Genomic DNA, 57671 nt, shown 5'->3' with positions numbered 1-57671 from the left:
TTCTCGACCATCATGACCCCAGGTGGGTACCACAGCTTCGAACATCGCTGGGCCCTGGACGAGGCGTTCAAGCTGCATCTGGAGCTGGGCAAGGCCGAGGTGCAGGCGCGCATTCACGGGCTGAACAGTTACGCGAAAAATCGGCTGCTGGAGCATCCGCAGATTGAGCTGGTGACGCCGATGAGTCCGGACCTGTCGGCTGGTTTCACCTTCTTCCGGATCAAGGATCGCGACTGCGAAAAGGTCGCCGCGCAGCTTATGGAGAGGCGCGTCGTGTGCGACTCGGTGGACCGCGATGTCGGACCGGTGATCCGCATCGCCCCGGGCCTGCTCAACAGCGAAAGCGATATAGACCGGTTTATGGCTGTGTTGAGCAAAACCGCCTGATGCACAACCTTCGGCATGACACATACCCCGTGTGGGAGCGGGCTTGCTCGCGAAGGCGGTGTGCCTGTCGATGTAGATGTTGCCTGACACACCGCTTTCGCGAGCAAGCCCGCTCCCACAGGGGGGACGGTGCATGCCGCCAGTTTTTCTTTCGACGAGACACCCCATGAAAAGCAATCTGCAATTCCTGCCACTCAAGGCACTCGCGCTCATCGCTGCTCTCGCCCCAACCACCACTCTGGCCGCCACCCCACCGCAATCAGGCAAAGTCTTCAAAGACTGCCGCGACTGCCCGGAAATGGTGGTACTACCCGCCGGCACCTTCACCATGGGCACCCCGGAGGACGAAGTCGGGCGCGAACCCGATGAGAGTCCGATGCACCCAGTGACATTCGCCAAGCCGTTTGCCATGAGCCGCTTCCAGGTCACCGCTGGCGAGTGGGACAGCTACGTACTCGAAAGTGGCGTGACCATCGCCAATGGCGACACCCGACCCGGTCGCGAGTGCATTGCCAGCAAACCACGCTACCCGCAAAGCCCGCGCCAGCCAGCGGTGTGCATGAACTTCGATGACGTGAAGAACTACGTGGCCTGGTTGTCGAAGAAGACCGGGCAGCAATACCACATGGTCAGCGAAGCCCAGCGCGAATACGCCGCCCGCGGTGGCAGCAAGGGCCCGTTTCCCTTCCCGTTCGACGAGGGCAAGCAATACAGCATCGCCAGGCACGCCAACACCTACGGCCCGGCGGATGGCTACAGCTACAGCTCGCCGGTGGGCAGCTACCCGGCGAATGCCTTTGGCATGTTCGACATGCACGGCAATGTCTATGAATGGGTGCAAGACTGCGAACACCCCAACTACATCGGCGCCCCCACCGATGGCAGCGCCTGGCTGGAAGCCAATTGCGAAGCGGTGCGCATTCGCGGCAACGATTGGGGCGAAGCTCCGGTGTTCTCGCGCTCGGGCAACCGCAACAGCCAGTACCCGCAAGAGCGTGGGGACTGGATCGGGTTTCGCGTAGCCCGCGATCTTTAACCCTACACATCCCCCGTAGGAGCTGCCGAAGGCTGCGATCTTTTGATCTTGCTCTTAAAATCAAAATCAAAAGATCGCAGCCTTCGGCAGCTCCTACAGGGGGTTCTGGCGTCGTTGAGATTGTAATCGCGAGCAAGCTTTGCTCCCACACCGTCTAAATTACCCCCCCCACCAGACGTTCTACTGGGTATCTGTCTTTCCACCCAAGGAACCGTCTTCCATGACTCAGCCTCCCCGTGGCGCCATCGGCGAGCTCTTCGCCCTGTTGAAACCCTTTCGGCTGATCGTCGCCGCGTCGATCTTCCTGGGCATGGTCGGCGGACTGAGCGTCACGGTCTTGCTGGCGACCATCAACAACGCCCTGCACTCGGAGACCGGCCTGACCCAGGGCGTCGTCGCGCTGTTCGCCGGCCTGTGCCTGCTGGCGCTGGCCAGTTCTATCTGCTCAGACATCGGCACCAACTACGTCGGCCAGCACATCATCGCCAAGCTGCGTAAACAGCTGGGCGAGAAAGTCTTGTCGGCGCCCATCGAACAGATCGAGCGCTACCGCAGCCATCGCCTGATCCCGGTACTCACCCATGACGTCGACACCATCAGCGACTTCGCCTTCGCCTTCGCGCCCCTGGCCATTTCGCTCACGGTGACCCTGGGCTGCATGGGCTATCTGGCCATTCTGTCGTGGCCGATGTTTCTGATCATGGTCGCCGCGATCCTGATCGGCACGGCGATCCAGGCCTACGCCCAGAGCAAAGGTGTGCAGGGTTTTATGGCCGCCCGTGACGCCGAGGACGAACTGCAGAAGCACTACAACGCAATCGCCGAAGGCGCCAAGGAACTGCGCATCCACCGCCCGCGCCGCCAGCGCATGTACGTCGCAGGCATCAAGTCCACAGCCGAATTCATCTGCAACACCCAGGTGCGCTCGATCAACACTTTTGTCATCGCCAAGACCTTCGGCTCGATGCTGTTTTTCGTGGTCATCGGCCTGGCCCTGGCCCTGCAAACCTTCTGGCCCAGCGCCGACAAGACCGTGATGAGCGGCTTCGTGCTGGTGCTGCTGTACATGAAAGGCCCGCTGGAGCACTTGATCAGCACGCTGCCGATCGTCAGCCGCGCACAAATTGCCTTCCGTCGCATCGCCGAGCTGTCCGAGCAGTTTTCCACGCCGGAGCCGCACCTGCTGCTGAGCGACCAGGGCCAGATCAAACAGGCGGTGCACGAACTGAAGCTGGACAATGTGCGCTTCGCCTTCCCTGCCGCCGAGGGCGCCGCGCCTTTCCAGCTGGGCCCGGTGAACCTGACGATCAAACAAGGCGACATCACTTTCATTGTCGGCGAGAACGGTTGCGGCAAGACCACGCTGATCAAGCTGCTGCTGGGCCTGTACACCCCGCAACAGGGCGAGATCTGCGTCAATGGCGAGGCGATCGATGCGCAGAACCGCGACGATTATCGCCAGCTGTTCACCACGATCTTCGCCGACTATTACCTGTTCGATGACGTGATCCAGGGCGACCAGCAGATCCCCGAAGACGCCAACAAATACCTGCAGCGCCTGGAGATCGCGCACAAGGTCAGCGTCAAGGACGGCAGCTTCACCACCACCGACCTGTCCACCGGGCAGCGCAAACGCCTGGCGCTGGTAAACGCCTGGCTCGAAGAACGTCCGGTGCTGGTGTTCGACGAATGGGCCGCCGACCAGGACCCGACCTTCCGCCGGATTTTCTACACCGAGCTGCTGCCGGACCTGAAACGACTGGGCAAGACCATCATCGTGATTTCTCACGACGATCGGTATTTCGACGTGGCGGATCAGTTGGTGCGGATGGAAAGCGGGCGGGTGGTCACTGAAACAGTCCCTGCCTGATCAGGACTTTATGGCCGTGCGCGGACTTGTGGGAGCGGCGGTGCGACGATTCGACTTGCCCGCGAAGGGGCCATCACATTCAACATCGTTGTTGACTGGTCCACCGCATTCGCGGGCAAGTCGAATCGTCGCACCGCCGCTCCCACAGGATCCGTGATAGGCCCGCCCCCATACACTTTATTTTCCCGATTTCTTTCCGGTTTTACCCCGACGCCCCGTCTTAATAATAATTCCTATTAACAATAACACTGCCCAACACTTTTTCAGGAGCTCAGGTAAGTAATGCGACCTCTCACCCGCCGCACACCTCTCGCGCTGGCCGTACAGCGCCCGACGCTGCATCGCAGCCTGTTCACCAGCGTACTGCTGACCGCCACCTTGCTGGGGAGCTCGATGGCCAATGCTGCACCTGTAAAAGTGAGTATCCCGGTGCAGCCGCTGTCCAGCGCCCTGACCGAGCTGGGCATGCAGACTAACCTGCAGATCCTCTACAGCCCGGATCAGGTCGCCGGCATCAAGTCCCGCGCAGTGTCCGGCTCTCTGGAACCCTCCCAGGCCCTGGCGGAACTGCTCATGGGCACCGGCATCTCGTTCCAGATCAACGGCAACACTGTGACCCTGACCTCCGGCGGCGGTTCGAGCCTGCAACTGGGCGCCACCACCATTTCCGGTCAGGCCCTGGGCCTGACCACTGAAGACACCGGCTCCTACACCACCGGCGCGACGACCACCGCGACCAAGCTGCCGCTGACCCTGCGCGAGACACCGCAATCGGTGACCGTGGTGACTCGCCAGCAGATGGATGATCGAGGTGCGCAGAGCGTCGGTGACGTGCTGCGCAACACCCCCGGTGTGACCACCCAGAAGTATGACAGCGACCGCACCGAGTTTTCCGCCCGGGGCTTTGCCATCACCAACTTTCAATACGATGGCGTTAACCAGCCCTACGACGGTGTCTACGGCGAGAACCCGAACAACAGCGACGACTCCGCTGGCCTCGATCGCGTCGAAGTGATCAAGGGTGCGACCGGCCTGATGACCGGTTCCGGCGACCCGTCCGCCACCGTCAATCTGGTGCGCAAGAAGCCGACCAAGGAGTTCAAGGCATCGGTCAGCGCCACCGCCGGCTCCTGGGATAACTACCGCACTGAAGGCGACATCTCCGGCTCGTTGAACGACTCCGGCACCGTGCGTGGGCGTTTCGTTGGCGCTCTGCAGGATAAAGACTCGTACATCGATCACTACAGTCAGAAGAAGGATCTGTACTACGGCGTGCTGGAAGCCGACCTGACTGACGACACTCTGCTGACTCTGGGTGTCGACAAGTCCAGCGCTACTCCGCGGGGCAGTTCGTGGACCGGTAACACGGCGTACTTCGCCGACGGAGGCCGTACTGATTTCTCCCGCAGTTTCAATCCGGGCGCGAACTGGAGCCGTCGGGACTTCGACAGCATCACTTACTTCGCCTCGCTGGAACAGGCGCTGGCCAATGACTGGAAATTCAAGGCCAGCTTCGACCAGAAAACCACTGACCATGACACCCAACTGGCCTCCGCGAGCGGTGGCGCACCTGACCGCGCCACTGGCGAGGGCATGTTCCTGTACTGGGGTCGCTGGGAAGGTCATCGGGTGCAAAACACCGCTGACGTTAACGTCTCCGGGCCGTTCTCCCTGGGCGGTCGAGAGCACGAGCTGGTGGCCGGTTTCATGGCCTCCCACTCGCGTCAGACCGGTGCCAACTACGACACCCCCTCGGACAGCGCCCTTCCAGGCAGCATTTATGACTGGAACGGCAGCCTGCCAAAACCGGACTTCCAGAAGAACGGTAAATACGAACGCACCCAGAGCCAGAACGGCCTGTACCTCGCCACGCGCCTGCGTCCGACCGATGAGTTGTCGTTCATCATCGGTAGCCGTTTCAGTACCTTCAAGTACAACGAGGACTACTCCTACATTCCCGGCACTCAGCCAGACACCCACGCCAGCTACAAGGAACATGGTGTTGTCACCCCTTACGCCGGTGTGGTCTACGACCTCAACGACACCTACTCGGTCTACGGCAGCTACACCAAAATCTACCAGCCGCAGATCAACAAGGACATCAACGGCTCGACCCTGGCACCGGTTGAAGGCGACAGCTACGAGACCGGGCTGAAAGCCGCTTACCTCGAAGGAAAACTCAACGCCAGCCTGGCCTTCTTCCGCATCGAGCAAGATAACTTCCCTCAGTCGATCGGCACCAACGAAAGCACCGGCGATGGCATTTTCAAAGCCACCGACGGCGCCACCACCAACGGGGTGGAACTGGAACTGGCGGGTGAACTGGCACCGGACTGGAACGTATCGGCCGGCTACACCTACGCCCGCACCCGCGACAAGGACCACCAACGCATCTACGGTTTCCCGCTGGCCACCAACAAGCCGGAACACCTGATCCGCACGTTCACCACCTACCGCCTGCCCGGTGCGTTTAACCAGGTCACTGTCGGCGGCGGCGTCAGCTGGCAGAGCGCGTTCTACGGCCAGAGCTACAGCCCGGACGTGGGCGGCGGCGTAGGCGGCGCCACCTCGCTCAAGCAAGGCGGCTACACCCTCGTCGACCTGATGACCCGCTACAACTACGACGATCACCTGAGCTTCACCGTCAACGCCAACAACGTCTTCGACAAGAAGTACCAGTCGGGCATCGGCAACTTCGGCACCACGTTCTACGGCGAACCGCGCAACCTGCAGCTGACCGCGAAGTATGATTTTTGAGCGTTGAGCTGAAATGAAAAATGCCCGCTTCGAAAGATGCGGGCATTTTTTTATGGTTAAAAGCAAGATCAAAAGATCGCAGCCTTCGGCAGCTCCTACGGGTGTACGCACCACCGTGTAGGAGCTGCCGAAGGCTGCGATCTTTTGACTTTAACAACTCATGATTCTGCAGCAGTTACTCAGGACACCCCAGCTGATCCAACGCCCGATTCACCGCCAACTCCCCCAACATGATCACCTGCGCAATACCCAACAGCGCATTACGCGAACTGCCTTCCAAATGATCAACCAAATCGGTAGCCATGACATTGGCCGACGCCAGCGACTCGCAGGCATACGCCAGTAGGGTTTCGTTATCGAGTTCGGGGTTGACGGTGAACAGGGTGCAGAGCTTGTGAGGGGCGGCCTTGATGTCGGCGATCGAGGGTGGGTGATCGGCTGAGTGATTTGAATGGCAATTTTCAGGGGCTGATGTCGGATCAGAGTCCGGCGGATTCGGCGTTACTTTGAACATAGATGAAACTCCAGGTTTGCATGATGGAGCCATCAGCCTCGCTACCAAACGAGGGTGGTGGCCATACGAAGGTTGGTAGACCGGTATACCTGGAACCCGGCGCGTCCGAGAACGCCCTGCGCATGGCCACCATAAAAACAGAAGATGAAGAACCTCTGCATAAGGTCGCGCTTTCCACCAGATATCCGGGCTACCAAACCCGATCGCTGTTTTCCAGCGACCACGCAACGATAGAGCCCGCACCCAAGGCGCACAAGCCGGCGGATTCTGGCTTACCTGTAGGCAATGGCGCAAGGCGTTGTAGCTTGCAGGAAGTAATCATGGGCGGGATTAAACACGCGCCATCAAACGACGTTTAACGTGCAAAAAAGACAAAGCTTTATCGGGATATGAAGCGATTCCAACTTCAAGACTTGCGAAATTTTGACGCCGCCATCGCGGGCAAGCCTTGCTCCCACAGAAGATCCAGTGTCGGGCACATGATCAAGGCTCGGCACAGCACCTGTGGGAGCAAGGCTTGCCCGCGATGACCAAAGTTGCCGCACCACAAATCCCTGCACTGAAAATCGCCATCTCGTTATGAGAGATCGCCTCGTTTCAACTCACAACCGCGCCCGCACCCACCCCGCCACTTCCTGGTGAATTCCCTCCACCTCGCTGAGCAACCCGCCCATGCGCATGAAGTCATGGGTCATGCCGGCCTGTTCCAGCAGCGTCACTTCATTCCCCGCTTCCCGCAACCGTTCGGCATACGCCAGCCCTTCGTCATGCAACGGGTCATACCCGGCGAGGTACACCAATGCCGGTGCCAGGCCCGACAGGTCTGGCGCCAGCAAGGGCGCGCAGCGCCAGTCTGCGAGGTCGGCGGGGGTGCGGCTGTAGTGGCTGTAGAACCAGTCCAGCGTCGGGGTTTCGAGGAGGTAGCCTTCGGCGAAATCCCGGTGGGAGGGGCGTTTGGTGGTGGCGTCGGTTACGGGGTAGACGAGTACCTGGGCCTTGGGTTTTAGCTGGAGTTCTGCGGGATCGTGGACGGCGATGATTGAGAGGACGGTGGCCAGGGTTGCGCCGACGCTGTCCCCGGCGAATGCTGTGCGGGTTGCGTCCAGGTCCAGGGTTGCGCCGTGTTGGGCGAGCCAGTTGGCTGCGTCGCAGGCGTCGTTTACGGGGGTTGGGAACTGGCATTCTGGGGCGAGGCGGTAATCGACTGTCAGGAGGGCGAAGCCGCCTTGGGCGGCGAGACGGCGGCAGAGGGCGTCGTGGGAATTGAGGCTGCCGACTACGTAGCCGCCGCCGTGGAAGTAGAGGATTACGGGTTGCAGGGTTTCGACCGGGTTGGCGTCGCGGTACAGGCGGGCTGGGAGGTGGTGGCCGTCTCTGGCGGGAATGGTGAGGTTTTCGCAGGCGATATGGGTCAGCGGGGTGTCGAGGAAGTTTGAGGAGGCTTCGAAGTCTATGCGGGCTTGTTGGGGGGTGAGGTCGTGCATGGGGCGGCTTTTGCCGGTGAGGCGGCCGAATTCGGCGAGTTCGAGGAAGGCTTCGAGTTCGGGTAGGACGGGCATGGAGGTGGATCCTTTGAATTTTTGGGGCCGGGAATTGGGCAGTCGAAATTGTGAAAAATGGCTACATTCCTGTAGGAGCGAGCTTGCTCGCGATGAAGGTCCAAGCACCGCGTTTTTTCAGGACGCGCGCGTTATCGTTGACGACCATCGCGAGCAAGCTTGCTCCTACAAAGGGCCGGGGTTTATTCAGATAGCGCGCGTTATCGTTGGAGTCCATCGCGGGCAAGCCCGGCTCCCACAGGGGGTCGGAGTTTGTCCAGATAGCGCGCGTTATCGTTGAAGTCCATCGCGGGCAAGCCCGGCTCCCACAGGGGATTGGGTTTACCCAGATGGCGCGCGTTATCGTTGGCGTCCATCGCGGGCAAGCCTTGCTCCCACACGACACAGCGAAACCTTGCTCCCACAGAGCAAGGCAGGAGCCTTATCAGTCAGGCGATGGTCATGGGTTGCTCCAGCAGGTTTTGCAATTCGTCCAGCAGGTCTTCGCCACGCAGCAGTTCGTAGTGGCTGCCGGGCAGCAGGCGGTCGATGGCTTTGGTGCCGACTTGTGCTTCGAACACTCGGCGTTCGTCTTCTCGATGGGCGACCCACCAGCGGTGTGCAGTGGCTTTGATCGGGGGCAGTTGTCGGTGGGCCAGCGCCAGGTGTTTGAGTCGCGAACCGGTGTTGAAGATTTGCGTGAGTTCTCCCGCGCCCAGTGCGGCTTGTTCGTTGGAACCGTGGAGTGCGGCTTCGATGACTGCTGCTGCGGCTTGAGGCTCGGGCAGATTCGAGGCGTGCGTAGCAATCAACGACTGTGCTTCTTCAGACGAATGACCAAGGACAAATTTGAGGAAATCCGCCAAATCCTCGCGCCAGTCCCCCGCTTCCGCAGTGCCGGCCACGTAGCTGTCGACCAGCCCGGCGAATGCGACGGTTTCGCCCTGCTGTTCCAGCTTGTGGGCCACCAGTTGGGTCAACGCCCCGCCCAGCGACCAGCCGAGCAAGTAGTACGGGCCCTGGGCCTGTTGCTCACGAATTCGCTGCGCATACGCCTGGGCCATGGCCAGCAAAGAGTGGTCCTGCCACTGCGGGTCGAGCAGCATGCGGCATTGCAGGCCGTAGACCGTGCGCCGGCCTTCCAGGCGCCGTGCCAGTGGTTCGTAGTCGAACACCGTGCCGAAACCGGCGTGCAGGCAGAACAGCGCTGGCAGGGTCGGCAGCCGTGAGTTCAATGCCAGCATCGGGTCCGGCGCGGCTGCGACGGGCTCAGCAGCCTGGTAACCACTGAGTTCGGCAATGCAGGGTTTCTGCATCAGGTCGCGCAATTTCAATTCGAAGCCGAGCTCGGGCTGGCTGCGTACCCGCGAGATGACTTTGAGCACCTGCAATGAATCGCCGCCCAGTTCGAAGAAGTTGTCGTCGATGCCTACCTGCGGCACGCCGAGCACTTCTTGCCAGATCGACGCCAGCGCGCTTTCCAGGGAGTTGCGCGGAGCACGATAACCGCCCTGGGCCCACTCGGGCACCGGTAATGCGCGACGATCGAGCTTGCCGTTGGCCGACAGCGGGAAACGCTCCAGTACCAGTATGCGTGCCGGCACCATGTAGTCCGGCAATAGCGCCTGCAACTCGGATTTCAGGCGTCGATCCAGGCCGACGGTGCCGGGCGCCACGACGTAGCCCACCAGTTGCTTGCCAGTCGGCGTGTCGTGCACCACCACGGCGGCATCCTGCACCCCGGCGCAGTCACGCAGGCGGGCTTCAATTTCGCCCAGCTCGATGCGGAATCCGCGGATCTTCACTTGCTGGTCCAGCCGCCCCAGATAGTCGATCAACCCGCACTCGCGCTGGCGCACCAGGTCACCGGTGCGGTACATACGCCCGCCCGCCGTGAACGGATCGGGGACGAAGCGTTCGGCACTCATGCCCGGGCGCCGGTGATAACCGCGGGCCAGGCATTCACCGCCCAGATACAGCTCGCCGCTGACGCCCACTGGTAATGGGTTGAGGTCGGCGTCGAGGATGTACAGGCCACGGCCGGCGACGCCACGGCCGATCGGCGCATAGGCTGCATCACAGGTTTCGCCGGCCTCGGCGCGCCACAGCAGCGGCGTGACCACGGTTTCGGTAGGGCCGTAACCGTTGACCAGGCGCTGCGGACGCAAAGCGCGCTTGACCTGTTCGAAACTGGCTTCGGGCACTGCGTCACCACCGAAGCAATACACCTCGACTGCGGGTGGATTGCCCAGGCGTTCGGCGACTTCGGCTATTTGTTGCAGGTACGCCGGCGGGAAGCAGGCGACGGTGACATCGTGACGATGCAGCACTTGCAGGGTTTGCTCCGGCGTCCACAGACTGTCATCGCGAATCACCAGGCTGCCGCCGGCCAGCAACACGCTGAGCCAGCGCTCCTGGGCGCCGTCGAAGGCGAAGGACATAAAGTGCAATTCGCGGCTGCGCGGTGCCAGTTCATAGAGGTCGATGATGCCTCGGCAATGCTGGGCGATCGGCCCGCGAGCCACCGCCACGCCTTTGGGTTGGCCGGTGGAACCGGAGGTGTAGATCAGATAGGCCAGGTGCTGCGCATACGAATTCACAACCGGGCAGTCAAAGTTGCCGGCAATGTTCAACCGATCGAGCAACAGCCGGGGCGGGCTGTCCGCCAAAGGCAGGCGTTCGCCCAGATCACTGTTGCACAGCAGCAGGCTGGCCGCCGAGTCCGCGAGCATGTAGGTCAGCCGCTCGACCGGATAAGCCAGGTCCAGCGGCAGGTACGCTGCCCCGGCTTTCAGCACCGCAAGAAACGCAACGATGGTGGTTTCGGAGCGTGGCAACCCCACCGCCACCAGGTGTTCCGGGCCGATTCCGCGAGCGATCAATTGCTGCGCCAGGGCATTGGCCTGGGCCTCGAGCTGGGCATAACTGACTTCGCGATCCTCACAGAACAGGGCGATTTTTTGCGGCTGAGCCTGCACATGACGGTTGAAGGCGTGCAGCAAATCGGCATCGTTGTCCGTCGGCGTTGGCAGTCTGACCAGCGCTTCAGGCAGGCCGATGTTGCCGAGCAGACAACCGACATCCTGCGGCAACGCCCGCAACAAACCTTCCAGCTGCGCACGAATGCGCTGCACTTCCACTTCACTGAAGCGCTCGCGCAGGAACAGGTATTCGACTTCCAGGCCTTCCTCGTTGGCACTGACCATCAAGTCCATCGGGAAGTTGGTGACCCCGCCGCTGCCAACTTCGGCAAAGCGCAGTTCGCCTTCCTCGCCCCCTTTCAAGGCGCGGTCCACCGGGTGGTTTTCAAACACGATGATGCTGTCGAACAGCCCTTGGCCGCCCTGCCCGGCCCAGCGTTGAATATCCGAAAGCGGCGTGTGTTCGTAGTCGCGTACGAGCAGGTTGTAGTCCTGCAAGTCGCGCAACCACTCGCCCAGCGGCTGTTGCGGGTCCAGGGTCTGGATCACCGGCAAGGTGTTGATAAACAGGCCGAGCATGTCCTGGGCGCCGGCAAGAGCGGTTGGACGCCCCGCAACCGTCGCACCGAAAGCGACGCTGCGTTGGCCGCTGTGGCGTTGCAGCAGCAGCAACCAGGCGCCTTGCACCAGGGTGTTCAAAGTCACGCGCTGGCGCTTGGCGAAGGCGTGCAGTTTGCCCGTCGCCTCGGCGTCAAGATTGCTGTACATCACGCCATGCCCGGAGCCTGCCGCACCAGAGGCCTTGGCCAGAATGGTCGGTGCTTCAAGCAACGCCAGGCGCTCGCGCCAGAAGCCTTCGGCCTGTGCCGCGTCCTGTTGTTGCAGCCAGGCGATGTAGTCGGCGTAGCGACCGGTCAGGGTCGGCAGGCTGTCGTGGTGATACAGGCGCAACATGTCGCCGAGCAACCGCGAGGCGCTCCAGCCGTCGAGCAGCAGGTGGTGGTAGATCCAGATCATCTGGTAACGATCGTCACCCAGGCGCACCAGGATAAATCGCATCAATGGCGGGCAGCTCAGGTCGAAACCCTTGGCCTGTTCGGCCGCCGCCAGCTCGCCCAGTGCCTGCTCGGTGTCGCTGCGTTCGCGCCAGTCGAGTTCTTCGATCGGCAGCTCGACCTCGGCGAACACCGCTTGCAGCGGATCTGCCAGGCCATCGCGCCAGCGGAACGCCGCGCGCAGCACTTCATGGCGCTCGACCAGGGTCTGCCAGGCCGCACGGAAGCGCGGCACCTGCATGCCGTGGACCGCCACGCTCAACTGGTTGACGTAGGGGTTGAGCTCCGGCGAGTCGAGGCAATGGAACAGCATGCCCTGCTGCATCGGCGACAATGGATACAGGTCCTGCAGCCCTTCACGAGCCGCGGGGTCGATGTGCGGCACCAGGGCAAACGCCTCGACCTTTGATACTTCGATTAGCCCGGTGTCGCGACTGGTCGCCACAGCGGCAAGGGCGCGAATGGTCTGCTGCTCGAACAGTTGCTTGGGGCTGAATACCAGCCCGCGCTGACCGGCACGACTGACTGCTTGCAGCGAGATGATCGAGTCACCGCCCAGCTCAAAGAAGTTCTCGGTGACGCCCAGGGAATCCAGGCCGAGCAGTTCCTGCCAGATGTCCAGCAGCAAGGCTTCGGCAGGCGACGCAGCGGCCACCTGATCCTGATGTTGGCGCGACGCCTGCGGCGCCGGCAGGCCCTGGCGGTCGAGCTTGCCATTGGGGGTCAGCGGCAGCGCGGCCAGGCACATCAGGTGCGCCGGCAGCATGTGCGCCGGCAGGCGGATGCGCAGATGAGTCGTCAGCGCTTGATGCAGATTCTGCTCATCGGCCAGCGGATCTCGGGGCACCACGTAGCCGACCAACTGCCGGCTGACCGGGCCTTCGCGATCGATCACCAGCGCTTCACGCACCGCCGGGTGTTCCATCAGGCAGGCTTCGATTTCGCCGAGCTCGATGCGGAACCCGCGAATCTTCACTTGCTGGTCGATACGGCCGAGGTATTCAACCACGCCATCGGCACGGAAGCGCGCGAGGTCGCCACTGCGGTACAGGCGGCCACCCGCCACGAACGGATCCGGCACGAAACGCTCGGCGGTCAGGTCCGGACGTTGATGGTAACCCCGGGCCACGCCCTCGCCGCCCAGGTACAACTCGCCCGCCACGCCGACCGGCAATGGCTGCAGGCCGCCGTCGAGGATGTAGGCGCTGCGGTTGCCGACCGGCCGACCAATCGGCATGAACGCCGAGTCGAATTCGGTCTCCGGGTAGGCCAGCCAGATCAGCGGCGTGATCACGGTTTCGGTCGGGCCGTAGCCGTTGATCAGGCGCTTGGGTTGCAGTACTTGCTGCACCTCATCGAACGCGTGCTTGGCCATGCCTTCACCGCACGGGGTGTAGGAACGGATCGGCAAATCACGCCCGGCTTCACCCATGAAGTCGGCGATCTGCGCCAGATAGCTCGGGGTGAAACAGGCGATGGTGATGCCGTGTTTTTCGATCTCGGCGCAGGTGCGCTCCACGCTCCACAGCTCGTCGTCTCGGGGCATGACCGCCGAACCGAACACCAGGGGTGTGAGCCAGCGCTCGTGGGCGCCGTCGAAGCTGATTGAGGCAAATTGCAGCTCGCGATCTTCCGGGGTCATGCCGTACAACTCGCCGATCGCCAGGCAGTGCATGGCCAGCGGACCGTGGGCCACGCTGACGCCCTTGGGGCGTCCGGTGGAACCCGAGGTGTAGATCAGGTAAGCGAGGTTTTCCCCACACGTGAGGTTAATCGGGTTGGTGTCGGCCTGCAGTTCCAGCGGTTCGCGGTCGATTTCCAGCACCGACAAACCTTCGGGCAACGGCAGCTTCTCGCGTAGCCACGACTGGCTGATCAGCAGCGCGATGCCGCTGTCTTGCATCAGATAGCGCAGGCGTTCGGCCGGGTATGCCGGGTCCAGCGGTACGTAGGCGCCGCCGGCCTTGAGAATCGCCAGCAGGCCGATGATCATTTCCGGCGATCGCTGCATGGCCAGGCCGACCCGCACTTCCGGGCCCATGCCAAGTGCACGAAGGCGATGGGCCAATTGGTTGGCGCGGCGGTTGAGCTGGTCAAAGCTCAGTTGCACTTCGTTGAAAATCAGTGCCGTGGCATGCGGGCGCTTAATCGCCTGGGCCTCGATCAGTTGATGCACACACAGCGGATTTTCCGCTGCGGTAAACGCCGGGTTCCACTCCAGCAACTGTTGCGCGCGTTCCGGCGCAGTCAGCAGGTCCAGCTCACTCAGGGCGGCCTGCGGCGCAGCGACCATCGCCGCCAGCAATGCGCCCAGGTGTTCGCTCATGCGCGCAATCGCGTCGCTACTGAAGTGACTGCACTGGTAGCTCCAGTGGATGCTCAGCTGGCTTTCGGCGGTGGCGGCCAGGGTCAGCGGGAAGTTGGTGCGCTCATGGTTCTGCGGCAATTGGAAACTCAGGCCGGCCGGCGCGCCCTGCTGCAATGCCGCAGCCACCGGAAAGTTTTCGAACACCAGCAAACTGTCGAACAACGGCTCGCCGGCGCGCCCAGCCCAGCGCTGAATATCGCCCAGGGCGGTGAATTCGTGTTCGCGCAGTTCCAGGTTCTGCGCCTGCAAGCGGCTCAGCCACTGGCCGACGCTTTCCACGGAATCCGGGCTGCTGACCACCGGCAAGGTGTTGATGAACAGGCCGAGCTGGCTTTCAGCACCCGGCAGGTCGACCGGGCGACCGGCCACGGTGGCGCCGAATGCGACGCTGCGTTGACCGCTGTAGCGTTGCAACAGCAGGGCCCAGGCGCCTTGCACCAGGGTGTTGAGCGTGACCTTTTGCTGCCGGGCAAACTCGCTGAAGCGTTGGCTGCTGGCGAGATCGAAGGCCTGATGATGGTCGGCGAACTGGGCCGTCGAGAGGTTTTTACTCCCCCCGTGGGCGAAGCTTTGCGCCAGCAGCGTCGGGTTGTCGAGGCCAGCCAGTTGCTCACGCCAGAACAGCTCGTCAGCCTGGGCATCCTGGCGTTGCAGCCAGCCGATGTAGTCGGCGAAGCGTCCACTTGGGGCCTGCACTTCCTGTCCGGCATAGCGCTGCAGCACTTCGCTCAGCAGCAGCGAATTACTCCAGCCGTCGAGCAGCAGGTGGTGGTGGGTGTAGATCAGTTGCTGACGTACATCGTCGAGGCGTACCAGGGTCAGTCGCATCAACGGCGCGCGCACCGGATCGAGCTGCAGGCGTTCGTTGTCGATCAACTGCGCCAGCGCTGCGGCCTGATCGCTGCGCCCGCGCCAGTCGAGGCAGGTCAGCGGCAATTGCAGGTGACGATGCACCAGTTGCACCGGCGCTTCGAAGCCATCCGGGAAGTGGAAGCTGCTGCGCAGGATCGGGTGAGTGTCGAGCACCGCTTGCCAGGCTCGGCCGAGGCGTTCGGCGTCGAGCCCGCTGGCTTCGACGCTGAGCTGGTTTACATAGGCGCCGCAGTCCGATTCATACAGGCTGTGAAACAGCAGGCCGGCCTGCATGGGCGCCAGCGGATACAGGTCTTCAATCTGCGCCGGTGGCACTGGCAGTGCGTCGAGTTGCGCCTGGCTGAGGCGGGCCAACGGGAAGTCCGCCGGGGTCACGCCGCCTGCACCATCGCTCAGGCAGTGGTCGATCAGGCTCAGCAACTCTTCACGGAAATTCGCTGCGAGGGTTTCGATTTCGTGCAGCTCGAAGCATTCGCGGCTGAAGGTCCAGTCGAGTTTCAATTCACCGCCATAAACCTGGCCGTCCACCGACAGCCAGTTCGGCAATGGCGCATCCGCCGCTTGTGCAGCGCCGCTGGATTCGACAGCCGGGGTGAACAGTGCGTCCTCGGCGAAACTCTGGTCGAACTGGCCCAGGTAGTTGAAGGTGACGCGGGCCTGCGGCAACGCGGCGAGCGCTGCTTGCGTGGCGGCATCGCCCATATGGCGCAACAGGCCGTAGCCCAAGCCTTTGCATGGGATCTCGCGCAGCTGCTGCTTGATTGCCTTGATCGAACCCGGCAGGTCGGCGGTCGGGGTCAGGCACACTGGGAACAGGCTGGAGAACCAGCCGACGGTGCGGGTCAGGTCGATGTCCTCGAACAGCTCTTCGCGGCCATGGCCTTCGAGCTGGATCAGCGCCGAGGGGTGAGCGGTCCAGCGGCTTAGGGTGCGGGCCAGTGCGGTCAGCAGCAGGTCGTTGACCTGGGTGCGGTAGATTGCCGGCGCCTGTTGCAGCAGCTGGCGGGTGTGCTCGCGGTCCAGGCCGATGCTGACGCCCTGGCGCAGATGGCCGGCCTGGCTGGCCTGGGGGTTGGCGGCGGGCAGCGCAGTATTGCCCTGGCTTAGTTGCGCCTGCCACCAGCTGAGTTCGCGGGAGGCGGTTTCGCTGCGGGCGTAAGTTTTGAGCCGGTCAGCCCAGGTTTGGAAGGAACTGGTCTTGGGGGGCAGTTCCTGACCTTGGTAAGCCGCCTGCAAGTCCTCCAACAAAACCCGCCAGGAGACGCCGTCCACTGCCAGGTGATGGACCACCAGCAGCAGGCGCTGGGAGCCATCGGCCTGGGCAATTAAAGCGACTCGCAGCAGTGGGCCGTCTTGCAGGTTGAGGCTGCGTTGGGCTTCTTCGCATACCGATTCGAGGGAGGCTGAGCTGGATACGCTTGCGGTCCAGAGCATGTCGATGACGTCGGCGCTGTCGGTGCCGACGTAGCGGGCTGACCACTTTAGGTTGTCTGGGCTGACGCTATCGCGAGCAGGCTCACTCCTACAGGGGGGCGGTGTTGTGGCGACTTGGCTGAAGCGCAGGCGCAGGGCATCGTGTTGCTTGAGCAGGCGTTGCAATGCGGCGTGCAGGCGTGGCAGTTCGAGGGTTTCGCGCGGTGTCAGCAGCACGGCCTGGTTCCAGTGTGCTCGTTGCGGGATCGGCTCTTCGAAGAACCAGCGCTGGATGGGTGTGAGTGTTTGCATTCCTTCCACCGGCCCTTGGGGCGCCAGCGGTGCAGCCTGGGTTTTCACTACTGTGGCCAGGGCCTGCAAGGTTTGCTGCTGGAACAGGTCGCGCGGTTGCAGGCCCTGGCCGGCACGCCGGGCGCGGCTGACCACCTGGATCGAAATGATCGAGTCGCCGCCCAGTTCGAAGAAATTGTCCTGGCGCCCGACCTGCTCCACGCCCAACACGTCCTGCCAGATCTGCGCCAGCATCTGTTCATGTGCACCGCGTGGTGCTTCGAACGCGCGCAGGCTTACTTGTGCACTCGGTGCAGGCAGGCGGTTGCGCTCCAGCTTGCCGTTGGGGCTCAGGGGCATCTGCTCGATCAGCACGGTCTGCGCCGGCACCATGTAATCCGGCAGGCTGGCGAGCAGATGGACCTTCAACGTCTCGCGCCAGGTGCCTTGTTGCGCGGCATCGGCATCGATCAGGGCGCGGTTCTGCGGCACGATGTAGGCGACCAGTTGTTTGCCGCCAGCACCATCGAGGGCCAGCACCACGGCTTCCTGCACATCCACATGCTCGTGCAGGCGCGCTTCGATTTCACCCAGCTCGATGCGCAGGCCGCGAATCTTCACCTGATGGTCGATGCGCCCGCAGTAATCGATGGCGCCGTCAGTGCGATAACGCGCCAGGTCGCCGGTACGATACAGGCGCTCGCCACTGCCGAACGGGTCGACCACAAAACGCTCGGCGGTCAACGCGCCACGGCGGTGATAACCCCGCGCCAGGCCGACACCGCCCAGGTACAACTCGCCCACCGCGCCCAGGGGCAAGGGTTGCAGTTCGCTGTCGAGGATGCAGGCGCGCAGGTTGGCGATCGGGTGGCCAATGGGCACGCTGTCGCGGCCTTCCTCCACGCAGGTCCAGTGAGTCACGTCGATGGCTGCTTCGGTCGGGCCGTAGAGGTTATACAGTCTGGCCTGGGGCAGGCTGCGCAGGGTCTGGCGTTGCAATTCTACGGGCAGGGCTTCGCCGCTGCAGATGATCCGCTGCAGCGAAGTGCAGGCCAGCGCCTCGTCGGCGGCGATAAAAGCCGAAAGCATCGAGGGTACGAAGTGCAGCGTGGTGATCTGTTGCTCGACGATCAACCCGGCGAGGCGCTGCGGATCGCGATGTTCACCCGGCGCGGCGATCACCAGGGTGGCGCCCTGCATCAGCGGCCAGAAGAATTCCCATACCGATACGTCGAAACTGAAGGGCGTTTTTTGCAGCACCCGGTCGCTCGTCTGCAGCGCGTAGGCCTGTTGCATCCACTCCAGGCGGTTATGCAGCGCCACATGGCGGTTACCCGCGCCTTTGGGTTTGCCGGTGGAGCCTGAGGTATAGATGACGTAGGCGAGGTTCTCAGCGACCGCCAGGTTGGGCAGATCAGTACCCGACAAATCTGCCAGCCAGTCGATATCGGCTTGCAGGCACAAAGTGCGCACGTTGTCCGGCGTCGGCAGTTGCGCCAGCAGGTGTTCCTGGGTCAACAACAGCGAAATGCAGCTGTCTTCGATCATGTAGCTCAGGCGATCAACCGGGTATTCCGGGTCCAGCGGCACGTACGCGCCGCCAGCCTTGAGGATCGCCAGCAGGCCGACGACCATTTCAAACGAACGCTCGCAGGCAATCCCCACCAGCACTTCCGGGCCTACACCCAGGCTGCGCAGGTGATGAGCCAGGCGGTTGGCGCGCAGGTTCAATTCATCGTAACTCAGGGAATGGCCCTGGAACACCAGCGCGATGGCGTCAGGGTTGTCCACCACGCGTTCTTCGAAGTGACGCTGCACGCAGACTTCACCCGGGTAGCTTTGAGCGGTGTGGTTGAGCTCTTCAAGCATGCGTCGGCGTTCGTCGGCATCCAGCATAGGCAACTCGGCAACCGGGCATTGCGGATTCGCCAGCACCCCGGCCAACAGGTTGCGCCAATGACGGGCCAGGTGTTCGATGCGCTCGGCATCAAACAGGTCGGTGGCGTAGGTCAGGCTGGCGAACAGTTGGTCGCCCTGCTCCTGGGTATCCAGTTGCAGATCGAACTGGGTGGTGTGCGCAGTGGCATGCAGTGCTTCGACACGCAACCCCGCGAGCAAACCTCCGACCGCCGCTGGTCTGGCCTGCTGGTGGTTGAACATCACCTGGAACAACGGGCTGTGGCTCAGACTGCGCTCGCCTTGCAGCGTCTGCACCAGACGCTCGAAAGGCAGATCCTGATAATCCTGGGCATCCAGTGCCGCACTGCGGGTCTGATCAAGCAGGTCGGTAAACGGCAGGCGTCCATCAAGCTGCGCACGCATCACCTGGGCGTTGACGAAGAAGCCGATCAGGCCACGGGTTTCCGTGCGATTGCGGTTGGCAATCGGCACACCGACCCGCAGGTCGCCCTGGCCGCTGTAGCGGTAGAGCAGCGCCTGGAAACTCGCCAGCAGCAGCATGAACGGCGTGACGCCGCGCTGTTTGGCCAGGGACAGCAAGCCACTGGCCAGGGCCGCATCGAGGGCGAAATCCAGACGGGCACCGCGTTGGCTCGGTTGTGCCGGGCGCGGGCGATCCGTGGGCAATTCGAGCAGCGGTTGCTCACTGCCAAGAGTCCCCCGCCACCAGTTGAGTTGACGCTCCAGCTCACCCGCTTCCATCCAGCGGCGTTGCCACAGCGCGTAATCTGAATACTGGATCGGCAGTGCTTCCAGCGCTGCTTGCCGGCCTTGGCAATACGCGGCGTACAGCCGGGAAAACTCTTCCACCAGTACGCCCATCGACCAACCGTCGGTGACGATGTGATGCAGGGTCAGCAGCAGCACATGGTCTTCGGCATCGAGCTGCAACAGGCTGACCCGTAGCAGCGGGCCGTGTTGCAGATCGAATGGCCGGGCGATTTCCTGCTCGACGTTGTGCATCGCGAGATCGAGGCGCGTCGCTTGCGGTTCACCGCGCAGGTCGAGGTACTCAATCGGCAGTGAAGTGCACTGCGCCAGCGTCTGCACCACCTGCCCGTCGTCCTCGACAAAACGACTGCGCAAACTCTGATGCCGCTCCAGCAACACATCAAAACTGTGCTGCAGTGCCGCGACATTCAGCGCCCCATGCAAGCGCAGGGCGGCCGGAATGTTATAGGCCGAACTCTGCGGGTCGAGCTGCCAGAGGAACCACTGGCGCTGCTGTGCATAAGACAGTTCGAAACTCGCCTGTGGTTCAAGCGCTGGCGGAATCGGCAGCTGGCCAAAGCTCACGCCCTGCTCCTGCATGCGGCTCAGGAACTCGCGGCGCTTGTCGGCAGGCAGGCCGGCGAAGCGGCTGGCGATACGCTGGGCAGTGGTGTGTTCCATCAGTTGATCTCCATCTCGTCGAGAAGCGACTCAAGCGCATCCAGACGTGCATCGTTGTCAGCCGGGGCGTGTTGCCCGGCCATGGCGGCATAAGCCTGAAGGTCGGCGGATTCGAACAGCGCGCGCAGCGGCAACTCGATGCCCAGTTCCAGTTCCACCCGGGCGCTGGCCTGGGCGGCGAGCAGCGAGTGCCCGCCCAATTCGAAGAAGTTGTCGCGCCGGCCGATCTGCACCACGCCCAGGACGTCGGCCCAGATGGCCGCCAGTTGCCGTTCGCGATCACCCTCGGGGGCTTCGAACGGTTGTTGCCAGTCCTGCGCCTCCGGCAGCGGCAAGGCCTGGCGATCGAGCTTGCCGTTGCTGGTCAGCGGCAAGGCGTCCAGCAGCACCCAGTGGCTTGGCACCATGTAATCCGGCAGACCGACCTTGAGCGCGGCGCGCAAATGGTCACGCCAGGCAAGTGGATCGACTGGGGCCTGCACCGGCACCACGTAGGCGCAGAGCTGCGGCCCTGCATCGCCGGCATGCACGCTCAACACCGCTTGGCGCACGCCCGGTTGGGCCAGCAATGCCGCTTCGATTTCGCCCAGCTCGATGCGGAACCCACGGATCTTCACTTGCTGGTCGATGCGCCCCAGGTAATCGATGCTGCCATCGGCACGTTGGCGAGCCAGGTCGCCGCTGCGATACAGGCGTTGCGATGGCTGGAACGGACTTGGCACGAAGCGTTCGGCGGTCAGGCCGCAACGGCCGTGATATCCCCGCGCCAGACCGGCACCGGCGATGTACAACTCGCCCGCCACGCCCACCGGCACCGGTTGCAGCTGGCTGTCGAGCAGGTACCAGCGCAGATCGCGGATCGGCAACCCGATCGGGCTCTGCGCCCTGGCGTCAAGGTCGGCGCGGCGGATGGCGCGGTAAGTCACGTGCACCGTGGTTTCGGTGATGCCGTACATGTTGACGAGGGTCGGCTGCTGGTCACCGAAACGCTCGAACCAGGGGCGCAGGCTCGCCACTTCAAGAGCTTCGCCACCGAAAATCACCTGGCGCAGCGCCATGCTTCTGGGGCTGGCGCAGGCAACCGGCAACAACTGGCGAAACGCGCTTGGGGTCTGGTTCAACACCGTCACGCCTGCGTCGCAGAGCAGGCGGTGAAACTCCTGCGGCTCGCGGCTGATGTAGTACGGCACGATGACCAGGCGTCCGCCGGTGCACAGTGAGCCAAACAGCTCCCACACCGAGAAGTCGAAGGCGTAGGAATGGAACAGGGTCCAGACATCGTCTGCGCCGAAATTGAACTCGGTGGCCGTGGCCGCCAGCAGGCGCCCGACGTTGCCATGGCTGAGCAGCGCGCCTTTTGGCCGGCCGGTGGAACCGGAGGTGTAGATGACGTAGGCGAGGTTCTCTGCGGTCGCGAGCGCCGGCAGGTTTTCGCCACTGTAGTGGTTGAGCTGTAGCGATTCGAGGTTCAGCACCTGCACGTTTTCACGTGACGGCAGGCCATCGATCAGATGTTGTTGAGTCAACAGCAACTGGATGCCGCTGTCCTCGATCATGTAGCTCAGGCGCTCGGCCGGGTATTGCGGATCGAGCGGCACGTAAGCGCCACCGGCCTTGAGAATCGCCAGCAAACCGATCACCAGTGGTATGGCCCGCTCGGTGGCGATGCCCACCCGCACCTCGGGCCCGACGCCCTGCTCGCGCAGTTTGCGCGCCAGTCTGTTGGCCTGGGCGTTGAGCGCGGCATAGGTTAGTTGCTCGCTTTCGTGGACCAGGGCGATGGCGTCCGGCCGTTGAGCGGCTTGAGCTTCGAACAGCTGGTGCAAGGTCGGTGATGTCGCTTGTTCGTGGAACCCTGGATTCCAGTGCTGGACCAGGGCATCGCGCTGCGACTGGTCAATCAGCGGCAGGTCGGCGACCCGTTGCTGCGGGTCTTCGACCACTGAGCGCAACAGGTTCAGCCATTGCTCGGCGAGTCGCTGCATCGATACCTTGTCGTATAGATCGGTAGCATAGGTCAGGCTGGCATCCAGCGCTTCGCCTTGCTCTTGAGTGTCGAGCACCAGATCGAACTGGGTGGTGTGTTGCTGCCAGTTCAGACGTTCGATTTTCAAGTCTGCGACCGTACGCTCGACGCTGACGCCCAACTGCTGCTGATGGTTGTAGAGCACCTGGAACAGCGGGCTGTGATTGAGGCTGCGGTCCGGTTGCAAGGCGTCGACCAGTTGTTCGAAGGGCAAATCCTGATTGGCCTGGGCGCCCAGGGCGGTGTGCTTGACCTGCTGTAGCAATGCACTGAACGGCTGCTGCCCGTCGATCTCGGCGCGCAGTACTTGAGTGTTGATGAAAAAGCCGATCAGGCCTTCGGTTTCGATGCGCGAACGACCGGCGCTCGGCACGCCGACGCTGATGCTCGACTGTCCGCTCTGGCGGTGCAGCAGGGTCTGGAAACTCGCCAGCAACAGCATGAACAAGGTCACTTGCTGTTCCTGGGCGCGTTGCCGCAAACCGGCGAGCAAGTCGCGATCCACGTTGAGCATCAGGCTCGCGCCGCGCTCGGTGCGACGGGCAGGACGAGTCAGTTCGCTGGGCAACTCGAGCGGCGCGTGGCTGCCGGCCAGTTGCTCACTCCACCAGGCGAGCTGGCGTGCGCCCTCCCCGGCCTCCAGCCAGTTGCGCTGCCATTGGGCGTAGTCGCTGTAGTTCACCGGGAGACTGCACAGGTTGGCCGTAAGCCCTTCGACGGCGGCGTGATACAGCGCGCTGAACTCATCGACCATGACCTGCATCGACCAGCCATCGGCAGCGATGTGGTGCACGGTCAGCACCAGTACGTGTTCCTCGCTGCTCACTTGCAGTAGCAGCACGCGCCACAGCGGCCCGTTACGCAGGTCGAATGGCCGGGCGATTTCTTCAGCGACGGCGCGGTTGATCGACGACTCATCGATGGGCCATTGGCTGAGTTGCAACGGCAGATCGACGTGGACCACCGGACGGGCCTGCTGAGCGTTCTGTTCGAAAGTCGTGCGCAGGGTCTCGTGGCGAACCTGCAACTGCGCGAAGGCTTTGCGCAGTGCTTCATGGTTGAGCGAGCCTTTAAGCCGCAGCGCCGCCGGAATATTGTAGGCCGCGCTGTGCGGGTCCAGTTGCCAGAGAATCCACTGGCGTTGCTGGGCGTAGGACAGGATGCGCGGCTGATCGTCCGGCGCGCGTTGCAATTGTGGTTGGCTGCTCGCGTCGGCTTGCGCGACACGCTCAGAGAATTGCGCCAGGTTCGCGGCAGAAAACAGGCTGCTCACCGACAGCTCAAGGTGCAATTGCTGACGCACGCGAGAGATCACTTGCAGCACCAGCAACGAATGGCCGCCCAACTCGAAGAAATTGTCTTCGCGACCGACCTGCTCGACCTGTAATACCGCCTGCCAGATCTGCGCCAGTTGGGTTTCCAGCCCTGGCGCGGGAGCGATGAAAGCACGTTGTACGTCACCTGCTTCAACGCGCGGCAAGGCTTTGCGGTCAAGCTTGCCGTTGTTGTTGAGGGGCAGTTCGGGCAGCAGAACCAGGTGATTGGGTACCATGTATTCGGGCAATGCCTGGCGCAAAACTGCCTTGAGCGCTTCGAGGTACTCTGCTGGAGAACTGACCACGCTGCTGGCCACGATGTAAGCCACCAGTTGCGTGCCGTCCTGCGCAACGACCGCTGCTCCGCGCACATCTGGGCGGGCTTGCAGGCAAGTTTCGATCTCGCCCATCTCAATACGAAAACCACGAATTTTCACTTGATGATCGATGCGCCCGACGTACTCCAGGTTGCCGTCGGCGTTATAACGCGCCAGGTCGCCGCTGCGATACAGGCGTGCCCCCGGTTGATCGGCAAACGGGTCCGGGAGGAATCGCTCGGCGGTCAGTGCCGGGCGGTCGAAATAGCTTTGCGCCAGGCAGGCAGGAGCACCGATGCACAGTTCGCCGACGCCACCATTGGGCAGTAGTTGGCCGGCAGCATCCAACACATGCAACGTTCGACCGGCGATTGCCCGGCCAATCGGTACGCCATACGCGTCGCTGGCATCTTCCACACGGCATTCGTGAATGCTGGAAACCACGGCCGCTTCGGTCGGGCCGTAGGTGTTGAGCAGGCGCACGTGAGCCAGGCCGGCTTGATGCCACAGGCGCAGGCCTTCTACCGACATGGCTTCACCGCCGACGTGGACCTGGCGCAAAGCGCCGAGATTACTCACCACGCCGCTGGCGCATTCGCGGGCCAGCAAGTGCCAATAGGCCGCTGGCAAGTCGGCCACGGTCACGCCAAGCTCGACGATTTCTGTGGCGAGCCGGCCGGCGTCCCACAGGTCGTCGCCACGCATGATCAACGCCGCGCCGACGCACAGTGCCGGGAAGCATTGTTCAACGAAGCCATCGAAACTGAAGGTGGCGAATTGCAGCACGCGGTCGGAGGCCGACAGTACTGAGTAGTCGGCGGCGGTCTGGCAGAACTCGCGTAGGGCGGCGTGAGTGATGGCTACGCCTTTGGGTTGGCCGGTGGAGCCGGAGGTGTAGATGATGTAGGCCAGGTCTTCGGCAGCGGGGAGGACGCCATCGCGAGCAAGCTTTGCTCCCACAGGGGCAGGGGGCGGCGTGTTGCCTGCTTCCAAGGTCAGGCGTGGGATTTGTTTGATGTGTTGCAGTAGGTCGGGTTCGCACAGCAACAGGTCGAGGCGGCTGTCTTCGATCATGTAGGCCAGGCGTTCGGCTGGATATTGCGGGTCCAGGGGGACGTAGGCCGCGCCAGTTTTCAGCACGGCGAGCAGGCTGACGATCAGTTGTGGCCCGCGGTGCAGCGCCAGGCCAACGCGGGTGCCGGGGCCAGCACCGTTGGCTCGCAGGCGCTGGGCCAAGCGGTCGGCCTGGATATTTAACTGGCCGTAACTCAGGGACTGGCCGTTGACCTGCAACGCCAGCGCGTCGGGGTGGGCTGCAGCTTGGACGGCAATCTGCTGGTGGGCGAAAAGCGTTGTGGATAACTCGACGGCAGGCGATCGGTTAGTCGCGAGCACTGCCTGGATTGCCGCCTCGTCGAGCAGTTGCAGCGTACCCAATGCGGCGTTCGGCAAAGCTGGCAGCTGCGCCAGCAGATGCTGCAGGTCGGCGGCGAGTTGGCTGATCTGCGCAGCACTGAACCGCGCCGAGTCGTAGCTGAAATCCAGGCTCAGGCTTTCGCCCAACTCGATGCCCAGGGTCAGCGGATAGTGGGTGCGTTCGTGATTGTGCAGGTTGGCGAACGACAACCCGGCTGGGGCGCCCTGCTTCAGCGCTTCGGCCACGGGGAAGTTTTCGAACACCAACAGGCTGTCGAACAGCGCCGAACCCTGCTGCCCTGCCCAGCCCTGAATGTCGTAGAGCGGCACATGCTCGAACTCGCGCATGGCCAGGTTCAGCCCTTGCAGCTCGGCCAGCCACTGGCTGACGGTTTGCTCCGGCTTGATCACGCAGACCAGCGGCAATGTGTTGATGAACAGCCCGAGCTGCTCCTCAATGCCTGGCAACGGGGCCGCACGGCCGGCGACCGTAGCCCCGAACACCACGCAATCCTGGCCGGTGTAGCGATGCAGCAACAGGCCCCAGGCAGCTTGCAACAGGGTGTTGAGGGTGACTTTCTGCTGGCGGGCGAATTCGGCCAACCCTTGGGTTGCGTGGCGATCAAGGTTTACCCGCTGGTCTTCGATGCCAACGGCTGCGACCGGCGGGCGCAGCGCTTCGGCGAGCAAGGTCGGCGCTTGGAGGGGCGCCAGTGCGGCCTTCCAGAATGCTTCGCCGGCAGCGGCTGATTGCTGCTGCAACCAAGCCAGGTAATCCCGGTATTGGCCGGTCGGCGCCGGCAGCGACTGTGCGACTGCGTAGTGCTGGATAACTTCTGCGAGCAGCTGCGCGTTGCTCCAGCCGTCCATCAGAATGTGGTGGCTGGTGTAGATCAGGTGCCAGTCCTGATCGCCCTGTCGAATCAGCTTCAGGCGCAGCAATGGCGCGCTGTCCAACTCGAAGCCCCGGGCTCGTTCGGCTTCGGCCAGCGCATCGGTATCAGTGGCTGCCAGCACTTCAAGTGGCAGCGCGACGTCGCGGACAATCGCCTGATGTGCGTTGTCCAGGCCTTGCCAGTGGAAGCTGCTGCGCAGAATGTCGTGACGCGTGACAGCAGCCTGCCAGGCTACGGCGAAGCGTTGCGGGTCGAGGCCTTGAATATCCAGGCGCATCTGGCTGATGTAGGCGCCGACTGCGGGCGCATGCAGGGTATGAAACAGCATGCCCTGCTGCATCGGCGACAGCGGATACAGGTCTTCCAACGCATTAACTGACAATCCGTCGAGTTGCGCCTGACTGATGTGCGCCAACGGAAAGTCCGACGGCGTGGCCTGCGGTACTTCAACGGTGCAGCAGTGCTCGATCAGCGCGGTAAGCTCATGCGCGTAGCCGTCCACCAGACGCTGGATGGTCGCGATGTCGAACATTTCGCGACTGAAACCCCAGCTCAGGGCCAACTCGCCACCGAAGACCTGGCCTTCGACCGTTAGCCAGTTGCCCAATGGGGCCGATGGATCCTGCGCGACACCGTTGCCTTCGGTAGACGGCACGAACATCGCGGCGTCGTCGAACTGACGGTCGAACTGACCCAGGTAGTTGAAGGTGATGCGCGGCTGCGGCAATACGGCCAGCTGTTCGCGGATCAACGGGCTGCCCAGGTAACGCAATGCACCGTAGCTCAAGCCCTTGTCGGGCACTGCACGCAGTTGCTCCTTGATCGATTTTATCGAGGAACCAAGGTCTCCCGACGGCATCAGTTGAACCGGGAACAGGCTGGTGAACCACCCCACAGTACGGGTCAGGTCGATGTCCTTGAACAGGTCTTCGCGGCCATGGCCTTCGAGCTGAATCAGCATGCTGCCCTGCCCGCTCCAGCGGCAAACCGCACGCGCTAATGCAGTCAGCAGCAGGTCGTTGACCTGGGTGCGGTACGCCGCCGGGGCTTGTTGCAACAGCTTGCGGGTTTGTGCAGCGTCGAATCTGATCTCGAGTTTGTGCTCGAAGCGGTTTTGCAGCGCGCCGGCTGGACGGTCACACGGCAAATCGCTCGGTGCGTCGCGCAGTTGGTTCTGCCAATGATCGATGCTGGTTTCAAAGGCTGGCAGATGATCATGCAAGCGGGCGACCCAGCGCTGGTAAGTGCTGGTTTTCGCCAACGTCACGGTACTGTCGCTGTAGAACTGCTGCAGATCTTCCAGTAACACGCGCCAGGAAACACCGTCGACGGCCAGGTGATGGATGACCAGCAGCAACCGCTGAGTGCCGTCGGCCATCGCCACCAGCAGCGCGCGCAGCAGTGGGCCATTTTGCAGGTCGAGACTGCGCTGGGCTTCGTCGCACCAGGCGTTGAGTGCTTCTACCGACTGCGCCTGTCGTTGCCACAACACCGATTCAGTCGTCGGCAACCCATAGGTTTGCTGCCAACCATGCTGTTCGTAACGCAGTCGCAAGCTGTCGTGGTGCGTCATCAATTGCACAAGCGCATACTCCAGCGCCTCGACGCTCAAAGCCTCACGCGGTACCAGCAGCAGCGACTGGTTCCAGTGCTGACGTTCGGGGATCGCTTGCTCGAAGAACCACTGTTGCACCGGCGCCAACGCGACCGCGCCACTCGCCAGGCCCTGGTCGATCAACGGCTGCTCGCCGCTGCGTGCCGCCTGGGCCAGGCTGCGAATGGTCTGGTGCTGGAACAGGTCCTTGGGGCTCAACACGATCCCGGCCTGACGCGCACGGCTGACCACTTGCATGGACACGATGGAGTCGCCGCCCAGCTCGAAGAAATTGTCTTCAACACCGACTTTTTCGATGGCCAGCACGTCTCGCCAGATTGCGGCGAGGGCTTTTTCCATCGAGCTCCACGGTGCGACGTGTTCGCGTTGTTGCTGCGAGCCGTCAATCACCGGCAACGCCTTGCGGTCGAGTTTGCCGTTGGGCGTCAGCGGCAAGTGCGCCAGAAACAGCAGGAACGACGGGATCATATAGTCCGGCAGATGCTGACGCAGCGCCGCTTTCAAGGTTTCACGCAGGGTCGCTTGCGCTGCGGTGTCAGCCATCAATGCCGAATCGTTGGGCACGATGTAGGCGACCAGTTGCTGCCCGTTGACGCCGTCCTGCGTCAACACTGCCAGCTCGCGCACGGCCTGTTGCTGCAAGAGCCGCGCTTCGATTTCACCCAGCTCGATACGAAAGCCACGGACCTTGACTTGATGGTCGATGCGCCCGACGTATTGCAGGCTGGCATCGGCCTGATAGCGGGTCAGGTCGCCAGTGCGGTACAGGCGTTCGCCGTTGCTGGCAAAGGGGTTTGGCACATACTTTTCAGCGGTCAAACTTGGCCGCCCGAGGTAACCGCGAGTGATGCCGGCGCCGCTCAGGTACAACTCTGCCGATACGCCTTGCGGCACCGGTTGCAGGTCAGCATCGAGCAGGTAGCTGGCGGTGTGCTTGAGCGGTCGGCCGATGTTCGCGCGACCGCCAGCTTCACGACGGCTCCAGGTGGAATAGGTGGTGTCTTCCGACGGCCCGTACAAATCGTAGACGTGCTCGACGGTCGTTTGCTGGTAAAGCGCCTCCACCAGACTCTGCTTCAACGGCTCGCCGGCCAGGTTGATGATGCGCACGCCCGGCGGGATCTGCCCGTCGCGCTGCAACGCATTGATCGCCGAGGGCACGCTGTTGATCAGGCGTACCTGATCGCGGGCCGGTAGTTGCGGTAACTCCAGGGCATTGCGGGCGATGATCAGCGAGCCGCCATTGGCCAGGGTGACGAACAGTTCCCACACCGACAGGTCGAAGCACACCGAGGTCGAGGCCAGCACGCCCTGGATATCTTCGCAGCTGTAGAGCGATTTCGACCAGTCGATCAGCGCCACTACATTGCGATGGGCGATGGCGACGCCTTTGGGTTTGCCGGTGGAACCAGAGGTGTAGATCACGTAGGCCAGGTTGTCCGGCGTGACGCGGGTAATCGGTGCGCTGGCTGGGTAAGCGGACCACGTCATGTCGTCCATCAGCAGCACTTGCGCATCGGCTTTCACGGCCAATGTTGCCGCGACCGATTGTTCAGTCAGCAGCACCCGTGCCTGGCTGTCTTGCAGCATGTAGGCAACGCGCTCTGCCGGGTAATCCGGGTCCAGCGGCACATAAGCACCGCCGGCCTTGAGCACACCGAGCAATGCCACCAGCAACTTTTCAGAACGCTGCATGGCCACGCCGACCCGGACTTCCGGACCGACGCCCAGCTCGATCAGCTTGTGGGCCAGGCGATTGGCCTGGACGTCGAGTTCGGCGTAGGTCAGCTGGGTGGTGTTAAACGTGACTGCCAGCGCTTGTGGGTGCTCGGCGGCGCGCTGGCTGATCAATGGGTGGATGCAGTGCTCTGCGACGAAGCTTTCGTCAGCGCTGTTCCAATCGTGCACGATGCGCTGGTATTCGGCGTTCTCCAGCATCGGCAATTCGCTGATGCGCTGGCCGGAATCGCTGACCATGCCCTGCAGCAATCGCGTCCAGTGTTGCGCCATGCGCTCGATGGTCGGGGCGTCGAACAGGTCGTTGGCGTAGGTCAGCGCGGCGTGCAGCTGGCCGCCTTTTTCATAGGTATCGAGGGTCAGGTCGAACTGGTTGGTGCGCCCTTGCCATTCAATCACGCCCAGTGCCAGGCCGGACGCGGTGCTCACGCTGGAGATGTCCGCGACCTGCGGCTGGTGGTTGTACATCACCTGGAACAGCGGCGTGTGGCTGAGGCTGCGTTCGAGTTTGAGCGCTTCAACCAGGCGCTCGAACGGCAAGTCCTGGTGGGCCTGGGCACCGAGGGCGGTCTCCTTGATGGCGCGCAACATTTCATCGACCCGGGACTGGCCATCCAGCCGGGTGCGCAACACCTGGGTGTTGACGAAGAAGCCGATCAGCCCTTCGATCTCGGCACGGTTGCGGTTGGCGATCGGCACGCCGACGCGCAGGTCAGCCTGCCCGGTGTAGCGATGTAGCAGCACGTTGAAGGCGCCGAGCAGCAGCATGAACAGGGTGATGTTGTGTTGCTGGGCAGTGACGCGCAGTTGCTCGGCCAGTTGCGCGTCGACGGCGAATTCATATCGGGTGCCACGATGGCTCGGCATCGCCGGGCGCGGGTGGTCGGTGGGCAGTTCCAGCACTGGGTGTTCATCGCCCAGTTGCGTCTGCCAGTAGTCGAGTTGCCGGGCCCGCTCGCCCGCTTCCAGCCACCGGCGCTGCCACAGGGCGTAGTCGCTATACTGGATTGGCAGCGGTTGCAATTGCGGTTGAGTGCCGGCTTCGAATGCGTCGTAGCAGCAGATGAATTCGTCGATCAGCACGTTCATCGACCAGCCGTCGGACACGATGTGGTGCAAGGTCAGCAGCAGCACGTGCTGTTCGTCGGCGAGCTTGAGCAAGGTGACGCGCAGCAGCGGGCCGACCGACAGATCAAACGGCAGTACCGATTGCTGCTCGGCAGCGTGGGCTATTGCGACTTCACGTTCCGTGGCTGGCAGCGCGCTGAGATCCACATGATCGATGACCAACGGTGCGCTGGCTGGCACTGTGAGCAAGCTGTCGTCGGCCTGGGGCTGGAATACGGTGCGCAGGGTTTCATGCCGCGCCACCAGGCTGGCGAATGCCTGCTCCAGCGCATTCTGGTGCAACTGACCGGTCAGGCGCACCGCGCCCGGCAGGTTGTAGGCGCCGCTCTGCGGGTCCAGCTGCCAGAGAAACCACATGCGTTGCTGGGCGTACGATAGCGCCTGGCGATCCTCGGCATCGACTCCGGCGGGAATGGGGAACCGGGCGAAATCAACACCCTCCTTGTGCAAGGCCGCGAGGAACATCTGGCGCTTTTCCAGGGGCAACCCGATAAACCGGCGAGCAAGTTTCAAGGAGTCTTCAGCGTTCATTTCTGGGTATCCGGATCAGTGGCGGGAAGCACAAAGGCACGTCGTCCCTATAAAACGAATGCACACCGGAAAAATTAGCGAATGGGAATAAGTATCAGAAAGACGGTGAATGGTGACTGCTGAACCCTGTAGGAGTGAGCCTGCTCGCGATGGCGGTGAGGCAGTCGACACCTGCATGACTGACCCACCGCCATCGCGAGCAGGCTCACTCCTACAAGTATTCGCCTTCAGAACAGCTCCCGTAGACTTCTTCGGGTCAGGCGCTGGCGGACAGGCTGTGCCGGCGATGATGGATGTCGAGCTGATCCTTGATCACCTTCAACACCTTGGCCTCATGCTCATGGATGAAAAAATGCCCGCCGGCGAGCATGTCTACCGAGAAGCTGCCATGGGTTTCACGGCTCCAGCCGATCAACTGCTCGGTGCTGGCGCGGTCGGCCTTGCCACCGAGGACGTGCACCGGGCAGTTGAGCCGCGGGCGCTCGGTCGGCTCGAAGCGTCCGCACAGCTGGAAGTCGGCGCGCAGAACAGGCAGGGTCAGGCTCATCAACTCTTCGTTGGCCAGCACTTCCTCGCTGGTGCCGTTGAGGCTGCGCAGTTGCTCAATCAGCTCGGCGTCGGATTTGGGCTCGGCGAAACCCCGGTCGTAATCGGCGCGCATCGTTGGCGCGGCGGTACCCGAGGCGAACAGCGCGACCGGCTCGGGACAGCCAAGTGCGCGCAAGGCGTGGGCCATTTCGCAGGCCAGCAGTGCCCCGAGGCTATGGCCAAACAAGGCGTACGGCGCCTTGAGGCAGCTGAGTTGTTCCTCGGCCAATTGCCGCGCCAGGCAGCGCATGTCGGTGTGCAACGGTTCGCCAAACCGCGCACCGCGCCCTGGCAATTCCACCGGTTGCAGCTTCAGCCACTGCGGCAGCTTGCGCCGCCAGCGGCTGTAAACCATGGCGCTCGCGCCTGAATAGGGCAGGCACAGCAAAGTCAGCTGGGTCACCGGGCGTACCTCGAAAGTTGTCTGGTTAGAGAACGGATGAGGCAGGCGGGGAATTAGTCGGAAGGAAAACCTATTGGAATATTGGAACACTGGACTGTAGGAGTGAGCCTGCTCGCGATAGCGTTCTGTCAGTCACCGTCATGTTGATGGTTAGACCGTTATCGCGAGCAGGCTCGCTCCTACAGGGAATTGGCGGCAGCCCTACAGTTTTCGGGAGCTCTGGATCGCTGAGCCCAACACTACAGCCCCTGCCGCGATCGCCACCCAGAAGCCGCTGGGAGCGCCGAAGGCATCTATTAGCCAACCTGAACTGGCCGCGCCAATGGCGACGCCAATGCTCAAGCCGGTGACCAGCCAGGTCAGTCCCTCGGTCAATTTTGCCGGCGGCACGATCTGCTCCACCAGGGCCATGGCGACAATCAGGGTCGGGGCGAAGAACAACCCGGCGACGAATACTGCCAGGGACAGCCCGAGCACGTTGGTGGCCAACAGCAGCGGCAAGGTGGTGATCGCGGTCGCCACCCCACCATAGAGGAACAACCGGGGCAGCGGCACTTTCGAACGCAATGCGCCGAACGCCAGCCCGGCCATGCACGAACCGATGGCGTACACCGACAGCACAATGCTCGCCGCCGCCGGCTGACCCTGGTGCTGGGCAAATGCCACGCTGACCACATCGATCACGCCGACAATGGTGCCCATGGCAACCATCAGCAGCACCAGCAACTGCAGCTCGCCGGAGCGAATGATCGAACCCTGCAGGTGCGCTTCATGGGGATGGATCGCCGGCTCGGTATCGCGTTGCAGGACAAACGCGGTCACGCCGATCGCCAACATCAGCAACGCCGCCAATGGCCCTGCTTCGGGGAACACCACCACGGACAAACCGACGGACAATGGCGGGCCGACGATAAAGCAGACTTCGTCGAGTACCGACTCCAGGGCATAGGCGGTTTGCAGCTCGGGCTTGCCGCGATACACCTCGGTCCAGCGCGCCCGCACCATCGCCGACATGCTGGGCATGCAACCGGCCAGTGCGGCGAACAAAAACAGAGTCCAGTGTGGTGCCTGCAAACGCGTGCAGAGCAACACCAGCAGCAGCGCGCCGCCACCGATCAGCGCTGCCACCGGCAGGATGCGACGCTGGCCATAGCGGTCGACCAGCCGCGAAACCTGCGGCGCGCAAAAGGCGGTGGCCAGGGCGAAAGTCGCCGCCACGGCCCCGGCCAGACCATAACCGCCCTGCAATTGCGAGAGCATGGTGATCAGGCCGATGCCGGTCATCGAAATCGGCATGCGCGCGATCATTCCGGCGAGCACGAAGGCTTTACTGCCTGGGGCTTTGAACAGGTCGCGGTAGGGGTTGGCCATGGTGGTCAGCAGGATCTCGATGCGGGAGTGCAAGTTGCCACAAGCCCGGGTCAGGTGAAAGTCTGGAATTGTTGGTTGAATGTTAAGGACCCAAAGTCAAAAGATCGCAGCCTTCGGCAGCTCCTACAGGAGACCGCATTCCAATGTAGGAGCTGCCGCAGGCTGCGATCTTTTGATCCTGCTTCTGAACTCTTCAAGCCTGCAAATAGTCAGCTGATAAGGCCCCCAATTCAAGGCGCTAACCCTCATGCTGCTATCCCTCGACCAACAAGTCGCACTCGTCACCGGCGCCAGCTCAGGCATCGGAGCCGGCGCCGCCAAGGCCCTGGCCGCTGCCGGTGCCGCCGTGGTGCTCAACTACAATTCCCAGGCCGCCCCCGCTGAAGAGCTGGCCCGGCAGATCAATGCTGAAGGCGGTCGCGCCATTGCCATCGGCGCCGACGTGTCCAAGGAAGAAGAAGTCGAACGGCTGTTCGCGCAAACCCTCGAAGCCTTCGGCTCGCTGGATATCCTGGTGGCCAATTCGGGCCTGCAAAAAGATTCGCCGGCCGTGGACATGAGCCTCGCCGACTGGAACCAGGTGATCGGCGTTAACCTCACCGGGCAGTTCCTGTGCGCCCGCGCCGCCCTGCGGGTTTTCAATCGCCAGGGCATTCGCCAGGGCGTGTCCCGGGCAGCCGGCAAGATCATTCACATGAGCTCGGTGCACCAGCGCATTCCGTGGGCCGGTCATGTCAATTACGCCGCGTCCAAGGGCGGCATCGACATGCTGATGCAGACCCTAGCCCAGGAAGTCAGCCACCAGCACATCCGCATTAACGGCATTGCTCCCGGAGCCATTCGTACTGCGATCAATCGTGCTGCTACCGAGGGCGATGCCGCGCAGGAACTGCTCAAACTCATTCCCTATGGCCGCATCGGTGACGTCGAGGATATCGCCAATGCGGTGGTCTTTCTCGCCTCCGACGCCTCCGACTATATCGTCGGCACCACGCTGTTCATCGACGGCGGCATGAGCCTCTATCCGGAGTTTCGCGGCAATGGCTGATCATCACCCTGAACGACAGAGCGCCATCGACGCCCACGGCATCATCGGTGACATGCGCAGCGCCGCCCTGGTCAATGACCGAGGCAGCGTGGATTTTTTCTGCTGGCCGGAATTCGACAGCCCATCGATCTTCTGCTCGCTGCTGGATACCCCTGAGGCTGGCATTTTTCAGCTGTCGCCGGACTTGCCGGATGCGCGCCGCGAGCAGATCTACCTGCCGGACACCAACGTCCTGCAAACCCGCTGGCTCAGTGATCGCGCGGTGGTCGAAGTCACCGACCTGCTGCCAATCGGCGACAGCGAAGACGACCTGCCGGTGTTAATGCGCCGGGTGCGGGTAGTCAGCGGCCAGGCGACTTTTTATATGCGTTGCGCAGTGCGCCATGACTACGCGCGCGCCAACACCCGCGCGCGCATGGATGATCAGGACGTGGCGTTCGAAGCCGCCGACCAGCCTGCCCTGCGCCTGTCGTCAGATCAGCCTATGCGCGTCGAAGACGATGCCGCAGTGGCCCAGTTCACACTGGAACAGGATCAGAGCGCGCAATTCCTGCTCGGTGGCCTGGACGATCCGCGCTTCAAGAAAGGCGCTGCGGACATGTGCATGCAGCGCACCCTGAAATTCTGGCGTGACTGGAGCAGCCAGTCCAACTATCGCGGGCGCTGGCGGGAAATGGTCAACCGTTCGGCCCTGGCGCTGAAGCTGCTGACCTCGCGCAAGCATGGTGCGATTCTCGCGGCCGCCACGTTCGGCCTGCCGGAAACCCCCGGTGGCGAGCGCAACTGGGATTATCGCTACACCTGGATCCGCGATGCTTCATTCACCGTCTATGCGTTCATGCGACTGGGGTTTGTCGAAGAGGCCAACGCCTACATGGGCTGGTTGCGTGGGCGGGTCAGCGATTGCCGCGGCAAGCCGATGAAACTCAACATTCTCTACGCCGTCGACGGTCGCCAGGAACTCCCGGAATCCGAACTGCCGCACCTTGCCGGTCACGGTGGTGCGACGCCGGTGCGGATCGGTAATCAGGCCTACGAACAGGTGCAGCTGGATATTTTCGGCGAGTTGATGGACGCGGTGTATCTGGTCAACAAATACGGCGATGCCATTTCCCATGAGGGCTGGAAGCATGCCGTGGAGGTGGTCGACCAGGTGTGTGAGAACTGGCAACAGAAGGACGTCGGCATCTGGGAGATGCGCGGCGAGCAGCATCACTTTTTGCACTCGCGGCTGATGTGCTGGGTCGCCGTCGACCGGGCCATCCGCCTGGCCTCCAAGCGCTCATTGCCCGCGCCATTTGCCCGCTGGGATGAGACTCGACAGGCGATCTACGCCGACATCTGGAACAACTTCTGGGATGAAGAGCGCGGGCATTTCGTCCAGCATACTGGGGGTACTGCGTTGGATGGTTCGATGCTGTTGATGCCCCTGGTGCGTTTCGTCAGCGCCAAGGATCCGCGCTGGCTTTCAACCTTGCAGGCGATCGAGAAAACCCTGGTGCGTGACGGGATGGTTTACCGCTATCGCAACGAGGACGCCGGCATTGACGGCTTGGCAGGTACTGAAGGCGCGTTTGCGGCGTGCTCGTTCTGGTACGTCGAATGCCTGGCCCGGGCCGGCCAGGTGGAAAAGGCGCATCTGGAGTTCGAACAGTTGCTGAGGTACGCCAATCCGCTGGGGTTGTACGCCGAAGAGTTCGACAGCCGCGGGCGACACCTGGGTAATACGCCCCAGGCGCTGACGCATCTGGCGCTGATCAGTGCGGCGAGTTTTCTGGACCGGAAGTTGAGTGGGGAGAAGAATTTCTGGCAGCCTTGATGCCGCAAGAATCTTCCGGATTCACGCCGTACTTGTAGGAGCTGCCGAAGGCTGCGATCTTGCTCTTGAAAACAAAGATCAAAAGATCGCAGCCTACGGCAGCTCCTACAGGGGAATCGCGGGGGGATCTAAATTGTGGAGGTTTCTGCGTGACGGGTCATCCAATCCAATTCACCCGAACATCAATGCTCACCCTCGCCTATGAAGAACACGGCCCAACCAGCGGCGATCCGGTCATTCTGCTGCACGGCTTTCCCTACTCACCGCGCGCTTATGACCAGATAGCTCCAGTACTCGGCGCGCATGGCTATCGGGTCATCGTGCCCTACCTGCGCGGTTACGGGCCGACCCGTTTCAACAGTCCGGATACCCCGCGCTCCGGCCAGCAGGCGGCCCTCGCCCAGGATCTGCTGGACCTGATGGACTCGCTCGGGATGCAACAGGCGGCGCTGTGCGGGTATGACTGGGGTGGACGGGCGGCGTGCATCGTTGCGGCGTTGTGGCCGCAGCGGGTTCGATGCCTGGTGACTGGCGACGGTTACAACCTGCAGGACATCCCCAACTCGGTGCAGCCGCTGGATCCGGCAACGGAACATCGCCTCTGGTATCAGTATTACTTCCATACCCCACGCGGCGTCGAAGGCTTGAGCCGCAACCGGCGGGAGTTGTGCGAGCTGCTCTGGCGCCTGTGGTCGCCGACCTGGGCCGAGGGCCCGGCGTTGTACCCGCTAAGTGCACCGGCCTTTGATAACCCGGACTTTGTCGAAGTGGTGATCCACTCCTACCGGCACCGGTTCATGTACGCCGCTGGCGATCCGGCACTGGAGTGGATGGAACAGGCGCTGACCCTCCAGCCGCCCATCAGCGTTCCCACGGTCTCACTGTGCGGCGCCGACGATGGTGTGGGGCCGGCGCCGCAGTTTGATGAGGACCTGGAGCATTTTACCGGTCACTACGAGCGGCGGGTTTTGCCGGGCGTCGGTCACAACATTCCTGAAGAGGCACCCGAAGCGACGCTCAAGGGATTGCTGGATCTGTTGCAGCGCTGACGCTGAAGCGCTCGCGATAGGCTTGTGGTGTTACTCCCAGCGCCCGCAGGAAACTGCGCCTGAGGGTTTCTTCGCTGCCAAATCCGCATTGCCCCGCCACGCGCTTGATCGGCACTGCGGTGTCGCTGAGCAAGCGGCGCGCCGTTTCCACCCGAATCAGTTCGATGGCCCGGGCGGGGGTCTGGCCGGTGTCGGCGCGGTAGTGCCGGACAAAGCTGCGCTCGCTCATGCCGGCTTGGGCGGCGAGCGTCGGAATACCCAAGTCGAGGGCAAGGTTTTCGCTGATCCAGGCATGAAGTTCGTCGAACCGGCCAGCTTCTTTTTGCAGTGACAGGGTAACGCTGAATTGCGACTGGCCGCCCGGACGCTTGAGAAACACCACCAGCTGCCGGGCGACTTCCAGGGCCATGTTGCGGCCGAGGTCCTGCTCGACCATGGCCAGCGCCAGGTCGATGCCGGCGGTGACACCTGCCGACGTCCAGACCGGGCCGTCGTTAATGAAAATCGGGTTGGGTTCGACCCGCAGGCGCGGATTTTCCCGGGCCAGCTGCTCGCAACGGGTCCAGTGCGTGACCACCCGCCGACCATCGAGCCAGCCACTGGCTGCCAGCAAAAACGCTCCGGTACACACCGACGACACCCTGCGGCATCGCGCCCCCTGCGCGCGCACCCAGCTCACCAGCACCTGGTCCTGCGCCGCTTCGTACACGCCCCAGCCACCAGCGATGATCAACGTATCGCTGGCCATTTCAGGCAGCGGCTCGGCCAGCAGCGCCAATCCCGCCGAGGACATGACCGCCCCGCCGCCGCTGGCGATCACCGTCGGCGCGTAGGGTGCTGGCAGCCCCTGCAGGCCAGCGATGTCATTGGCGGAAGCGAACACCTGCAGCGGCCCGGTGACGTCCAGCAGTTGCACCTTGGCAAACGCGAGTACATAGATGACTTTGGGCATATTGGCGTGATTCGTGGGGTGATTGGCGTATGCGCCATATCCTGGACGTCTAGAGTGAAGTCGTCCACTCACTTCATGAGAAAAACACCATGACGTTGCAGATCGGTTTTCTGTTGTTCCCCCAGGTGCAGCAACTGGACCTGACCGGGCCCTATGACGTGCTGGCTTCGCTGCCGGATGTGCAGGTGCACCTGGTCTGGAAAGACCTGGCGCCAGTCACCGCCAGTACCGGGCTGGTGCTGCAACCGACCACTACATTCGAGGATTGTCCGGCGCTGGATGTGATCTGCATTCCCGGTGGCAGCGGAGTCGGGCCGTTGATGGAGGATGAGGTGACGCTGGCGTTCATCAAGGCCCATGCGGCCACTGCACGCTACGTGACTTCGGTGTGCACGGGTTCGCTGGTACTCGGAGCGGCGGGCCTGCTCAAGGGCAAGCGCGCCACTACCCACTGGGCCTATCACGAGTTGCTCAAGCCATTCGGCGCGACCCCGGTGCAGGATCGGGTGGTGCGCGATGGCAATCTGTTCACTGGGGGCGGGATCACCGCCGGAATCGATTTTGCCCTGACGCTGGCAGCGGAATTATTTGATGAGGACACGGCGCAGCTGGTGCAGTTGCAGCTGGAATATGCTCCCGCGCCGCCATTTACCTCGGGTAGCCCGGACACTGCGCCGGCTGCTGTTTTGGAGGAGGCGCGCCAGCGGGCAGCGCATTCGCTGGCGCAACGGGCTCTGATAGCGGAGCGGGCAGCGGCCAGGTTGTAAAAAACATGGGCGAAAAAAAACCCGCCGAAGCGGGTTTTCCCAAGACCATGTCGACTCCCTGTCGATAGCGTTCCGTGCTGATGGTCGATCGTCCCTGATCCCGAAGCACTTCCTGTGCCTCGGTTGATGTGGTCAGAATACGCATCGGATCCAATGTGTAACAGACGATATCGCTACCATCGCGTGTAAGACATTCGCTATACCTGCACTTCCGGAAGCCCTGAATCCCTCAACGATTACTCTTACTGGCGATCGTGCGTCTTGTCACTGGTCTTGAGAAATTCTTCAATATTGTTCATCTGCTCGTCCCAGCCGCGGCTGTCCATGCGGAAAGCCTTGAGGCGACGCTCCTGAGGAATATGGTCGAAGCCGGATTCCGTGACCGTGAGCAGCGTGCCGTCATCCATATCTTCCAGCTCGAACAACACCAGGGTGGTGGGTTCCTGGGAGTAGTCGATGTTCGGTTCCACCGCGTAGGGGTGCCAGCGGAATGAAAACTTGCGCTCCGGCTCAACCCGCTCCACGAGTACGTTCCACAACAGGTGTTCATAACCGGGATAGGTAATCTGCCCTTGGGTCCACTCACCGGCAACAAAACGCTTGCCCTCCAGTGAGACGCCGAACCACTGTCCAAAGGCTTCGGCATGGGCTATTACGCGCCAGACCTGGGAGCGCGGGGTCCTGAGCAGGATTTTCCTTACGATGCGATCTGATGCTGGGTTCATATGTCACCTCCTGTAATGAACAGTAGGCCTGTAAGACCACAAGACCAACCCTAAAGTTGTACCAAGCGGGCGGTCTTATCAACCTTTGATGAACATCTGGCTGACAACTGCCTTCGCCAGGGTTCGCTACACTGCCCTTCACTTTCAGCGGTCTAAGCGAGAACTTCCATGCACGCACGCTTTCTCCTGGCGATGACGCCACTGCTTTTTACCTCCGCTGTAATGGCTGCCGACTGCGATAAAGCTACCGATCAAGCCTCGATGAACCAGTGCGCTGCGCAGCAGAGCAAGGCGGCGGACAAGGAGTTGAATGCGCTGTACCAGCAGATTACCGCGCGGCTGAAGAGCAATCCGGACCGCAAGAAGCTGTTGATTGGTGCGCAGCGCTCATGGATTGCGTTTCGGGATGCGGAGTGCAAGTTTTCTGCATCGGGGGTGGACGGGGGGAGTGTTTATCCGCTGATTTACGGTAATTGCGTTACTGAGCTGACTTTGGCGCGGGTGGAGACTTTCAAGAATTATTTGAAGTGCCAGGAGGGGGATATGAGTTGTCCGGTTCCGGGGCAGTGAGTTTTTGGGCGCATTCAGGGGCCTCATCGCGAGCAGGCTCACTCCTACAGGTCTCTCCCACAGGTGAGCAACCTGTGGGAGCAAGGCTTGCCCGCGATGGCGTGCGAACTAGCGGGTAAATATCTGCGCAGTGGTAATCGCCATATCCCCACCCGGCAACTTGATGCTGCCAATCTGCTTCATGGTCTCGGGATCGAAGATCGCCACGTCGTTGAACGTCCCCGCCAGGTAAATCTTGCTACCGTCCTTGTTGAAGGAAATGCAGTAGTAGGAATGATCAAGCGTCGCCGCCTGAAGCATTTTCTTCTCCTTGATGTCGTACTTGGCCAGGCGGTTGAGCACCCCGAACATCAGGTTCGGATCCTTCGGCGAGCGCATGCCGCTGAAGTAGATTTCGGTCAGCGGGCCAAAGTCGGTGGTTTCGGTTTTGCCAGTTTTCAGGTCGACGCTGAATAGCCCGTAGAGGTATTCGGCTGTAGCCGGGTCCTGTTTCTTGTCCTTGAACTTCGCGGCGGTGTACAGCAGCGAAAAATCATGACGGTAGGTCTGCTGGTTCCACACGTAGAGCACGTCCGGCGCGCTGTAGTTGGCGCGTTTCCAGTGGCGACTGGGGATCAGCACGTCAAACTTGCCGGTGTTCACATCGACCTTGTAGATATCCGCCCCAGCCACATACAGGGTGCCATAGTCGCCACTTTGCATGATGGTCAGCTGGCGTGGCGCCGGGAAGCTGCGCACGGGCTTGGCCGCCATTGCGCCATCGGTGGCGTACACATCCAGCCGCGGTTGCTGCACCTCGTAGCGATCGTTGAGCATCAGGGTCGGGTTGGCAATGGTGAACAGTTCCTTGCCATCATGACTCAGGGTGAAGGCGAACATCGACTTGGCTTTCTCCCCCGGCTTCTGGGTGATGCTGGCGTGGAACACCTGTTTGCAGTTGTCCAGCTCGACGCCATAGATATCCGCGTAATGGTTGTTCAACACGTAGGCGGTCTTGCGGTCCGGCGACAGTTGCACGCTGCCGGGACCGAAGGCGTCGGGCATCTTGCAGGTCTTCAACAGGGTGTCGGTAGCCAGGTCGATGACGTGCAGGTTGTTCGGGTAATTGGTGGTCACCATGTATTCGTGACCGTTCTGCAGAGCGGTGTTTTCATCGGCCAGTACAGTGAACGAACAGGCGCTCAGGGCGGCGAACGCGGCCAGGCCGCAGGCATTGATGCTAGGCATGCTGAAATCCTTCTGTGAGCCGATCACTTGTCTTTTGGAAAGACAGTCCCGAGGTTGCGCCAGTTGTCGTTGGACGCCTGGGCATCCTTGTTCCAGTCCGGGTAGGTACTCATCATGTCGGGCACCTGGGCCGGCCACCAGCACGGGTCGGAACAGCCATAGAGGTCGGCCTCCATCGGCTGGCACAGCGACGACACACCGCCGAAGGCGTCGATCTCCCAGCCCGGGTCGGTGGTCGAGGCGCAGCCGGCGACGGAACTCATCGCCACCACTTCTTCGATGCGGTTTTCTGCTGCGGCTTCGTCGAGTTTCAGCGCTTTATTATTGATTGCCTTTAAATGCTTCATATCAGTGAGCCTTGCGCGGAGTGATGTAGCTGCTGATAAACGCAGGGTTGTGGGCCATGATCCGGGTGTAGACCTCGATGCCGAAGTCAACCCAGTCACGCATCAGTTCGCAATAGTGATAGGTCGGGTGGGTCGGGTCGCCATAACGGGCATAGCTCTCGTGGTAGCAGCCGCCGGAGCACAGGTTGCGGATCTGGCAGTCTTCGCAGCCAGTGTTGGTTCGGTCCAGGCGCTGGGACAGGAAGTCGTTCAATTCCACCTGTTTGACGCCGCTGTGGACGTTGCCGAAGGTCGGCAGGCTCGAACCGGTGAAGCGGTGGCACAGGTTCAGTTCGCCCTTGTGATCCACCGCCAGCATTTTCAGGCCCGCGCCGCATGGCAGGGCTTTCTTGTGCCCTTCGTGGATGTCGGTGATCAACTGGTGCAGGTTCGAGAAGCCGATGTTGCGATGCTCCAGCGCCGCGTCCAGATAACGTCGACCAAGCTTTTTCATGTTGGCGAAGACTTCGATCAGTTCGTCGCTGGTCAGGTTGAAGGTACTGATGTCGCCGGAGGTCACGGGGGCAAAACCGACTTCGGCAAACCCCAGTTCGTTGAACAGGTGATCCCAGATGGTTTCAACGTCGGTGACGCCGGTGGTCAGGGTCACTCGTGCGCCAACCGGACGGCTGTTGTAGCGCGACAGCAGCATCTCGGCCTTGCGCCGCACCACATCGTAGGTGCCCTGCCCGCCCACAGTGATGCGATTGCGGTCGTGCACGGTTTTTGGTCCGTCGATACTCACCGACAAACCGAAACGGTGGGCATTGAGATAGTCCACGGTGTCTTCGGTCAGCAGCGTGGCGTTGGTGGTCATGACAAATTCGACGAACTTGCCGGCCTCGCGAAAACGCTTCTCACAGTAATCGACCATGTACTCGATCAGCTTGCGATTGCTCAGCGGTTCACCGCCAAAAAACACCACGGTAAAACGTTCTTCGTCCGGGGATTCGCGCAGCAGCATTTCCACCGAGGCCACAGCCGTCTCGACTTCCATCTTCTTGCCTGCAGACGGCTTGTCCAGGTCTTCCTTGTAGCAGTAGGTGCAGCTCAGGTTGCAGCCGGTGTTGACGTTGAGCACCACGGTATTGATGGCGGTGCGCTCGACCCGTTTGGTGCCGATGTCCGGAGTCAGCGGCGAGCCGTCGCTGACCAGTTCCAGGGACATCAGCTCGCGCAGGGTCTCGGTGATTTCTTCACCATTGAAGCGCGTGGCGAGGCGCTGGATCAGGTCGTCGGACGAGCAGCCGGGGCCGCGCAGCGTGTCGATGATGGTGCCGGTCAGTTCATCGCTGGCAAACAGCGAACTGCTGGGAATGTGGAACAGCATGCGGTCGGCGTCGACGTGCACTTCGTGCAGGTTTCGCTCGACCAGATTCAAGATAGCGCCCATTGCAAACCTCCTGTGCAGACCCCGCCTGGCGGGGCCTGCGGTCATTCCGGAAAAATTTATGAAGCCGTTGGCTCACGTTTTCAAAATCATGGAATGGGTGGATTGTTCCAGCGCTGCACGGTGACGATCATCTGGCCTTCGCCGGTGAGGGATTTCCCTGCATCGTCGACGGCGGCGATCACCTTGAGGTTGCCGGCGTTGTTGGTGGACATTTTGCGCAGCGGGTTCGGCCCGGCATCGCCCGGTGTGAATACGCCGCTGTCGGCCTGCATAGTGCCGGCGAACTTGACGTCTTCGTCTTCCCTGGCGCGGTCGTCAAAAGGTGCGACCGACCACTGCGCCGGGAATATGCCGATGCGATACGGTTTGCCATCAGCCGCTTTACCCCAGGCTTCGGCATCGAAACGACCCTGGACTTTCGGCGTCGATCCACCGCCCTCGCCAATCCGCGCCACCGAGAACTCGGGCACGACCTTGACCTCGGCAATCTTGCTGTAGACCGACAGTGTCGGGCCTTTCAGGGTGCCGACGGTGACGTTGCGCAGACCCGGCTGGGCGTTGGCTGCAGCCTTGAGTTTTACCCTGATTTTGTCGGGGCTCTGCTCGACGACTTCGAGCACTTCCACGCCGTTGCCGAAGTTCGGCTTGCCGCTGAGGCCGCTGCCGATCAGCGTTACTTCGGTCTCGGTGCCGGCCTTGAGGTAACCCGGCTGAACTGCCAGCAAGCGATTGCTACCCTGCTTGGCGGCGACAAAATCCAGGCCGCGCTCATCGTGCTCAGCCTCGAACATCCGGCCCTGCATCGCATTGCCTTGCGCGGCGAATACCTGGCGCATGGTCACGCCGTCGATGGTCACGTTGCCGCGCCATTCATAGCCGGTGTAGAGGATCGCACTGCCGTCGCCGTTGAACGGGCTGCCATCGGCGTACTGACCTTTGACACTGACCTTGAAGGTGTCGCCGGCATCGGCTGTCACGCTCATGACGCCGGCCAGTTCGCCCTTGCCAGGCAGGTGACCGCTGAAGCTCCAGTCACCGACGAACGCCTCGGCCTTGGGTGCGCTGTCCTGCCATTTTTTCCAGGCTGGATTGTCCAGCGGATAACGCTTGGCCAACAGCGGCACCATGTCCTTGCGCGCGAGGTCGAACCAGTCGCGATCGCGGGACAGGGCCTGGTATTCCAGCGACGGCCACTGGCCGAGATGGAAGTTCACCAGGCGCTCCCACTCCTGCGCCGGTCGCCGCTGCAGGGCAACTCGGGCACCGGAGTGGCATCGGCCGCACATCTGGCTGGTCTGGTCGTCGAACTTTTCGACGGTGTTGAGCCGGCGTTCCAGCGCATAGCGCACTCCGTCGGTTTCGCTCGGCGCCAGGCCCTGGGTGTCGGCCAGGTATTTGACCAGGGTGCGGCGGTCGTCATCGCTGATCTGCAAGCCGTGCATGGTCTGCATGCGGGCGATGCTCATCAACCAGCCTTCCGGGGTTTTGCGTTGGTGGCTGATGCGGCTCAGGGCGTTATCGGCTTCGGGGGTATGACAGCCCTGACACGTTTCCTTGAGGATGGTCGGGGCGTCGCGGGCTGCCAGGCTTTGGGGGGAATGCAGCGCCATACAGGCGGCTACGGCCAGCAAGCTGGCGCTCATGCCTGATCGGAGTTTTCTCTTCATCAACGTCGAACCTCGCACGGTGCTTTCTTATTTTTGTGGCTTATCGTTTTGGTGGTTTCTGCCGTTGGCGCCGGGCGCTTACGGGGGCAGGAGAAACGTCTGCGATGAGCAATACACGGAGCGTGCCAGCTTGGTAAATTCGCTATTAATCAATGGATTGGTGATGTAGGAAGAGATTTTTTGAATGGGGTTCTTGCACTTGCACGTTTAATTTCGCGACAAGTGTTGCACTGTGAGACAAGCATAGGTGAGGGGGTGGGTGGGTGCACTGTGGAAGGATGTATGACACCTGTGGGAGCAGGCACACCCCCGTGGGACCAGTTGCACTCTGTGGGAGCAAAGCTTGCTCGCGATGGCGGCTTGCGGTGTACATATCCGTTTCTGCGGCCACGGCTTCTATTGGTTTCGCCCTTACGGCGAGTCACTTGGAACAGCCCCAAGTAACCAAGGGCTCTTTGCCCCACCACTCGGCACCTCGCCCAGGCTCGGTGTGCCCTCACTCCGGCATTGCTCCGCGGGCCGCCGCGAAGGCCCATCCATGGGCCAGCGTGGTTAACGGGGCGTCCGCGATCAACGGCTGGACCGTGGCGGCCTTAGGGCCGACCAAGGCATCGAGCGGGCGCGCTTCGCTGATTTGCCGTGCACACGTTCTGAATCCTCCCCTGTAGGAGCTGCCGAGTGCAACGAGGCTGCGATCTTTTGATCTTCAATGTCTCACTTTGCGACAGGCCCCACCCTCTCCACATCCTGCGAATACCCCAAAACCCCTCTAAACACCGACATCCCCCAAACTGGCACAACCGTTGCGAAGGACCTCGCCACACGAACAAGACGAGGTTTCACCATGTCGCTTCCTGATCTGCTTCCTGCCACTTCGGCGTTTATCCAGCGTGCTCCGCGCATGCTCATTGGTGGTGACTGGGTCGAGGCCGCAGACGGCCAGACCATGCCCCTGCACAACCCGGCCACCGGCGAAGTGTTGTGCGTAGTGCCCCGGGCCACGCCCGACGATGTCGATCGTGCGGTACTCGCTGCCCGTCAGGCATTCGATGATTCGGCATGGACTCACACTCGGCCCCGGGAGCGGCAGAATCTGTTGTGGAAACTGGCTGACCTGATGCAGCGGGAAGCCCAGTTGCTGGCGCAACTGGAGTGCCTGAACAACGGCAAAAGCGCTGCGGTTGCCCAGGTGATGGACGTGCAGCTGGCCATCGACTTCCTGCGTTACATGGCCGGCTGGGCGACCAAGATCGAAGGCTCCAGCGTTGAAGTGTCGTTGCCGTTGATGCCCAACGACCAATTCCACAGCTTCATCCGTCGCGAAGCGGTAGGCGTGGTTGGCGCTATCGTTGCCTGGAACTTCCCGCTGTTGCTCGCCTGCTGGAAACTCGGCCCGGCCCTGGCGACAGGTTGCACCGTGGTGCTCAAGCCGGCGGACGAAACCCCGCTGACCGCCCTGAAGCTCGCAGAGCTTGTGCTGGAGGCGGGTTACCCTGAAGGCGTATTCAATGTGGTCACCGGCACGGGGATCACCGCTGGGTCGGCGTTGACTCACAACCCGCTGGTGGACAAGCTGACCTTCACCGGCTCTACCGCGGTGGGCAAGCAGATCGGCAAGATTGCCATGGACTCCATGACCCGAGTGACCCTGGAATTGGGTGGTAAATCGCCGACCATCGTGATGGGCGATGCCGACCTGAAGAGCGCAGCAGCCGGTGCCGCCAGTGCGATTTTCTTCAATCAGGGCCAGGTGTGCTGCGCCGGCTCCCGGTTGTATGTGCAGCGCAAGCATTTCGACAATGTGGTGGCGGACATTGCCGACATCGCCAATGCCATGAAGCTCGGCAATGGTCTTGATCCGTCGGTGGACATGGGCCCGTTGATCTCCGCGCGCCAGCAGGAACGGGTGTACGGCTACATTGAAAAAGGCCGGGAAAGCGGCGCGACGATTGCCTGTGGTGGCGAGCAGTTTGGGCCGGGGTTTTTCGTCAAGCCGACGGTGATCGTCGACGTCGACCAGCAGCACTCGCTGGTGCAGGAGGAGATTTTCGGCCCGGTGCTGGTGGCGATTCCCTTCGATGACGAGGCCGATGCGTTACGCATGGCCAATGACAGTCCATACGGGCTGGGGGCGAGTATCTGGTCGAATGACCTGGCAGCGGTGCACCGGATGATCCCGCGCATCAAGTCGGGCTCGGTCTGGGTCAATTGCCACAGCGCGCTGGACCCGGCGTTGCCGTTTGGTGGGTACAAGATGTCCGGGGTTGGGCGGGAGATGGGGTATGCGGCGATTGAGCATTACACGGAGTTGAAGTCGGTGTTGATCAAGCTTTGATTGTTGGCGCTCTCACGGGCGCCATCGCGAGCAGGCTCACTCCTACAGGGTGCTGGACGCATACCACTGTAGGAGTGAGCCTGCTCGCGATGGGGCCAGCCGGGGCACCAAAAAATATCAGGGCTTGAAGCCCTGTGCCAACAGCCACCCCCGAACCACCCGCCCCTGCTCCACCGACAACCCCGCCAGCACCTGCCCCGCAGGCTCAACCCGCAAACGCCGCACCAGCGGCGCCAGCTCCACCCCATGCACATGCCAGATCCCCAGCGGCTGATCCAACGTGATCACCACCTCGGCCTCGTCGACAAATCCATCCTTGAGCACCGGCGCACGCTCGATTGTCAGCGCACTGAAATTCGCTTCAGCATGCGCCACCTGCGCATCCGGCCAATTGCGCCGCGCCTGCCAGAATGGCTGATCCAGCCAGCGCTGCTCATCGGCATAAAAATCCCGGCCGATTCGCGCAAAACGCAGGAACAACTGCTCCACCCGCTGCTGGTGAAACCGCTGCGCCAGCGCTGCCCGCTCGGGTTTGCGCAGCAATGTATTGATCACCGTGGGCGCCTGCAGGGCTGAAGACAGCGACTGGAAAATCCCGTTGCCCGACAACGGATCCACCGCCATCGCCGCGTCGCCAATACGAATCCAGTTATCGCCGCACACCTGCGGGCTGAGAATTGCCGTGCTGCTGCGCGCGTGCAGCTGCAGATCGCTCTCTGGCTCCAGGCTGAAAAACGCCCGGGCCAATGCTGAAGCGCCACGGCGCTGACGACAGTAATCGAGCAACTGGGCCTTGCCGGGCAAGCCGGCACTGGCGACATCCACGGTCCACTGCCAATAGCAGTGACCGTCTGCCCGCCGTGCCATCCAGGCCCAGCCATCCGCCAGGCTCTCCACGGCGCTGGCGGTGTGCCCCGGCGGGCCTTGCCAGCGATTGAGCAGGCTGACCGTTTCAGGACCGCGCAGGCCTTTGCCGAGGGCTGGGGCCTGACGACCGCGAGCTTCCACGAGAAAATCCGCCGCCAACGCCTCGCGGCCTTCGAGTTCGATCAAATGCCCGGCGACTGAGGTTCTGACCGTCAGCACTCGACCTTCGATCAGCTCCACGCCTGCCAAGCGCAAATCCTCGCGCAAGCCGCGATCAAAGCGGGGACGATCGAGCAGATACTCGATGTTCTGCGCATGCTGCTGGCCGTTCCACGACACCTGCCGCTGGGAAGGCAAGGCCGCGTCCGCCAGGGCCTGGTACAGACCCGCGCCATGCAAGGCCTCGAGCACTCTGACAGAGACCCCTTCCAGCGCCGCAAAGCGCCGCCATTCGCTGACCAGTGTCACCGGATAACCGAGTCGGCGCAGGCCCAATGCAACCGCCGCCCCCGCCGGCCCCGCGCCCAGCACGACAATCGACTTCATGCGCCCGTGCGCCGTTCAGGGCCACGATAACGGGCGTTTTCTTGCAGCCAACGGACAACCTGCGCATTGCTGGCCCGGGGTTGTTCTACCAGAAAGCTCGCGATGTGCCCGCTCAGTGCCGCGCATCCGAGGCTGGCGCCGGACTGCCCCGGATAGGTGCCATGCACACAGGCCGCGAAATCTGCCTGGGCGCTGTCGAGCCAGGACCATTCGTGTTCGGCGCAGCGGGCGTCGCCGGTGACCCGCAACACCTGGGGATAATTGGCCGGAAATACACCCTCGCCCTGGGCCGGGCTGGACGCACAGAGCAGCACACCCCGCGCGATCGCCGAGGCGCAGGCCTCACGCAACAGGATGCGGTCCTGGCGCAGGCCGAGGCTCAAGTTGATCAACCGCACGTCCTGCGCCACCAACCAGTCGATGGCCGTGGCAATCTGCAAGGCGCTGGTCACTCCACGCTGGTCGAACACCTGGGACACGCAAAATACCGCCACCGGCGCCCGTCGGCCGATGGCTTCGATGACAGCACTGCCGTGCCCCAGGGCATCGTGGTCCAGGTCACCTTCAGCCAGTCCATCGCCCAGCAACGAGAAGCGTCGTCCGGCGATCACCTGCACCTGTTGCGCCACGGAATGTCCGCTGTCGACCACGCCAACCCGCAGTTCAGGCTTCATGCAACACCGTATTCGAAGTCAGCACGCCGTCCAGCAACTCGAAGCGCAGATCGGCATCGGCCAGGGTCGAGGGGCGATGGCTGATGAGGATGCGTGTGCGCCCGGCAAACAGTCGGTCGATGGCCTCAATGACCTCGCGCTCGGTGGCTTCATCCACCGCCGAGGTCGCTTCATCCAGCACCAGGATCAGCGGGTCCTGCAGCAAGGCCCGGGCGATGGCGATGCGCTGTTTCTGTCCGCCGGACAACTGCTGGCCACGTTCGCCCAAGGGGCTGTCGAGGCCTTCAGGCAAGGAGGCGATCAGACTGTCGAGTTGTGCCAGGCGCGCGACTTCGGCGATCGATTCGCGACTGGCGTCTGGCACCGCATACGCCAGGTTATCGGCCAGGCTGCCGCGAAACAGCACGATGTCCTGGCTGACCACTGCGATACGCCGACGCAGCTGGAACAGGTCCAGTTCGCGCAAGTCAACCTCCCCCAGTAGGACCCGGCCAGACTGTGGATCGTGGTGCCGTTGCAGCAAGTCGATCAGGGTCGACTTGCCCACGCCCGAGCCGCCGCTGAGGGCCACTTTCAGACCATAAGGAATTCTCGCTTCGATACCGCGCAAGGTGGTCGGGCGCCCGGGGTGGCTGAAATGCACGTTGTCGAAACGCAGCTCGCCGCTGCCTGGCATCGGTTGCGGCATGGTGGGGGTGAGGACGGTAGGCTGTTCACCGCGCAGTTCCATCACCCGCCCGAGGCTGACGGTCATGCGTTGAATCGCCACATACAGCCCGAGCAGGCTCTGCACAGGCCCGACGGCCATGCCCAGGTAGGTGGAAAAAGCGATTAGTGCGCCCAGTTGCCAGGTGCCCTGCACTACCCAATAGCCGCCAATCAGAAACGCACAGGCGCGGGATAATGAAGTCAGGGTACCGGGCACCGCCTGGGTGAAAAACTCGGTGACTTGCAGGCGCAGCAGCTGGCTCATGTAGCCCTGTCCGAGGCTCTCCAGACGGCGCGATTCACGCTGTTGCTGGCCAGCGGACTGGATGAATTTCATCACCGGCAGCGTCTCGACCAAGAACGACGACATGTCCGCCGAACGCTCGCGCAACTGCCGCACATCGCGCTCGACCTTGCGGCGCATCCAGCGCAACCACAGGACATCCAGGGGAATCAGCACCAGCGCCAGCAGCGAGAGTTTCCACGACAGGGTCAGCAGCATGGCCACGGCGCACACCAGCCCGATCACGCTCGACACCGCCGAGAACAGCGAGTCCACGGCGAAGCGCTGGATCTCCGCGACATCGCCGTCAAGGCGCGACATCAGGTCTCCGATGCGCCGCTGGCCATAGAAGCTCGGCGACAGAGTTTGCAGATGCCGATACAGGTCATCGCGCAGGGCAAACAGAATCCGCCCCGACAACCGCGTATGCAGGTAGCGGTTGATCCCCGAGAGCGCCGTGCCCAACAACCCGGCGACAATCATCAGGCCGGCAATCAGCACCAGCATGGAAAAATCTCGGGCCAGCAGGCCGTCGTCGATCAGCAGCTTGGTCAGCCAGGGTTGCACCAGTACCAGCAGCGAGGCGCACACCGACAGACCAAGCAAGCCGCCAATGGCCAGACGATGCGGGCGCACAAAACTGTAGAGCCAGCGCAAGGCGGCTTGCAGGGCTTCTGGGTTGGGGCTGTCGATCAGCCGGACGATCAGGCGCTGCATCACGGACGCAACTGTTTGAGCTTGCGATACAGGGTCGCGCGGCTGATACCCAGGGCGTCGGCAGCGGCCGAGACGTTGCCCTGATGATGGTCCAGGGACTGGCGGATCAACTCCAGCTCATTCTCGCGGATACTGCCGGAGGCAGGCCGTTCGCTGGCGTTCAATTCATCGAGCATGCTGTCGGGCAGATGGTCGAGGGTCAGCACGCTGTCGCGCGGTTCACGCATGGCCAGCGCCGTACGCAGGACCATTTCCAGTTGGCGGATGTTGCCCGGCCAGTGGTAACCGGCGAGCAGACGGTTGAGGTTGTCATGCAGGAGCATGCCGGGCGCGTCGAGTTTGCCGAGCAAGCGCTCGATCAGCGCGCTGAAATCCTCCCGCTCGCGCAAGGCTGGAAGCATCACGCTGATACCGTTGACGCGGTAGAACAGGTCTTCACGAAAGTGCTTGTCTTCGACCAGTCGCTTGAGATCGCGGTGGGTGGCGCAGATCAGCGCAACGTCGATGTCCTGTTCTTCGCCGGCCCCCAGTGGTGCCACCTTGCGGTCCTGCAGCACCCGCAGCAGGCGGGCTTGTAAGGCCAGCGGCATGTCGCCGATCTCGTCGAGGAACAGTGTACCGCCGTGGGCCTGCTGCAGGCGTCCGACCATGCCGCCTCGACGTGAGCCAGTGAACGCGCCTTCGCGATAGCCGAACAATTCCGACTCAATCAGGCCTTCGGGAATCGCTGCGCAATTGACCGCAACGAAGGGTTTGTCGCAGCGACTACCGGCCATGTGCAAAGCGCGGGCAATGACTTCCTTGCCGGTACCGGTTTCGCCCAGCAGCAGCACCGGAAGCTCGTTGGCCAGGCCTTGACGCGCCATGCGCAAGGCCCGGGCGTAGCGCAGATTGCTGCCGGCCAGGGACTCGAGATCGGGTTGTGGCTTGGCCATCTTGGCCGTGCTGCGCGGCGGTGTGCTGACGTTGATCGAACGTTGCGGCGCGCGCAGGGTTTTATAGAAAAATTCGCCTTTGGCGGTCTGCAAACTGCCGACGCCACCTTGCTGCAGGCGGGGCAGCAGCTGCAGTCCGTCAACCCCGAGAAACTCTTCGCAGCGACGACCGACCAGCGCCGCTCGTTCGGCATGCAGCAACTGGCAGGCCTGGGCATTGACCGCGAGAATCTGCCCGCCAAGGCTCACTGCCAACAGGCCTTGCCAAGGGGATTCGAGGTACTGCCGACGGCTGTGGAAAGCCAGGACGATTTCGTCCGGGTAACTGGCGTTGAACACCCGGCTTTCGATCTGGCTGACCGCCATTGCCAGCAGTGCGGTGCTGTCGTGGACGCGGCCCAGGGGACCTTCGCGGGTCAGATCGAGCACCCCCAGAATGTCGCCTTGGGGGCAGTAAATCGGTACCGAGGTACAGGAAAAATCGGTCAGTCGATCGAGGTAGTGTTCGCCGCAATCGATCATCGTCGCCCGGGATTCCACCAGGGCAGTGCCCAGCGCATTGGTACCGCGAGCGGCTTCGCTCCAGCAGGCGCCGAGGGTGATGTCTTGCAGGCCGCTGCCCTTGAGGCGATCGGCGCGGCCTTCGACGGCGAGGATGGTGGCGTCGGAATTGGCCAGGATGATCAGCCCTTCCTTGCCCTGGCGCTCGGCCAGGTAATCGATGGCCGGCAGCGCCGCATCGATCAGCAACCGGTTGCTCGCCAGCAGCACATCCAGGCTCGCACTCGATTCCAGTGCCAGCTCATGTTTGCCATTGAAATGCACGCCATGGCCGAGACTGCGCCGCCACGATGCATCGATCTCCGCACGCAATACGCCATCCGGCACTTCGCCTTCCAGATGCAATTTTTCCCGGGCCAGCCGGGCTTCGCGATGCAGCTGGGGAGTGGTTGTTTTTATTAGCGTCATCAAGCGCTCCGGTTCGGTCCGCTTTGCGCCTTTTTCAAGTTCAGCGCCCTGGCGTAATCTTTACGTTAACGTCAGGGCGATGGCAAGTGCCTTATGGCGCTTGCAAGTCAGACATGCGGATTGCCCGGGACTTTGCTCGGCGTGGCGTACTGCGGCTTCAGGTGGCCGTCCTGGTCGAGCAACCAGGCGTCCATGATCTGACGCACTACAGGACCTGCGACTCGACCGCCCGCCTCGCCGTTTTCGATCATCACCGAGACGACGATCTTCGGATGCTCAGCTGGAGCAAAACCGACGAACAGGGCGTTGTCGCGGTTGCGTTCCAGGGTCTTCGCGCGGTTGTAGCGCTCGCCCTGCTTGATGGCCACCACCTGCGCCGTGCCGCTCTTGCCGGCGATGCGGTATTGCGCACCGGCAGCGGCGGCCCGGGCAATGCCTCGCGCATCGTGCATGACCATCTGCATGCCGTGGTTGACCTGCTCCCAGTCCCGGGGGTCCTTGAGCAGGATGTTCGGCATCGGGTGTTCGTCCACTGGTGCGACACCGTCCACGCTTCGCGCCAGGTGCGGACGGTTCCATACACCTTTGTTGGCGATCAGTGCAGTGGCCTGGGCCAGTTGCAGCGGCGTGACCTGCATGTAGCCCTGGCCAATCCCGAGAATCACCGTCTCACCCGGGAACCACGGCTGGCGACGCGTGGCGCGCTTCCAGGCCTGGGATGGCATGAGCCCGGCGGACTCTTCGAACATGTCCAGCGAGACCTTCTCACCGAGTCCGAACATCGCCATGTAATCGTGCAGGCGATCGATGCCCAGCTTGTGGGCCAGGTCGTAGAAGTAGGTGTCGTTGGAGCGCATGATCGCCGCGTCCATGTCTACCCAGCCGTCGCCGCTGTGGTTCCAGTTGCGGTATTTGTGATCGAAGTCAGGGAGCTGGTAGTAGCCGGGGTCGAATACCCGGGTCTGCGCAGTGACCACGCCGGCATCCAGCCCGGCGATCGCCACTTCCGGCTTGATGGTCGAACCTGGGGCGTACAGCCCGCGCAGCACGCGGTTGAACAGGGGTCGGTCGATGGAGTCGTGCAGCGCAGCGTATTCCTTGAAGCTGATCCCGGTGACAAACAGGTTGGGATCGAAGCTGGGCTTGCTGACCATGGCCAGCACTTCGCCGGTCGAAGGATCAAGCGCAACCACCGAACCGCGGCGATCACCCAACGCTTGTTCGGCGGCTTCCTGCAGTTTCACGTCGAGGCTCAGGACGATGTTTTTGCCGGGGATCGGATCGGTGTGCTTGAGGACCCGCAAGACCCGGCCCTGGGCATTGGTTTCGACTTCTTCGTAGCCCACGTGGCCGTGCAGCTGCGACTCGTAAAATTTCTCGATGCCGGTTTTGCCGATCGATTGGGCACCCCGGTACTCAACCGTATCGAGCGCCTTGGATTCCTTCTCGTTGATTCTTCCCACGTATCCGATGGAGTGCGCGAAGTGGGCGCCCATGGGGTAATGACGCACGAACTGCGGTTCGACATCGATGCCCGGCAGGCGAAACTCATTAACCGCGAGCACGGCGATTTGTTCTTCGGTGAGCTCGTAGAACAGGGTAACCGGCACGAACGGATGCCGTGCCTGCTTCATCGCCTTGTCGAACAAGCTGCGGTCTTCGGCGGGAAGGTGCAGGAGGTTGACTACCTGATCCAGCTCGTCGTTGACGTCGCTGGCACGCTCGCGAGTGATGGTCAGGTTGAAGCTTGGGCGGTTGTCCGCCAGGACCACACCGTTGCGATCGTAAATCAAACCGCGGGTTGGTGTAATCGGCAGGACGTGGACGCGGTTGTTTTCCGAGATCGTCGAGTGGTAATCGAACTCGAGCACTTGCAGGACATAAAGACGCACTACCAGCGCGCAGGTGATCGCCACAACGAACAAGGCGCAAGCCATCAGTCTCTTGTTGACCAGGCGCGTCTCTTTTTCGTGGTCCTTGATCGGTATAGGTTGGGGCATTTCTGCAGGAGCTCTATGGATATGAAAAAAGCGCCGGTCCATAGGCCTTGATAGCAGTCCCTTGAAAACGAGGTGCACCATAGCAAAAACCGCCGAGGATTTCTCGCGGACAAAAACAAAACCCCTACCTGCATACGCAGATAGGGGTTTCGGAATTTAATCTTGACGATGACCTACTCTCACATGGGGAAACCCCACACTACCATCGGCGATGCATCGTTTCACTGCTGAGTTCGGGATGGGATCAGGTGGTTCCAATGCTCTATGGTCGTCAAGAAATTCGGGTACCGAATCGTGGCCAGCTGGCCGCGCTTCAGCAAAGTGGGTATGTGATAGCTGTCGGTGTTTAGTGAGCATCGAACTTTCGGTTCATTGCGTCTTCACACACCGCAATCTGATGCTCTTTCGAGAAGCAAATTGCTTGGGTGTTATATGGTCAAGCCTCACGGGCAATTAGTATTGGTTAGCTCAACGCCTCACAGCGCTTACACACCCAACCTATCAACGTCGTAGTCTTCGACGGCCCTTCAGGGGACTCAAGGTCCCAGTGAGATCTCATCTTGAGGCTAGTTTCCCGCTTAGATGCTTTCAGCGGTTATCTATTCCGAACATAGCTACCCGGCAATGCCACTGGCGTGACAACCGGAACACCAGAGGTTCGTCCACTCCGGTCCTCTCGTACTAGGAGCAGCCCCTCTCAAATCTCAAACGTCCACGGCAGATAGGGACCGAACTGTCTCACGACGTTCTAAACCCAGCTCGCGTACCACTTTAAATGGCGAACAGCCATACCCTTGGGACCGGCTTCAGCCCCAGGATGTGATGAGCCGACATCGAGGTGCCAAACACCGCCGTCGATATGAACTCTTGGGCGGTATCAGCCTGTTATCCCCGGAGTACCTTTTATCCGTTGAGCGATGGCCCTTCCATACAGAACCACCGGATCACTAAGACCTACTTTCGTACCTGCTCGACGTGTCTGTCTCGCAGTCAAGCGCGCTTTTGCCTTTATACTCTACGACCGATTTCCGACCGGTCTGAGCGCACCTTCGTACTCCTCCGTTACTCTTTAGGAGGAGACCGCCCCAGTCAAACTACCCACCATACACTGTCCTCGATCCGGATAACGGACCTGAGTTAGAACCTCAAAGTTGCCAGGGTGGTATTTCAAGGTTGGCTCCACGCGAACTGGCGTCCACGCTTCAAAGCCTCCCACCTATCCTACACAAGCAAATTCAAAGTCCAGTGCAAAGCTATAGTAAAGGTTCACGGGGTCTTTCCGTCTAGCCGCGGATACACTGCATCTTCACAGCGATTTCAATTTCACTGAGTCTCGGGTGGAGACAGCGCCGCCATCGTTACGCCATTCGTGCAGGTCGGAACTTACCCGACAAGGAATTTCGCTACCTTAGGACCGTTATAGTTACGGCCGCCGTTTACCGGGGCTTCGATCAAGAGCTTCGCGTTAGCTAACCCCATCAATTAACCTTCCGGCACCGGGCAGGCGTCACACCCTATACGTCCACTTTCGTGTTTGCAGAGTGCTGTGTTTTTAATAAACAGTCGCAGCGGCCTGGTATCTTCGACCGGCATGAGCTTACGGAGCAAGTCCTTCACCCTCACCGGCGCACCTTCTCCCGAAGTTACGGTGCCATTTTGCCTAGTTCCTTCACCCGAGTTCTCTCAAGCGCCTTGGTATTCTCTACCCAACCACCTGTGTCGGTTTGGGGTACGGTTCCTGGTTACCTGAAGCTTAGAAGCTTTTCTTGGAAGCATGGCATCAACCACTTCGTGTTCTAAAAGAACACTCGTCATCAGCTCTCGGCCTTAGACTCCCGGATTTACCTAAGAGTCCAGCCTACCACCTTAAACTTGGACAACCAACGCCAAGCTGGCCTAGCCTTCTCCGTCCCTCCATCGCAATAACCAGAAGTACAGGAATATTAACCTGTTTTCCATCGACTACGCTTTTCAGCCTCGCCTTAGGGACCGACTAACCCTGCGTCGATTAACGTTGCGCAGGAAACCTTGGTCTTTCGGCGTGGGTGTTTTTCACACCCATTGTCGTTACTCATGTCAGCATTCGCACTTCTGATACCTCCAGCAAGCTTCTCAACTCACCTTCACAGGCTTACAGAACGCTCCTCTACCGCATCACCTAAGTGATACCCGTAGCTTCGGTGTATGGTTTGAGCCCCGTTACATCTTCCGCGCAGGCCGACTCGACTAGTGAGCTATTACGCTTTCTTTAAAGGGTGGCTGCTTCTAAGCCAACCTCCTAGCTGTCTAAGCCTTCCCACATCGTTTCCCACTTAA

General features: G+C 61.9%; 27 protein-coding genes and 2 rRNA genes (2 of these 29 only partly in view). 10 read left to right on the top strand and 19 right to left on the bottom strand.

The annotated features are described in order from the left end of the window. The 4 genes from pvdN to ACYZTK_RS23615 all read left to right on the top strand — a co-directional run. A protein-coding gene (gene pvdN, locus ACYZTK_RS23630) for a pyoverdine-tailoring periplasmic protein PvdN (RefSeq protein ID WP_462012027.1) crosses the window boundary here: on the top strand, positions 1-387 show its end. The gene continues 894 nt to the left of window position 1, outside the view; only the last 387 of its 1281 coding nucleotides appear in the window; its start codon lies beyond the left edge, outside the window; its stop codon occupies positions 385-387. Between the two features lie 166 nt (positions 388-553). Next, entirely contained in the window at positions 554-1423 is an 870-nt protein-coding gene (pvdO, locus tag ACYZTK_RS23625) for a dihydropyoverdine dehydrogenase (RefSeq protein WP_462012026.1), read from the top strand. A 220-nt stretch (positions 1424-1643) separates the two neighbouring features. Continuing rightward, positions 1644-3293: a cyclic peptide export ABC transporter gene (locus ACYZTK_RS23620; RefSeq protein WP_462012025.1), complete on the top strand. Its 1650-nt coding sequence runs from the start codon at positions 1644-1646 to the stop codon at positions 3291-3293. A 282-nt stretch (positions 3294-3575) separates the two neighbouring features. Next, positions 3576-6050, top strand: a complete 2475-nt coding sequence (locus tag ACYZTK_RS23615; RefSeq protein WP_462012024.1) for a TonB-dependent siderophore receptor — start codon at positions 3576-3578, stop codon at positions 6048-6050. Between the two features lie 175 nt (positions 6051-6225). Here ACYZTK_RS23615 and ACYZTK_RS23610 read toward each other — a convergent pair whose 3' ends face one another. The 6 genes from ACYZTK_RS23610 to ACYZTK_RS23585 form a co-directional block, all read right to left on the bottom strand. Then, complete coding sequence (locus ACYZTK_RS23610; RefSeq protein ID WP_462012023.1) at positions 6226-6564, bottom strand: DUF6124 family protein; 339 nt, start codon at positions 6562-6564, stop codon at positions 6226-6228. Between the two features lie 602 nt (positions 6565-7166). Next, complete coding sequence (locus tag ACYZTK_RS23605) at positions 7167-8123, bottom strand: alpha/beta hydrolase (RefSeq protein WP_462012022.1); 957 nt, start codon at positions 8121-8123, stop codon at positions 7167-7169. A 428-nt stretch (positions 8124-8551) separates the two neighbouring features. Next, on the bottom strand, positions 8552-20374 hold the full coding sequence (locus ACYZTK_RS23600; RefSeq protein WP_462012021.1) for a non-ribosomal peptide synthase/polyketide synthase: 11823 nt from the start codon (positions 20372-20374) through the stop codon (positions 8552-8554). Continuing rightward, positions 20374-31356, bottom strand: a complete 10983-nt coding sequence (locus ACYZTK_RS23595) for an amino acid adenylation domain-containing protein (protein ID WP_462012020.1) — start codon at positions 31354-31356, stop codon at positions 20374-20376. Before ACYZTK_RS23595 ends, ACYZTK_RS23600 begins: the two co-directional genes overlap by 1 nt. 256 nt (positions 31357-31612) lie before the next feature. Next, entirely contained in the window at positions 31613-32347 is a 735-nt protein-coding gene (locus tag ACYZTK_RS23590) for a thioesterase II family protein (protein ID WP_462012019.1), read from the bottom strand. A gap of 201 nt (positions 32348-32548) precedes the next feature. Beyond that, on the bottom strand, positions 32549-33718 hold the full coding sequence (locus tag ACYZTK_RS23585) for an MFS transporter (protein ID WP_462014960.1): 1170 nt from the start codon (positions 33716-33718) through the stop codon (positions 32549-32551). A gap of 247 nt (positions 33719-33965) precedes the next feature. On the opposite strand from ACYZTK_RS23585, the gene ACYZTK_RS23580 reads away from it, so the two are divergent. The 3 genes from ACYZTK_RS23580 (at position 33966) to ACYZTK_RS23570 (ending at position 37634) form a co-directional block, all read left to right on the top strand. Continuing rightward, entirely contained in the window at positions 33966-34766 is an 801-nt protein-coding gene (locus tag ACYZTK_RS23580) for a glucose 1-dehydrogenase (protein ID WP_462012018.1), read from the top strand. Further along, positions 34759-36585 (top strand): glycoside hydrolase family 15 protein, encoded by a 1827-nt coding sequence (locus tag ACYZTK_RS23575; RefSeq protein ID WP_462012017.1) that lies wholly within the window; start codon positions 34759-34761, stop codon positions 36583-36585. Before ACYZTK_RS23580 ends, ACYZTK_RS23575 begins: the two co-directional genes overlap by 8 nt. 185 nt (positions 36586-36770) lie before the next feature. Continuing rightward, positions 36771-37634, top strand: a complete 864-nt coding sequence (locus ACYZTK_RS23570; protein WP_462012016.1) for an alpha/beta fold hydrolase — start codon at positions 36771-36773, stop codon at positions 37632-37634. Here the strand turns inward: ACYZTK_RS23570 and ACYZTK_RS23565 are convergent. Then, on the bottom strand, positions 37603-38586 hold the full coding sequence (locus ACYZTK_RS23565; protein ID WP_462012015.1) for a GlxA family transcriptional regulator: 984 nt from the start codon (positions 38584-38586) through the stop codon (positions 37603-37605). The genes ACYZTK_RS23570 and ACYZTK_RS23565 overlap by 32 nt on opposite strands. 89 nt (positions 38587-38675) lie before the next feature. Here ACYZTK_RS23565 and inhA point away from each other — a divergent pair, with 89 nt between their 5' ends. Continuing rightward, positions 38676-39353, top strand: coding sequence for an isonitrile hydratase (inhA, locus tag ACYZTK_RS23560; RefSeq protein WP_462012014.1), 678 nt, complete (start codon positions 38676-38678; stop codon positions 39351-39353). 242 nt (positions 39354-39595) lie between these two features. Here the strand turns inward: inhA and ACYZTK_RS23555 are convergent, their stop codons facing one another. Continuing rightward, a complete protein-coding gene (locus ACYZTK_RS23555; protein ID WP_462012013.1) occupies positions 39596-40078 on the bottom strand; it encodes an SRPBCC family protein in 483 nt (160 codons plus the stop codon). Positions 40079-40246: 168 nt separating this feature from the next. Here ACYZTK_RS23555 and ACYZTK_RS23550 point away from each other — a divergent pair, with 168 nt between their 5' ends. Next, positions 40247-40648 carry a lysozyme inhibitor LprI family protein gene (locus ACYZTK_RS23550; protein WP_462012012.1) on the top strand — a complete coding sequence of 134 codons (402 nt, stop codon included), beginning with the start codon at positions 40247-40249 and terminating at the stop codon, positions 40646-40648. Between the two features lie 108 nt (positions 40649-40756). Here the strand turns inward: ACYZTK_RS23550 and peaD are convergent, their stop codons facing one another. The 4 genes from peaD to peaA form a co-directional block, all read right to left on the bottom strand. Continuing rightward, a complete protein-coding gene (peaD, locus tag ACYZTK_RS23545; RefSeq protein ID WP_462012011.1) occupies positions 40757-41875 on the bottom strand; it encodes a quinohemoprotein amine dehydrogenase subunit beta in 1119 nt (372 codons plus the stop codon). Positions 41876-41898: 23 nt separating this feature from the next. After that, positions 41899-42222, bottom strand: coding sequence for a quinohemoprotein amine dehydrogenase subunit gamma (qhpC, locus tag ACYZTK_RS23540; protein ID WP_008027961.1), 324 nt, complete (start codon positions 42220-42222; stop codon positions 41899-41901). Position 42223: 1 nt separating this feature from the next. Continuing rightward, positions 42224-43654 carry a quinohemoprotein amine dehydrogenase maturation protein gene (gene peaB / locus ACYZTK_RS23535; protein ID WP_462012010.1) on the bottom strand — a complete coding sequence of 477 codons (1431 nt, stop codon included), beginning with the start codon at positions 43652-43654 and terminating at the stop codon, positions 42224-42226. 86 nt (positions 43655-43740) lie between these two features. Beyond that, positions 43741-45321, bottom strand: coding sequence for a quinohemoprotein amine dehydrogenase subunit alpha (gene peaA, locus ACYZTK_RS23530; RefSeq protein WP_462012009.1), 1581 nt, complete (start codon positions 45319-45321; stop codon positions 43741-43743). Between the two features lie 844 nt (positions 45322-46165). Between peaA and ACYZTK_RS23525 the strand changes: the two genes are divergently transcribed. Then, entirely contained in the window at positions 46166-47656 is a 1491-nt protein-coding gene (locus ACYZTK_RS23525) for an aldehyde dehydrogenase family protein (RefSeq protein WP_462012008.1), read from the top strand. Positions 47657-47773: 117 nt separating this feature from the next. On the opposite strand, the gene qhpG is transcribed toward ACYZTK_RS23525, so the two are convergent. The 7 genes from qhpG to ACYZTK_RS23490 form a co-directional block, all read right to left on the bottom strand. After that, the gene (qhpG, locus tag ACYZTK_RS23520; RefSeq protein WP_462012007.1) at positions 47774-49069 is read right to left on the bottom strand and encodes a flavin-dependent monooxygenase QhpG; all 1296 of its coding nucleotides are present in this window, start codon (positions 49067-49069) and stop codon (positions 47774-47776) included. Further along, positions 49066-49743 carry a subtilisin-like serine protease QhpE gene (qhpE, locus tag ACYZTK_RS23515; RefSeq protein ID WP_462012006.1) on the bottom strand — a complete coding sequence of 226 codons (678 nt, stop codon included), beginning with the start codon at positions 49741-49743 and terminating at the stop codon, positions 49066-49068. Before qhpE ends, qhpG begins: the two co-directional genes overlap by 4 nt. Then, on the bottom strand, positions 49733-51451 hold the full coding sequence (locus ACYZTK_RS23510) for an ABC transporter ATP-binding protein (protein ID WP_462012005.1): 1719 nt from the start codon (positions 51449-51451) through the stop codon (positions 49733-49735). Before ACYZTK_RS23510 ends, qhpE begins: the two co-directional genes overlap by 11 nt. Beyond that, positions 51451-53355 (bottom strand): sigma-54-dependent Fis family transcriptional regulator, encoded by a 1905-nt coding sequence (locus tag ACYZTK_RS23505; protein WP_462012004.1) that lies wholly within the window; start codon positions 53353-53355, stop codon positions 51451-51453. Before ACYZTK_RS23505 ends, ACYZTK_RS23510 begins: the two co-directional genes overlap by 1 nt. Before the next feature lie 107 nt (positions 53356-53462). Further along, entirely contained in the window at positions 53463-55355 is a 1893-nt protein-coding gene (gene mrdA, locus ACYZTK_RS23500) for a penicillin-binding protein 2 (protein WP_462012003.1), read from the bottom strand. 160 nt (positions 55356-55515) lie between these two features. Beyond that, positions 55516-55631, bottom strand: a 5S ribosomal RNA gene (gene rrf / locus ACYZTK_RS23495). A 156-nt stretch (positions 55632-55787) separates the two neighbouring features. Further along, positions 55788-57671: ribosomal RNA gene (locus tag ACYZTK_RS23490) — 23S ribosomal RNA — on the bottom strand (it continues 1008 nt past the right edge of the window).

The organism is Pseudomonas sp. LB3P31 (assembly GCF_054897945.1).
The sequence above is the reverse complement of the archived record's forward strand: the minus strand, read 5'-3'. Positions and strand labels throughout refer to the sequence as shown.

Coding starts and splice junctions, on each gene's coding strand:
- pvdO (WP_462012026.1), top strand. CDS start 554: ATGAAAAGCAATCTGCAATTCCTGCCACTCAAGGCACTCGCGCTCATC.
- ACYZTK_RS23620 (WP_462012025.1), top strand. CDS start 1,644: ATGACTCAGCCTCCCCGTGGCGCCATCGGCGAGCTCTTCGCCCTGTTG.
- ACYZTK_RS23615 (WP_462012024.1), top strand. CDS start 3,576: ATGCGACCTCTCACCCGCCGCACACCTCTCGCGCTGGCCGTACAGCGC.
- ACYZTK_RS23610 (WP_462012023.1), bottom strand. CDS start 6,564: ATGTTCAAAGTAACGCCGAATCCGCCGGACTCTGATCCGACATCAGCC.
- ACYZTK_RS23605 (WP_462012022.1), bottom strand. CDS start 8,123: ATGCCCGTCCTACCCGAACTCGAAGCCTTCCTCGAACTCGCCGAATTC.
- ACYZTK_RS23600 (WP_462012021.1), bottom strand. CDS start 20,374: ATGGAACACACCACTGCCCAGCGTATCGCCAGCCGCTTCGCCGGCCTG.
- ACYZTK_RS23595 (WP_462012020.1), bottom strand. CDS start 31,356: ATGAACGCTGAAGACTCCTTGAAACTTGCTCGCCGGTTTATCGGGTTG.
- ACYZTK_RS23585 (WP_462014960.1), bottom strand. CDS start 33,718: ATGGCCAACCCCTACCGCGACCTGTTCAAAGCCCCAGGCAGTAAAGCC.
- ACYZTK_RS23580 (WP_462012018.1), top strand. CDS start 33,966: ATGCTGCTATCCCTCGACCAACAAGTCGCACTCGTCACCGGCGCCAGC.
- ACYZTK_RS23575 (WP_462012017.1), top strand. CDS start 34,759: ATGGCTGATCATCACCCTGAACGACAGAGCGCCATCGACGCCCACGGC.
- ACYZTK_RS23570 (WP_462012016.1), top strand. CDS start 36,771: ATGCTCACCCTCGCCTATGAAGAACACGGCCCAACCAGCGGCGATCCG.
- ACYZTK_RS23565 (WP_462012015.1), bottom strand. CDS start 38,586: ATGCCCAAAGTCATCTATGTACTCGCGTTTGCCAAGGTGCAACTGCTG.
- inhA (WP_462012014.1), top strand. CDS start 38,676: ATGACGTTGCAGATCGGTTTTCTGTTGTTCCCCCAGGTGCAGCAACTG.
- ACYZTK_RS23555 (WP_462012013.1), bottom strand. CDS start 40,078: ATGAACCCAGCATCAGATCGCATCGTAAGGAAAATCCTGCTCAGGACC.
- ACYZTK_RS23550 (WP_462012012.1), top strand. CDS start 40,247: ATGCACGCACGCTTTCTCCTGGCGATGACGCCACTGCTTTTTACCTCC.
- peaD (WP_462012011.1), bottom strand. CDS start 41,875: ATGCCTAGCATCAATGCCTGCGGCCTGGCCGCGTTCGCCGCCCTGAGC.
- qhpC (WP_008027961.1), bottom strand. CDS start 42,222: ATGAAGCATTTAAAGGCAATCAATAATAAAGCGCTGAAACTCGACGAA.
- peaB (WP_462012010.1), bottom strand. CDS start 43,654: ATGGGCGCTATCTTGAATCTGGTCGAGCGAAACCTGCACGAAGTGCAC.
- peaA (WP_462012009.1), bottom strand. CDS start 45,321: ATGAAGAGAAAACTCCGATCAGGCATGAGCGCCAGCTTGCTGGCCGTA.
- ACYZTK_RS23525 (WP_462012008.1), top strand. CDS start 46,166: ATGTCGCTTCCTGATCTGCTTCCTGCCACTTCGGCGTTTATCCAGCGT.
- qhpG (WP_462012007.1), bottom strand. CDS start 49,069: ATGAAGTCGATTGTCGTGCTGGGCGCGGGGCCGGCGGGGGCGGCGGTT.
- qhpE (WP_462012006.1), bottom strand. CDS start 49,743: ATGAAGCCTGAACTGCGGGTTGGCGTGGTCGACAGCGGACATTCCGTG.
- ACYZTK_RS23510 (WP_462012005.1), bottom strand. CDS start 51,451: ATGCAGCGCCTGATCGTCCGGCTGATCGACAGCCCCAACCCAGAAGCC.
- ACYZTK_RS23505 (WP_462012004.1), bottom strand. CDS start 53,355: ATGACGCTAATAAAAACAACCACTCCCCAGCTGCATCGCGAAGCCCGG.
- mrdA (WP_462012003.1), bottom strand. CDS start 55,355: ATGCCCCAACCTATACCGATCAAGGACCACGAAAAAGAGACGCGCCTG.